Here is a 56855-nt window from a genome sequence, read left to right as displayed (position 1 = left end):
GCGCTGACCACTGCTCACCTTTCCATGAATCTAAAAACGAACCTCCTTGAAACCATTGCCGGAAAAAATCGTGGTCTGATTACCACTGAAGTAGACCGCGCCAATATTCTCACCATTATTGATCGCCTCGAAGACCAAAACCCGACCCCCAAGCCCCTAGAAGCGACAACCTTACTCGAAGGGGATTGGCGACTGATTTATACCACCAGCAAAGGCATCTTGGGGATCAATCGCTTTCCCCTTTTGCAGCTAGGGCAGGTTTACCAATGTGTGCGGCCACTCCAGCAAAAAATCTACAACATCGCCGAACTAGAGGGGATTCCTTTCCTTGAAGGCTTAGTGCTTGTGGAAGCCTCTTTCACTCCCGTCTCTGATCAGCGGGTGAATGTTTTCTTCAATCGCTACGTGATTGGCTCCCAGCGCCTAATGAACTACCGTTTTCCGAAAGGACTCGTCGAGCAAATGTTAGCCGGGAAAAAATTCTTTCCTGTTGATGTGGGAATTAACAGCAAAAATAATAATGGCTGGCTCGATATTACTTATCTCGATGAAGACTTGCGCATCGGTCGAGGCAATGAGGGCAGCGTGTTTGTCCTGAGCCGTGAAAAGTATTAACTGGTCGCCGCAATCTCTAAAAAAACTAAAAGACCCGGAGCCTACGCCTACCACGAGCATCCCGTATTGCTGCTACCTTCCGGTCCTGACAAGGTTTGGGCGTCGAAATCGCATAGATCCGAGTCATCTCAAAATATAACACAAAAGCTTTGCCCTTGGGAATTAGTGCCTAACGTGGCGCTTGATCGAATCGGAGACTCCAGGTAGGGCTTGGGAACGGGAAAAATCTTCCCGAGTCGGATCGGGTTTACTGCCGATCATTAAAATTAAACTCAGACCCCCCAAAACCATTGCCACCAGAGCCGTTGTCGTAATCATCCAACGATTGGGCTGATAATTTCCCTGCTCAATTTGGCGAAAATGCTGATGATAGTTCCACAAAGCCAAAGCAATGATCACAATGCCGGCGATCGCAAAAGCCCGACCAAGGGTTTCGGAGGAGGCCAGGTTCGGTAAGGGCAAATTACTTTGGGAGACTAAAGTTTCTTCAATTTGACGCACAAAAAAACCAAAACGGGCGATCGCAAAGCCAAAACCAATCAAGGCGATCGAGGTACGCAACCAAGCCAGAAAGGTGCGTTCGTTGGCTTGGTGTTCCCGCTGTCGGTCAATTTTTGGGAGTTGGGGCATAACGATTTCAGCAGTTTCCCGTATTGTATGGGGATTGGGCAAACTTCATTGCGATATTCGACTTTCCGTAGTTATTTTCAGCAAAATCTCAACACCTACCATTGTGGTAGTTTTTTTAGGAAAAGTCTTGACAACCACTATTGTGGTAGTTATTATTATTTACGGTTTTGGCTCGGTAGCTCAGCTGGTTAGAGCAGGGGACTCATAAGCCCAAGGTCGGCAGTTCAAATCTGCCTCGAGCCATATAAAAAAGGGAATATTTATTGGTAGATTGCTTCTCCATTCAAATCGAGATGGAAAGCCGTTTTTTATTGGTTTAAGATATAACCAATGGTAATCAAAGTAGTTTGAGAGAAAAATAAAGCTGTGACAAAGCCAGTGATTTTATTTTCACAACACGGCATGGGTGAAGGTAATCAAAAAATGCAAATCCTAGCCCAGAAAGTAGCTTCTGCAAATACCCAAATTATTACTCCTAATCTCAATTTTTTAACAACCTTTCTTAGTCTCAGTCCGCTGATAGAAAAAGTCGAAACTTCGGCTGCTGAAACCCTAAAAAAATTTCCTGGTTTATCCTTTAGGGTGATTGGATTTTCCCTTGGTGGGGTGTTGTGGGTTGAAGTTTTATCCCGAAACCCTGTTTGGCTGGATCGCTTAGAAGCTCTTGTCTTGTTGGGTTCACCAATTCGAGGGGCCTCCCTTGCCAGAACCGTCGATCCCTTTAGTTAGTTGGGGGCTTGGCATTGCCCAGGAGTTAGGGCGTAGTCGCCAGTATTTAGCAGAAAAAATCACTCAGACAGTACCGACTTTAGTGATTGCTGGCAGTTTAAACAATGGCGGTGATGGGGTAATTCCCATTGAATCCACAAAACTCAATTACACTCACTTTTATCAGCGGGATAATGTCCGCCACCAGGACTTAGTCATCGACCCAATAGTCAGTGAAAAGATTAAGGCGTTCTTCGCAAATCCCAGCTTGGCGATAACACAAAATTCTCGACTGACCCGCTTAATTGAACATTTTCAGCACGTGGAGGGGATGACTCCTGCCGATGAACGGGATTTCCCCAAGGCAAAAATTCAGCATACTTTTCCCGACGGCTTGACCCTACGGGAGTGGGTAAATCCGGTGGGCGTCAGACATATTTTCGTTGCCGATGTAGCGGGCCATTGCCAATTTTCTGGCTTTACGGGCTGGATCCATGACAAGGCACTCCAAAGGGCGATCACCATTGCCCAGACCCTTTAAGCACGCTTTAATCAGCAATCATCTGCAGAATTTGGAGATGTTGACCTAGGGGACTGAGGGTATTGGCGGCAATCATCCCAGACCCGGCCACCGCCGGAATGCCAATCCCCGGAAAAGTGGAATCTCCACAGCAGAAAAGTTGGGCGATGGGCGTTATGCAGCCCGGAAACTGTTCTTTCCCCGCTTTTAATTCGGGGCCATAGGTACCGCGATCGCGTCTGAGGAAACGACTATGAGTTAGGGGTGTACCAACAAGGGTTAATTCCGTGCGTTGACGAATATCGGGGATCACTTTTTCCAGAGCTTGCCACAAAACTTGGGAACGCTCTTCTTTGAAAGCAGCATATTCCGGGGAACGACGGTCTAGGTTTGCCCAGGGTGCATAGTCTTCAGTAGCAGGCAAATAAACGTGGATACTGTGTTTTTCTGGGGGCGCTAGGCTCGGATCCAGCAGTGAAGGAATCGAAACAGCGACCACATTTTGAGCCGCATCAACTCCCTTTTCCCAGTCATCAACGATGAGGTAATGGCACTCCACATCTTCAGGTAAATTGCTGCTGTCAATCCCTAAGTGAAGGTGCATAAAACTGCGACAGGGCTGCATTTTATCGGCTCGTTTCTGCAATTTTTGGGGAATATTTTGCGGCTCAATCAACTTGAGAGTATCCCAAACAGAAGCGTTAGAAACCACAGCGCGACGGGCTTGAATAATTTCACCGTTGCGCAGTTGAACTCCCGTGGCCTTGCCATTTTCAGTGAGGATTTTTTCCACATGGCTATTCAGGCGCAATTTGCCTCCAAATTTTTCGAGGCCCCGTACCAGAGCCGCCACGATCGCCCCACTGCCTCCCTGAGGATAATCTAAAATCACCTCCGGACGATACCAATCGGCGAACATAAAGGCCATCTCCGCGCAAATCGTACCGTTGGCGGGCAATCCAGAGAGCATAAAACAAAGCAAATCTAACCAGTTACGGATAAAGGGGTCAGTAATCACGCGATCCATCACCCAGCTAAAGGGGGCATTCAGTTGGGGAGTGTAGGGGAGATAAGGCAGGAGAGTTTTGGCATATTTACCGACGGTGCGGACAACACCAAGATCGTTACGAAAGGCCGCCAAAGGGAGTTTTGTCGCCGCTTCGCCGAGGGGACGCATGGTTTCCTGGAGCTGGCGCCATTGGGTGATCGCCTCAGCCTTACCGAGTTGGGTCAACATTTCACAAAAGCCATCGGCTCCCACCGCCGCGCGAAAATAACCTTCGGGTAAATGAACACCCCAGGCATCGTAGGTGAGCCATTGGCAATCTTCTTCGAGGAGATCAAGGACTTGGCGCAGGGGATTGGGGGAAGGGCTGTAGGAAAGGCCGGAATAAAGGGATGGCCCGGAGTCGAAGTGGTAGCCCTGTCGGGTAAAACTGTGGGCCGCACCACCGGCGATCGCATGACTTTCTAAGACCAAAACGTCATAACCATAGCGGGCCAAAAGACCCGCACAACAAAGCCCGCCAATGCCGCTACCAATGACGATTACCTCTGGATTTGCACTCATCTTCACATTTTCCCTAATACTGCTTCGACGTATGGTAAACGCCTTTAGATGAATTTTTCGATGAGGAGGGGCGCAAAACGATTCAGGATGTAGAAAAAGACGAGGAACAGAATAATTTTATTGACCACCATATCCCAACGTTTTTTCGGGAGGGTGTGGTCGGGATAGCTGAATTTCCAGCGGCGCTTGGTGGCCGCTTTTAATAAAATTTCTGGGGTGATGGGAATGCGTTCAACTCGTTCGTAGGGGGGCTTGATCAAAAATCCGCCAAGGTTAAGGCCCGCTTCGCCGTGGTGAAAATACCAAAGGTAGCCATCAAGATCGACTTTGAATTTCTGGGCGAATTTTTCCATAAAGGTGGCACAGTCATCGGCCAGGATGTCAAAGGTGCCAAAAAGATCGGTTGTTGCGTTGAGGCGATCGCCTTCTGTTTTGGGGAGTTCTGTTTGGATGAACTGATAAATATCGTCGAGGGTGGGCATGGGGTTTTTCCTCTACTGCTGGCTTAGGATCTGGTCATCAAGGCTAAAGTCAATAGCAGCCTTGTCTCGTTCGTTGGCAAGGTAATCATTTTGGAAGGAATCTTTTAAGCCACCCACCAGATCATATTTCGGTTGCCAATCCAGGTCATTTAGGGCCTTGTGAATATCCGCCATAAAGTGCTGGGCGCGGATCGGGAAAGCCTTCCGTTTGCCGAGGTCAAATTTTTTCGGGTCATAGTAAACCAGATCCACAGCCGCTGGATCTTTCCCGGCTGCTACCGCACAGGCTTTGACGAGTCCGGTAAAAGTGACAAAGCGATCGCCTGAGATATTGTAAATTTGCCCAATCGCTTTCGGATTATCTAGCACCGCTGCCATGGCCGTGGCGAGATCATAAACGTGACCAAATTGAGTAATCAGTTGTCCATCCCCAGGAATTGGGATCGGTCGATCGCGGACGATGCGGTCAAAGAACCAGGCTTCTAGATCGTTGTAATTTTTCGCGCCGTAAATGTAGGTGGGACGGATCGACGTCCAGGGCAAATCACTCTGGGCCAAATAAGCCTCCGTTTCGTGCTTCCCCTTGTGGCGACTGTTGGGATCAACGGGATCGGCTTCTTTGTGGGGCGGTTGGTCAGTGGGCAGATAAACGCCAGCGGAACTGACGTAGATAAAATGCTGCACTTTTCCAGCAAAAATTTCGGCGAGGGGCTGGGTATGGGCGAGTTCCCGGCCATTGTTATCAAAAATCGCGTCAAAGGTTTCGCCAGCCAGTTTTTCCTTCAGTTGCGCCGGATCTTGGCGATCGCCAATAATTTGCCCCACGCCCGTCGGTGCCGGATGATTGCCCCGGTTAAACAGCACTACTTCGTGGCCTGCCGCCAATAAAACTTGGGTGAGATAAACCCCAATAAACCGAGTACCACCAATAATTAAAATGCGCATAATTTTTTCCCAAACAGCGATCGCCTTAAGCATTCAGTGTATCGGATGGGGTTCCAGAACTGGAGCGACGTATCAGAAAAACTCGTCTCAAGGGGTTGGCTCTTTCCACCGTTATTTTTTGCAACAAACTGTTACATTAGAGAGGCATTTCTAAAGCAAATATTTTTAAAAATTCTGACCCGTTGCAATAAATTCTTCGTCCCGAACCATGTCTGAATCCCAAACTTCCCTCGACCAGGCCCCAGAAGCCACTGAACCTAAACCCAGCTATGTCAAGCTCGCCATGCGGAATATGGTGCGCAAAGGGGGTAAGTCCCTCTGGCATTTCTTCCTCACCACCGCTGGCCTGTTGGGGTTTTTCGTCACCATGGCCTACCTCACCCGTTAGATGGGGATGCAGCCCGTGCTTGAGTGTGAAATTTTTGTCGAAAATGCTTCTGGTTTAGAACTGCCTGAATTGGCGATCGCCCCTTGGGAAAACTACCTGGAGCAGTGGCTACCGGAATTAACAGCGGCTTTACCCCCAGCCGACGGTTACGAGTTAACCCTCCGCTTTACCACTGACGCCGAAATCCACAATCTCAATCACCAATATCGCCACAAAGACCAACCCACCGACGTCCTTTCCTTTGCGGCCCTCGAAGACAACTTTGCTAGCCCCTTACCCCCTGGGGAACCGCTCTATCTGGGAGACATCATTGTTTCAGTAGAAACGGCCCAACGCCAGGCCCAGGAACGGCAGCACAGCCTCCAAACGGAACTGGGTTGGTTGGTGAGCCATGGTTTATTGCACCTGCTGGGGTGGGATCATCCCGATGAAGCCCGGTTAATTGAAATGCTCGATCGTCAAGCCGTACTCTTGCGAAACGTTCAACTTATTCCATAATGGGGTGATTCTATTGAGGGAGAAGATGACACAACACAAAAAAATCCTCTCACCCCCCGACCGGGAACGGCGATCGCTAGCCTGGAAAGTGGCCCCTGACCTCCTCGCGAGCTTCCGTTACGCTTGGCAGGGCATTGTGTACGCCACCCGCACCCAGAGAAATTTTCGGATTCACTTAGCGATCGCGGTTTTTGTCTGGACAATGTGTTGGCTATTGTCCCTCAATTATCTAGAAACAGCGATCCTCACCGCCATGGTCGCCCTAGTGCTCGTCCTGGAGTTGCTCAATACAGCCCTCGAATCCGTGGTAGACCTCACGGTACAGCAGAGCTACCATGAGCTCGCAAAAATTGCCAAAGACTGCGCAGCGGCGGCGGTACTCATTGGGGCGATCGCCTCTGTAGCCATTGCCGGATTAATCGCTTGGCCCCACTTCCAAGCATTCCTAGAGCCTGCTATCTTAACCCCTGTAAAATCCTATTTTTTACCGCAAAAAATTTCCTTGTTTTCCTAGCTCAACCCCGTACAAATCCCCATCACTATCTAAAGGAGTGTGACCCCTTTGATCATCGTCATCGACAACTATGACAGTTTCACCTATAACCTTGTCCAATACCTCGGCGAATTAGGCAAAGAATTACCCGTGGCCCAGGACATCGAAGTGTATCGGAACGACAAAATTACCCTCGCTGAAATTCGTGCCAAACAACCTGCGGGCATCGTCATTTCGCCGGGGCCAGGCCGTCCAGAAGACGCGGGGATTTCCTTGGCGGTGATCAAAGAATTGGGCCAGGAACTTCCTATCCTTGGGGTTTGTCTGGGACACCAAAGCATCGGCCAGGTGTTTGGGGGCAAAATTATCGGTGCCGCAACCCTGATGCATGGCAAGATCTCCGTGATTCACCATGCCAACAAAGGGGTATTTGCTGGTTTAGAAAATCCATTCCCCGCCACCCGTTACCATAGCTTGGTGATCGACAAAAATAATTGTCCTGATTGTTTAGAGGTCACTGCTTGGGTGGATGACGGTACGATTATGGGCGTACAACATCGGGATTATCCCCATATCCAGGGGGTACAATTCCATCCCGAAAGTATCTTAACCACGGCAGGTAAACAGCTTTTGCGGAATTTCCTCGCTACTCTGTCGCCTGTACCGCTGCTTGTAACGAATTAGTGAGGGGCTCCCCGACATAACCATGAAACGTAGACAGTTTATTCAGACCGCAGGGATTAGTGCTTTTGGGGCGATCGCCGGCTTTTCCCTCCTGCAAAAAAACGCCGTCCAAGCCCAAACCGGCAACCTTGACATCGAATGGCTGGGCCACACCTGTTTTTCCGTCAGTGGTGCGGGGACTAAGGTTCTCATTAATCCCTTCCGTGCCCTCAGTTGTACCGCAGGTTATCGGGACACATTTCCCCAAGCAGACATTGTCCTGTTAAGTAGCCAACTGTTCGACGAAGGCTATACCGATGGTTTACCCGGAGACCCCAGGATTTTGTTCCAAGCCGGACAATATCCCGTGAATAACATCACCTTTGACGGCATTAGCCTCGCCCATGCCAACATCGAACGCTATCGGGGTTGGCGTTTCCCCCCCAACATTGCCTGGAGCTGGCGCCAGGGAGGCATTAGTCTCTTGCACCTCGGCGGCGCTGGTGAAGAAGTGGACATCGATGATTTTATTTTGACCGGGGGCAGCCCAGATATTCTGATGATCCCCGTTGGGGGCACCGACGCCGACCCACAGAATATTCCCCCCAAGGGTTACACCCCAGCCCAAGCGCTCCAAGCCCTAGAGTTGCTGCGTCCCAAGATTGTTATCCCGACCCACTATAAAACAACGGCCGGAGACGACACCTGTGGGCTCCAGTCCATTGAATCCTTTTTAAACTTAGTAGACCGTAACGAAATTAAGGTGACAACGGTGGCTTCCAATCGCCTCCAGGTCAATCGAGCGGCCCTTTCCCAAGCCAATTCAGAGATTAAAGTTTTAAGCGATCGCCCCCTGTTGCGGGCCTAGGCGGATCATCATTTTTCCTGTGATTGAACAACCTCCAAAATCCTTGGGGGTTTTTTGATCGCGATGGTAAAACCTAGAAAATATTTGCGATTTATTGACCCCACCCCTGGGTATAAAGGGCAATCGAGCCTATCATTTTGGACATTGATCTGCCCTAAATTCTCGCTTATGCAATATTTTTTTCTCACCGAAGGGTGGCACATTGGCCGCGTTTGGGAACCCGGTGGCCCCTGGGATATTCTGTCCTGGCGACGTCCCCCCAAGATTCAGCGCACCAACATCGCCATGGAAAATCAAGGGGAGCGCCTCTGGCTCTACCAAGTAGACGACCCGATCCTGATGCTGGAAGTTACCCCCGATCCCACGAAGGTCAAAACCGAGAACATCGGTCAAGTGATGATCAAACGCCTCATCACCCCCGAAGAGGCGATCGCCCAATTAAACCAAGCCAACACCCTCTACAAAGACCCAACTCCAAGCCATTAGCGCCATTACATTTCCCGTAATACGCTTGCCAAGCCCTCTAACAATAGTTACACTTCTTTAAACAATCTTCCCCCTAAACCCAGCACAAACCCTTTGTATCGTAGTTTAGAGAGAAGAAAAAAACGCTTAAGTCCTTGGGACAACTAGCAATAACAAAACAACTTTCTTGAGGATGCTTTGTAAACTTTTGTAAATTTTTCCGAGGAAGCTTTTATTAAAGTCTACGAAGACATTGCCGTCAAAAAGCCGTTTCAACTCAAAATCTTCCTATAGATTTGAAGTTGTTTTTCTCGGTTCAGACCAATCCTCGTTAATAATGAGAAAATATTTGGTCATAGTAGACACGATTGTTTAGGAGGAGAGTAGTCAATGGGACTACCTTGGTACCGCGTACATACAGTCGTCCTTAACGACCCAGGTCGTCTGATTTCTGTACACCTCATGCACACTGCGCTTGTCGCAGGTTGGGCTGGCTCAATGGCCCTCTATGAGCTAGCAATTTTCGATCCCAGTGATCCCGTCCTCAATCCCATGTGGCGGCAGGGCATGTTCGTACTGCCGTTCATGGCACGGCTAGGCGTAACCGGCTCCTGGAATGGCTGGGATATCACTGGTGCCGTAGGCACTAACCCCGGTTTTTGGTCCTTTGAAGGCGTCGCCGCAGCACACATCGTTCTGTCCGGTCTTCTGTTCCTCGCTGCCGTTTGGCACTGGGTTTATTGGGATCTCGATCTTTTTGTTGACTCCCGTACCGGTAAGCCTGCCCTAGACTTGCCGAAAATGTTTGGGATTCACCTGTTCCTATCTGGTCTTCTTTGCTTCGGCTTTGGAGCCTTTCACCTCAGCGGCGTCTGGGGGCCTGGAATGTGGGTTTCTGACCCCTATGGTGTAACGGGCCATGTCCAAGCCGTTGCCCCCGATTGGGGCCCCAGTGGATTTAACCCCTTTAACCCTGGCGGCGTTGTTGCCCACCACATTGCCGCTGGTATCGTTGGGATTATTGCTGGTCTTTTCCACCTCAGTGTCCGTCCCCCTGAGCGTCTGTATAAGGCACTCCGGATGGGTAATATTGAGACGGTTTTATCCAGCAGTATTGCAGCGGTATTTTTTGCCGCATTCGTCGTCGCTGGCACCATGTGGTACGGCAACGCTACCACCCCCATCGAACTTTTCGGCCCGACCCGTTATCAGTGGGACCAGGGTTATTTCCAAAACGAAATTCAGCGCCGTGTGGATGCTGAAATTGCGTCAGGGGCAACACCTGCAGAAGCTTGGAATACAATTCCTGAAAAACTTGCTTTTTATGACTATGTCGGTAACAGCCCCGCAAAAGGTGGTTTGTTCCGTACAGGGCCGATGGATCAAGGTGATGGCATTGCTCAGTCTTGGGCCGGCCACCCTGTCTTCAAAGATGCAGAAGGTCGTGAGCTTTTTGTTCGTCGGATGCCCAACTTCTTTGAAACCTTCCCTGTGGTCATGACCGATGCGGATGGCGTCCTCCGGGCTGATATTCCGTTCCGTCGTTCTGAGTCTAAGTTCTCCGTTGAACAGGCTGGGGTTACGGTTTCCTTCTTGGGTGGCGAACTCAATGGTCAAACCTTCACCGATGCTGCCACTGTCAGAAAATACGCCCGTCGTGCCCAGTTGGGTGAGCCTTTCGAGTTTGATACTGAAACCCTTGGTTCTGACGGTGTATTCCGGACGAGCCCCCGTGGTTGGTTCACTTTTGGTCACGCTGTATTTGCACTGCTGTTCTTCTTTGGTCACATTTGGCATGGTTCTCGGACGTTGTACCGTGACGTATTTGCCGGGGTTGACCCTGAACTGGCAGAAGAGCAAGTGGAATGGGGCTTCTTCCAGAAGGTTGGTGACAAGAGTACCCGTGCTAGCTAATTAAACACAGGTATCTATTGCATCGATCGGAAAGTTTTTTCCAATAATTCATTTTGAGGAGGTTGGGCATTTAAGCCTAGCCTCTTTTTTTTGGGGAAAATTAACTGGATTCGGGGGAGATGGTGGCGGTTTTCTACACTGGTTGCGAAAGAAGAGGATTCTGCAAAATTGAGGTATTCCCTGAATGAATTAAAAAAATATTATGTCGCTTTCTCCCAAGGCTCTTTATGATTGGTACCGCAACACCCTGCGCAATCCGAAATACCGGTGGTGGATTATTTTAGGCACTTTGGCATATTTGATCAGCCCCATTGATATTTCACCGGACTTTTTCCCTATTGCGGGTCAGATTGATGATGTGATGCTGGCGACATTGTTGATTGCAGAACTGTCCCAAATGGCCTTGGCCTTTTTCCAAGCCCGTCAAGAAAATTCCCAAGGGAAAACGACAACCCAGGAAGAAACGACGGCAACGGTAGATATCCCTTCGGTTTCGGTAGACGAGTCCTAGATCAAAGCTTGTATGAGTAAAAAGGCGATCGCCGCACTGCCGACGGGCACGAGAAAATTATCAATGCCAAACTGGGCAATGCTTTCGAGCAAGGTAGAACAAAGGGCAACAACGAGGGCGATCGCCGCTTTTTGCCAAAGCATGAGGTCAAAACCGAGAAATAATAAACCGCAAATCAAGAGACCCACCCCAAACATGGTGGCGGTGCCTTCGAGGCTTTTTTTGTTGCCAAGAATTTCGTAGGGATGTTGCCCCAATTGGCTACCGACCACGGCGGCCAGACCATCGCCCCAGGCCATCACCAAAATGCCGAGCACCGCAAACACAGGTTGCTGAATTGACCAAAACCACCAGATCAATACCCCCATACTGAGAGCATAGAAAAAGGTGCCGAGGCTCTGGCGACCAACGCTGTTCACGCTGGGTAAAATCGGCAGGAAGTAGGAAATCAGGGCAATTAAGCCTGCAATAAAGGCGGCAGCAATGCCAATTTCCATCGGAATATCAAACCACCAGGCGAGGAGAATGACATTACCACTGCCGATATGAACAATCTTGCGGGTCAGTTCTGGGCTTAGGTGATTTTTGCGGCTGAGACCTTCGGCGATCGCCAACAGCGCCCCCAGATAAGTGATAACCGTTCCCAGGGGCATCCGGAGGGCTGGGGAAAAGATTTCCGCGACGAGATGATTGACATCCATAAAAAATTAAGGGCAAGATTACTCCCACCCCTAAAGCACAACTTAGAAGTTACCAACTAGCGCCTCATTACAACGTTCACAAATGGTGGGATCCTCCGTAAAGGTGCCCACTTGTGTGGAGTAATTCCAACAGCGATCGCACTTGTGACCGTCCGCTTTGACCACGGCGATTTGGAGCTTACCATCAGCCAACTCCAGGGTGTCTTGGTACTGCTGGTCGTCGAGGGCTGCCGTCACAAATTCCACCTGGGAAACAAGGAGCAAATAGCGCAGTTCATCCACCCGTGGGGACTCACTCAAACTGTCGGCGGGATTTAGGGCCGCGAGCCAGTCTGTTAAGGCCCCATCCACATCGCGCATCAGAATTTTTGCTTCGAGGGAAGCACCAATTAACTTCTCGGTGCGGGCTTTTTCGAGAACGAGGTTCACGCCATTGCGGATTTTGCGCAGTTCTTCCCACCGTTGGAATAAAGTTTCGTCCGCTGCCCATTGGGGATCGAGTTGATACCAACCCGCGTTAAACACCGATTGATGCTCCGTTTCGTAGGGCAAGTTCTGCCAAATATCCTCCGCCATGTGACACAATACTGGGGCGATCGCCTTGGCTAGGGTTTCAAGGATAATCGCCATTACCGTTTGGCAACTGCGGCGACGGAGAGTATTCACATCGGAAATATACAGGCGATCCTTGGCAATATCGAGATAGAAATTCGAGAGATCCACCACACAAAAATTTTGCACCTTTTGGAAGAATTTAAAGAATTGAAATTCCTCAAAAGCTTCTGTAACTTCTGTAAAAACATTGTGGGTTTGATGCAAAATATATTTGTCTAATTCCGGTAAATCAGCATAGGGAACTGCATCTTTCGCCGGATCAAAATCATGGATGTTTCCTAATAAGAAACGGGCCGTGTTGCGAATTTTGCGATAAACATCCGCCAACTGCTTCAGAATTGTTTGGCCAATGGGTACATCTGAAGAGTAATCCACCGAGGAAACCCATAACCGCAGCACATCTGCACCATAGGGCGGTTCGGTTTTCTGATTCTTGCCGCCGTTGATAATAATATTGGGATCAACAACATTCCCCAGAGATTTACTCATTTTGTAGCCCTTTTCATCGAGCACAAAACCGTGGGTTAGTACCGTTTTATAGGGGGCCACATTATTGACAGCCACACTGGTTAAAAGACTCGACTGGAACCAACCCCGATGCTGGTCAGAACCTTCTAAATAAAGATCCACAGGGTAATTTAAACCGTCCCGCTGTTTGGCCACAGCCGCCCAGGAAGAACCCGAATCAAACCACACATCCATGGTATCGGTGCCCTTGCGGTAGGTACGGCCATTGTTGCGATATTCCTCCGGTAAAAGCTCTTCTACCGAACGTTTCCACCAGGCGTCAGATCCTTCTTTGGCAATGATTTCTCTAACGTGGTTAATGGTGGTTTCATTTAACAATGCTTCCCCGGTTTCCTCGTCGTAGAAAACAGGAATGGGGACGCCCCAATTGCGTTGCCGAGAAATACACCAATCACTGCGATCGCCCACCATGGCTGTGATCCGATTTTCCCCCTGGGCCGGAATCCACCGCACCCCCTTAATTGCTTTGAGGGCTTCATCGCGGAACCCTTCGACGGAGGCAAACCACTGTTCTGTGGCCCGGAAAATCGTCGGTTTTTTGGTGCGCCAATCGTAGGGATATTTGTGTTGGTAGGCTTCCTGTTTTAAAAGGGCGCGTTTTTCCGTTAAAGCCATGATAATGGCGTCATTGGCCCCGTTGAGGACATTTAAGCCCGCAAACTCCCCTGCTTCCTCGGTCAAAGTTCCTTCTGCATCCACAGGCGAAAGGATCGGCAAACCATATTTCTGGCCGGTGATGTAGTCTTCCTGGCCATGGCCTGGCGCAGTGTGAACGAGGCCCGTTCCAGATTCCGTTGTGATGTAATCGCCACCAGCGACCACCGGACTTTGGCGGTCATAGAGGGGATGCTGATAGGTGCAATGTTCGAGAATTTCCCCTTTAAAACTGGTTTTAATCGTTAAGGCAGCGTCAAAGGTTTTCGTTAAACTTGCCGCCAGATCCTTGGCCACCACTAAATATTTCTGAGCGCACAGGCTGCCATCGGTTTCAACAACAGCATATTCCAGGGCCGGGTTGATCGCCACAGCTAAGTTACCGGGCAATGTCCAAGGGGTGGTTGTCCAGATCGCCACGCCTAAACTGTCGGCAAATTCCCCTAAAACAGCTTTGGCTTCCGGGCTTAGATCTGTGATCGGAAAAGAGACGTAGATACTTTGGGAGGTATGGCCTTCAGGGTATTCGAGTTCTGCCTCGGCGAGGGCTGTTTGAGAACTCGGACTCCAATGGACAGGCTTTAGACCCCGATAGATATAGCCTTTGAGGGCCATATCCCCAAATACGCCGATTTGAGCCGCTTCATATTCTGGGGTGAGCGTTAGATAAGGGTTTTCCCAGTCGCCCCAAACGCCATACCGTTGAAATCCGGCTGCTTGGGCTTTTTGGGTTTTGAGGGCAAAGTCACGGGCTTTGTAGCGGAGTTTGAGGGGGGTGAGATTTTGCCGGGCATCGGCACTGAGGTTTTGCAGTACCTTTAATTCGATGGGTAAACCGTGACAATCCCAACCGGGGACATAGTGGGTTTTGTAGCCTTGTAAGAGCTTGTACTTATTGATGATGTCTTTCAGCACCTTGTTTAGGGCGTGGCCCATGTGGAGATCGCCGTTGGCATAGGGGGGGCCATCGTGCAGCGTAAAGAAGTCTTTGGGGTTATTTTGCGCTAAATCTTCGTAAATGCGGTTTTCTTGCCAGAATTTTTGGATTTCTGGCTCTTTTTGGGGAGCATTCGCCCGCATATTAAAGGTGGTTTTCGGCAAATTAACGGTATCTTTGTAGCTCTTTGCGTCTGTCACGGTGGCTGTGGTGGCTGATGTTTACAAATGTTTGCTATGGCTGATTTTAACTTGCCAGGGCTTGTCCCGTGAATCTCGGTGAAAAAAGGCGATCGCCAACGTCCTGGGATTCATTAAATAGAATGGAGAGTGATCGGCAAGCGGAGATCAAGTGATGCTGACGAAACAACGGGCGGATCGAGTTCTTCTGAGTAACATTAGCTGGGAACAATTCGAGAATATCCTGCGGGATCTGGGGGAAAGCCGTTCTAGTCGTGTGGCTTACTACGATGGAACTCTAGAAATTATGACGCCCCTGTCAGGGCATGAGTTTTACAAAGAAGCGATTAGTATCTCGATCAAAGATTGCGCTGACGAACTGGAAATTGATTATGAAAGCCTCGGCTCAACGACTTGGCGTAAACCAGCGGCAAAAGCGGGCCTAGAACCGGACAACTGTTTTTACTTCCAGCATGAGCCGTTAATCCGGGGGCAGTTGGACTATGATCTCGCTAAAGATCCGCCCCCCGATTTGGCTTTAGAAATTGAACTGACAAGCCGATCCCTCGAACGATTTCCGATCTATGGGCGGTTAGGGATACCGGAAATTTGGAGCTATGAGGACGGCAAAATTACAATTTACTTGCTTGACCAGGGAAAATACCGCGTTTCGGAAACGAGTCTAGCGCTGCCGCAAATTTCCGTGACGAAAATGATGACCTTAATCGAAGAAAATCGACCCCTAGGCCGTCGGGCGATCCGCCGCGCCATTCGAGAGTGGGCGAAAACCCTGTAATCCTTAAACCATCCATTTGAAGGGTGATCGACAGGATACTTTCTTGCCTTGTGCTCTGTAGTGTTAACGATCAAGCTATGCTTCGTTTGCGCCGCACAGCGTAGTTTGCGTCCGTACGAGCGCCTTGTTATGTTCCTCTTACATTGAAAATAGGGCCGAGCAAGGCACGCAAATTTCCAATAGCATCACCATATTTATACTTAGTGTATATTTTGTATAGAGTTCGACGAATTTGTATTTCATCGATCCCAGTGATTTGATTCATGTTTTCAACCATATAACTAATTTTTTTCTTGGCCAGATCGCGTGGGTTTTGACTTTGAAGCGCTTGGTAGTCCGCAGTCTGAATAATTCGGCCTATGTTGATGGCGTGCCCAGGAAAGCTATTTCTTATTTCTTGCCTCATATGTTGTCCCTCAATCATATCAACGAGCCCGACTTCAGGTGTACACGGTAAGTAATTCAATATCTCTTCAGATCTGTTAAAAAGATCTAAAAGCCGATGATCGTTGCGGTGTTGAGCAGACTGAAGCGATTCAGTCTTAACGTCTTCATCTAGGAAAGCATACCTACGAACGTAGTTAGGGAATATTTGTGACGAGCCATTTACAAACTCCAAAACCTGAACAAAACCACCCACTGGTGCAATTTTGCAAAGAGGCTGATAGTTTATGTCTGGATTAGCTATTGCTAAATACTCTTGAATCATCTGTTCAAGTAGTAGCTTTGCCTGCTTGTCTTCAACAAAAAACACGAAATCGGCACCTAACTCATCATCAAAAGCAATATCTCCAAGTATCTGTGCAGGATAGGGGTTTCTGATTACTTCAATTCTGTTTTCGCCCATGTTTACTAGATGAATAAGGTTTCGCCTTCCTGCAGATTTTACAATTGACGCGGAGTGAGTAGAAAAAATGACCGTAGTGTTCTTGTCGTGACTTACGCTGCGCAATTTTTCGAGTAATCGAACCTGCGCTTGAGGGTGTAAAGCCATTTCGATTTCATCAATTAGAACTAGGCCGTCGTTTTGTATCTCAGATATGCGTTTGGCAAGTCTAAGAATACAAAGCTCACCAAGACTAAAACTTTTTTCAGAATAGTATTTATATGCGTACCCCCGACCAGGGCGATAAGGAATCAAGAATGCTTCGTTTCCTCGACCTCTACGGGTATTTACGAATTTTAAATTATTCCATTTATTGTCCGCTAAAACAGTGACTAAAAATTCCTTTATATCGTCACTCGCGTCTCTTAGTCGGTTGGGTGCTATCTCATCAGCAAAAGGTTCAATTCGTTCAGAATTGGCTTCAATGTAAGATACTGTAGAATATGGAAAATTGCCCAATATTGTGGAATTAGCTCTGGGACTTGCCCGCCAACGCTGGCCGCCGTATCTATACGTTACAGATTGACCATTGATCTCATAATTTATTGATGCGTCATCATACAAGTCAACCCTATCAGCTAATGGGCTTGTTCTGAAAAACTTCTGGAAAGCATAGGAGTTTCTAATACGATAAAGTGTCGCTAACATAGTAGATTTACCAGTCCCGTTTAGCCCGGTAAGAATCCACACGCCGCCAGATGGGATCTCAAAATCGAGACTCCTTATTCCTTTCACATTCTCGATTTTTATTCTCATGTTTTCCTAAACATAACGGCTTAATTCAACCGCTGAAAGAGTTTTTTTACTCTGTTGCCTAAAAACTTATTTTCAGTCGGTTGCAATGTCTTGTCCGAGAGACAGCACAACTAATCAACTAGGTTTTGTTATTATCCAGCTAATTAAATCATCTTCTATAGTAACTTTGTTTCGCTATCTCTTGAACTAGTGATTATGCGGAAAAAGTTTATCCAAAATACCTCATAGTACTTTTATTTGGAATAATTTCGTATAAACCCCCTACTAGGGATGTTATGCAGACGACATCCATATAAGGTGGTTATCCAGATATTGTACAGACTTTGTTTCCATCATAAATAATAACCTCTGCATAAGCTTCTGGATCTTTTTCGGGGAGTGATTAGCCTTAGAGGCCATTTATAAAGTAAATCTTTAGGATGTTAGCCGACGTAACATCAGACGACTCATGGAAGCATAAATCCCTGCCTCCGACACTTCTGATAATTGCTCATAGTCTTTACTAAGGCGACGATAATAATTCAACCAACCAAATGTACGTTCAACAATCCAACGCTTCGGGAGTACCATGAATTCTTTACTGTTTCTGCTAATCACTTCCACCTTTGCTTGCACCATTAACCAAAGACTTAAGGCAAAGCGTCCTCCTCGATATCCAGCATCTACCCACATCAACCGCAATCGCTTCAACATCTGCTGTTGCTGCTCCCTTAGCTCCATCACTGCAGCAAGGGCAAAGGTTCGTTCTGAGCTATTTCCCTCGGAGACCATCACTTTGTAAAGTAACCCTAAACTATCGACTAGCAAGTTTCTCCGTCTTCCTTTGACCTGTTTCCCGCCATCGAAGCCATAGACATCGCCCTTTTTTCTGTTGTCTTGACCGATTGGCTATCGGCAATCAGGACGCTAGGTTCTGGGGTTTTCCCCACTGCTTGACGGCAGCGAGTCCGCAAAGCATGGTTGATGTTTTCCCAAACTCCCTGCCTCTGCCATTTGCGATAGTAGTAGTACACCGTGGAGGAGGGAGGAAAGTCCTTGGGCAGATAGGCCCATTGACAACCGGTTTTGAGGAGATAGAAAATCCCATTGCAGACCTGTCGCATATCAGTAGTACGTGGATGACCGCCGGACTTTGGAGCAGGAATCAAGGGTTCTAGTAAAGCCCATTCTGCATCGGTCAGGTCACTGGGGTAAGAAGCTTGAGACATTGGTGCTATTCTCCTGTGTCGTTACGCTTATGCTTGACCTTAACGACTTCACGGGCAACAATCCTGTTCTCTTTATCTTTACTTTATAAACACCCTCTTAGCATAGTGACCCTGGCACTGGGATTGATCAGAGCAAAAAGGCAATTTTTGATTTTAGGGTCATTCTTGAACATAGACTATTGAGAGGTTGGGCCACCCGCTGTGCCATTCGAGAGTGGACGAAAACCCTCCAGACCAAGCCAAAGATTGCTAATCATTGAGGACTGTTACGTTTCAGTAAAGGAAAGGAGGCGATCGCCTAAACTATTCAGAAGCAATTTTTCATCTGGATTTTATTTTTGCCAACTATGTTCCCTTCTAGCCGCCCCCGTCGCCTTCGCCAAAGTGAGTCGCTTCGCCGCATGGTGCGGGAAAATACCTTCACGGCCAATGATTTGATCTATCCCCTCTTTGCAGTGCCCGGAGAGGCGATCGCCAACGAAGTAAAGTCGATGCCCGGCGTGTACCAATTGTCCATCGACAAAATTGTCACCGAGGCCAAGGAAGTTTGGGAACTGGGTATTCCGGCGGTGATTTTATTTGGCATTCCCCCCGAAAAAGATAACGATGCAACTGGGGCCTGGCATGATTGCGGCATTGTCCAAAAGGCAACCACGGCGATCAAGGAAGCGATCCCGGAAATGACCGTCATTAATGACACTTGTCTGTGCGAATATACGCCCCACGGTCACTGCGGCTACCTGCAAACGGGAGATTTAACCGGACGCGTCTTAAACGATCCGACCCTCGAATTGCTAAAAAAAACCGCTGTGTCCCAGGCCAAAGCTGGCGCGGATATCATTGCGCCTTCGGGGATGATGGATGGTTTCGTCGCCGCGATTCGTGAAGGTTTAGATGAAGCCGGGTTCACCGATATCCCGATCATGGGCTATTCCGCAAAGTACGCCTCCGCTTACTATGGCCCCTTCCGGGATGTGGCTGAATCTGCTCCCCAATTCGGCGATCGCCGCACCTACCAAATGGATCCGGGTAATGGTCGCGAAGCCCTCAAGGAAGTGGAACTCGACATCCTCGAAGGGGTAGATTTTGTCATGGTCAAACCGGCCCTCGCTTACATGGATATTATTTGGCGCGTCAAGGAAATGACCAACCTGCCCGTCGCCGCCTACAACGTGTCTGGGGAATATTCCATGGTCAAAGCCGCAGCCTTAAATGGTTGGATTGACGAGAAAAAAGTCGTCCTCGAAACCCTCACGAGCTTTAAACGGGCGGGCGCAGATTTGATTCTCACCTACCACGCCAAAGACGCTGTGCGCTGGTTAGCAGAGTAAATTTTGGCCTGGGGCATATTTTCCCCAAGAGAATAAACAATGAATCATGGGGACGCTTGTAAGTTGTCCCCTTTTTCGTGATCAAAAAAAGCCCCATACATCGTACGGAGCCAAATTTTTTTCGCGAGTCTTAACAACTATTCCACCTCGAAACTGCCGCCCCAAGGCCCATAGCTAGAAGTTGTAATGCCGTTACGTTCTGTGCCGACAAAATCCGTTTGGGAACCCAGCACTTTGACCGTCACATTGCCCCCAGTAGTTGCTTCTAACAGACCTGCGTGGACAGCCGCCGTACAAATCGATGAGCCATCACTGTAGATATCCGTCCCCCAAATTTTTTCTGTGGGTTGTCCCGCCGGACAAATCACGTTGAGGGTCTGGCCTATTTGGCTCCGCAGACCGAGCATTCCTGGGGTTGTTTCCCAGTCAATGGCCCGGACTTTGGCCGTTTGGGTGCTGGGCTGGTGGTGGCTGATCTGGGTACTGGGTTGATGGTGAGCTACGGTTGGTGCAGGGTCGTGGTGGGCAAGGGTCGCAACGGGGGCAATCGCCAACCCCAAAACCGCGTAACTACCAAAGGTCAAATACTTCATCGCAAACAATTACTCTAGAAAACACAGACAAAGATCATGCTTTGCCATAAAAAACAGAACGCTCTCTCTAAAAGTCTAAGCCCAAGCCTGATCCACTGCCATATTTGCTTCGGGGTGAATGTAGGCGGGCTTTTCTTTGCGGGGTAGCTGACCAGATAAAACGAGGTGGGCCATGGTGTCACAAATCACGCGGGTCGCCATCAGGGATGTGATATCGCTAATGTCGTAGGGCGGTGAGACTTCGACGATTTCCAAACCGCAGACGGGGGCATTCCGGACAATCTTACCGAGGAGGGCGAGGGCTTCCCTGGGCAATAAACCGCCTGGTTCTGGCCAACCCGTGCCGGGGACAAATCCCGCATCAATGCAGTCAATGTCAAAGCTGATATAAACACAGTCGGTACCATCTAAGGCACGCTCCAGGGCAAACTCCGCCGCCGCATCGATACCCATTTCGGTAATATCAGTCACCGTGAGAATATTGGTCGCCCGTTCGCGACAAACCTTGACCCCTTGCCGGGGTACCTGCCAGCCGCCAATCCCCAACTGCACCAGATTTTTGGCGGGAGCATTGGCCATGTTGGTGGCATGGAACCAAGGACAGGTGTGCATCCGTTCGTCTAAATCTGTTTCCTGGGTGTCCACATGGCGGTCAAAGTGAATAATGCCTACTTTTTTATCGCCTAAATGCCGACAAACCCCCCGCACCGTGGGAAAGCCGATGGAGTGATCGCCGCCGAGAATAATCGGGAAAGCACCGGAACTAAACACATGGGCAACCCCTTTGGAAATTTGATCAAAGGATTTTTCGTTGTTGGCCGGAATCGTAAAGACGTCCCCCACATCACAGAGGGTTATTTGCTCCCGCAGATCAATGCCCATTTCAAAATTGTAGGGCGTATAGAGGGCAGAGATCCGCCGAATCCCCTGGGGGCCAAAGCGAGTACCGGGGCGATAGGTGGTACCAGAGTCGTGGGGAACGCCAAGGATGGCCACGTCATATTCACCGACCTTGCGGACATCTTCGAGATAAGGAGCCTTTAGGAAAGTGTTGATTCCGGCATAGTGGGGCAGTTCTCCCCGGGAAAAGGTGGGAATGCTGCGGTCTTTGATACTGGCGGCGGCTTCGAGGCCGTATTCCAGGCCCCGGTCTACTTCCTGTTGCCAACCGGTGAGGGGGAGGTGAGATTCTTTTTCGAGGGCTTCTTGGGCTTCGCTGGGGGGACGAAAATTCGGTTGTTCACTCATGGTGATCGGGCCTTTCTTGGGACGAATTTAGTTAACGATAGCAGTAACCAAGCAAATTCTTGGTTTTTGGGCAAATTACGCAAAATAGCTTTGCATTTTATGGGGTCTGTACTGCTTCTACGGGGACTTCACGCATTAGTTGCATCACATGGTATTTGTAATCGATAAATTCGGGCGATCGCTTAATTTCATAGCCATGGTGGTGGGAAAAATCTACCTTTAATTCTTCTTTGATACGTCCAGGGTGGGCCGCCATGACATAGATGCGCTGACCGAGAAAAATGGCTTCTTCAACATCGTGGGTAATTAAGAGAATACTGGTCTCGGTTTGCTCCCAAATTTCTAGGAGAAATTGCTGCATATTTTCTTTGGTTAAAACATCCAGGGCACCGAAGGGTTCATCCATCAACAAAATCTTCGGTTGGGACGCGAGGGCGCGGGCGATCGCCACCCGTTGTTTCATTCCCCCAGAAAGCTGTTTCGGCAGTGCTTCTTGGAAAGGCCCTAAACCGACCACATTGAGATAGTAATAGGCCCGTTCGTAACGCTCTTTTTTCGGTACTCCCTGCAATTTCAAGCCAAAGGTGACATTGTCCAAAACAGAAAGCCAAGGATAAAGGGTGTAGCGCTGAAAGACCATGCCCCGGTCAGCCCCAGGCCCGATAATTTCCCGCTGGTCAACGGTCACTTTGCCCGTACTCTGGGTTTCGAGGCCCGCAATAATCCTCAACAGGGTCGATTTTCCAGACCCGGACGCTCCGACCACACAAACAAATTCACCGCCTTCCACATGGAGATTGATGTTTTGGAGAGCCGTAATTTTTCCGTGGCGAGTTTGGAAAAACTTGTGAACTTGATCAACTTCTAAATGCATGATGTTTCTAGTCGAGAGACCAGCGACAGAGGAATCTTTGGAGCCAAATAAAACAGAGGTCAATGAGGAGGCCAATTAAGCCAATCACGATTAAGCCAGCGAAAATTTGGTCAGTATTTAAAAATCTTTGAGCGACACTAATGCGCCGACCTAACCCTTCTGTGGCGGCGACTAATTCTGAGACAATTACCAGGTTCCAGGAGGCAGCAATATTCACCCGGCCAGCATCAATAATTTTGGGCAAAATGTAGGGAAAGATCACTTTGATCACGATTTGGGGCCGATTTCCCCCCAGGGTGTAGGTGGCCTCAATCAGTTCTTTGGGGACAAATTTTACGGCATCCATAATCATCAAGGTATTGAAGAAGAGGGTGCCAATAAAAATTAGTAAAACCTTGGGAATTTCCCCCACGCCGAAATATAAAATCAACAAGGGAATAAAGGCTGGGGCAGGCATATAGCGGACAATGCCAATGATCGGCTCGCACAACGCCCGGATACTGGCAAAGGCCCCCATCAAAATGCCCAAGGGGATGGAAATGATGACCGCGAGGCTAAAGCCTGCCAGTACCCGCAAAACGCTGTAAATAATGTCTTTTTGCAGGTCACCGCTGGCCCATAAATTGGCGATCGCCTCCCAAACAGCCATAGGAGTCGGTAAAAAGAGCGGTTTAACCCATCCCTGACTAGAGATAACCCCCCACAGAATCAGAGGCAGCAGAATCGAGGCGGACATCAACAGCCAACGTAACTTTGGGGGAATCCCAGAGGTGATATCCCAAAATAACGAGGGCTTGAGCATCCGGAAAGAGGGTTTGATAACGGGCGCTTTAGTCATGGCGATCGCCAAAATAATGGATTTAAAAAATCCCCCGGAGGGAGAAAACCGAGGGGGGCAAAAAGCTACTGTTTTTCTGCATAGGCTTTCACGAAAGAAGGATCAAATAAACCGCTGAGATCCGCTGGCGCCGCAATTAACCCCGCATCCACCAAGAAGGTATTAATTTCCTGGGCGGCGTAGTTCAGGGAGATCATGCTTTCTTCTGTAGAATCAAAGGCCGTTAGGTTATCTTCAAGGCTAAAAATTGTCGTTCCCGCATCATATTCTTGATATTCTTCGACGGAAACATTGGCCCGTGCCGCCATGATTTCCAGGGCTTCCTCTGGATTTTCTTCAATGAAATCCAGTACCGCAAACCAGGTATCCACCAACCCTTGAACCGCTTCAGGGTTATTTTGAATTAACTCGCGACTGACCACCAAATGATCCGGAATCGCCCCCGGAAAATCCGCCGAAGAAATAAGCGTTTTACTGCCTTCCCGCTCTAAAGCCTGGGTCGTAAAAGGGGCAAAGGCTCCCACCGCATCCACCTGACCCGCGACAAATGCGGCGGCGGCGGCCCCCGTTTCTAAGGGCTTAATAATCACATCATCGGGGCCAAGACCCGCTTCCTGAAGCGCTAGCAATAGGAGAAAATGATCAACGGTGCCTTCTTCGATGGCGATGGTTTTTCCCTGCAAATCCTCAATGCTATTAATGCCTTCGCTGACGATAATTTGGTCATTCCCCGTGGAGTTGTCATTCACCAGAACAATGACTTGTTCAGAACCTGCTGCCACTGAACTAATCGTATCATTCAAGGTTTGGGTATTGGCGTCTAGTTGTCCCGCCGCAAAGGCATTAATCGAATCCAAATAACCATCAAACCAAGTCAGGTTTACATCCACGCCATTCGCTTCAAATAGACCTTTTTCTGCGGCAATTTGCCAAGGAAACCAACCGGGCCATGCACTAAAACCGAGGGTGATTGTTTCTGTTGCTGCTGGTGGAGTTTCTGGAGATTCACCCGTTGTTGTGGGGGGTGTAGTTTGACAGCCGACAGTTAAGGCAAAACCCGCACAAAATAGCGCCGGTCGGATCAGAAGACTAGGCAGTTTTAGCATAGGAAAATGACAAGAATAAACGCAAGGGATCAATTAAAAGGCGATCGCACCTTGCCTGTTGTTTATCCTGTTTTCGGACAAATTATGCTGTAACTTTCATTACATCTTCTCGATGACAACTTTTTTTAACCCAGTCATACCAAGTTTCTAAACCGTCCCCAGTCTGGGCAGAAACGGGGATAATCGTCGCGTGGGAATTCATTTGGCGGACATGATCAATAATCCGTTGGACATCAATGTTTAGATAAGGAACCAGGTCAATTTTTGTAACCAATAAACAATCCGCTTCTTGGAACATAACGGGATATTTGAGGGGTTTATCTTCTCCTTCCGTCACACTAAGGAGGGCAATTTTTGCATGTTCGCCCACTTCAAATTCAGCAGGACAAACGAGATTCCCTACATTTTCCACAAGCAATAGATCAAAATCATTTGGGTTATATTCCTGTTCGAGACGATGGAGTCCTCCGGAAACCATCTTGGCATCTAAATGACAGGAACGCCCGGTATTAATGGGGATCACAGGCACGCCGTATTGACGGAGGCGATCGGCATCGAGTTCTGTGGTCATGTCTCCTTCGATGACGGCCATTTTTAAGTCATCTCTTAGGGCGACCAGGGTTTTTTCGAGTAAAACGGTTTTACCAGCACCGGGACTACTCATCACATTGAGGCAGGTCAGGCCCCAGGCATCAAAATGTTCGCGGTTGTGGTCAGCGAGGTCTTGGTTGGCATGGAGGAGATTGACCCCCAGGGCAGCGTCAAAGGTCTGGTGCATGGTGGTTAGTTCCTAGGAATGGAGAGTTAAGGGAGCGTATTCAATGCGGTCGATTTTTAGCTCACGACCGGAGCGGATATCATCCATGGGCTGATGACAGTCTGGGCAAGAATATTGCAGGCCGATATTGGGGGCATATTCTTGTTGGCAGGTGTGGCAGTAGGCAATCAGGGGCGTTTCTTGGATCACCAGGGCTACCCCATCGAGAAATGTGCCTTGGGTTTGGGCGGCAAAGGTGAACTCCAAGCTGACGGGTTCAACGCAGGTAAATTGCCCCACGATGAGGTGGACTTTTTCGATCTTCACGGGTTCGGGATGGCTGTCCTGCCAATCTTTAATGGTCAAGATGAGGGCCTTGGTCATGTCCACTTCATGCATCGCCAGAGGCTCCGGATTGAGGGCTACTTTCGTCCACAATACAACAGGAATTGGGACAGAAATGTTTAGTTTATTGTTGACTGGAGGAATGGATGAATGCTCATGCGGGGTTGTCCATGAGGGCTTGAATTTGGGCGATCGCCCCTGGAATATCTTTCGCGACCGAAAACTGACCGGGAGCAAGTTCCGTAAAAAAGGCTTGGGTGGCCGGGCTGGGTTGCCAGAGAATGACGGGTTTGTGGTTTTTCAGGGCGAGGGCAATTTCTGAGACGGTGCCCAAACCGCTGCCCACTGCCACCACCACATCGGCACTGAGAACATTGACGTTATTGCGTCCGTGCCCCAAATCCGTACAGATGGCAATGTCGATACTGTCGGCTAAACCCTGGTGATTCTTTCCCGGCAAAATGCCCACCGTTAACCCCCCAGCTACTTTTGCTCCCTGACTAGCAGCGGCCATCACTCCAGCCGCCCTGCCCCCGGTGAGCAGCACCCACCCTGCTTCGGCGATCGCCTTTCCCAGATCGTAAGCAGCGGTTAAATTTTCTGGAGTAGCGCCGCCCCCCGGCCCCATCACCCCGATGATCAGTTTGCGCATTGTTAATCTAGTTCCCGGCGACCTTCTAAGGCCCTGGCCAAAGTGACTTCATCGGCATATTCCAAATCACCGCCCATGGGCAAGCCAAAGGCAATGCGGGTGACTCTAGTAAAGGGTCGCAGCAGTTGCGCCAGGTACAACGTCGTGGTTTCCCCTTCCACACTGGGATTGATCGCTAAAATCACTTCCTTGGTTTTCTCAGCGCTCACCCGTTGTACTAGGGCCTGGATTGTCAGTTGCTCCGGGCCAATGCCATCCATCGGCGAAATTACGCCCCCCAGCACATGGTACTTGCCTCGATATTCCCGGGTTTTTTCCAGGGCGATCACATCCCTGGAATCCGCCACCACACAAATCACGTCCGGCTCCCGTTGGGGATTGCGACAAATATCACAAACCGAAGTGGCCGACAGATGGAAACATTTTTGGCAAACGCCCACCTGTTTTTTCGCGTTCAATAATGCCTGGGCAAAGGCTTCCACATCCTTTTCCGGACGCTTGATAACGTATAGGGCAAGGCGTTGGGCGGTTTTCGGGCCAATACCGGGTAAGCGCTGGAACTGTTCGATCAAGCGGGCGAGGGGGGGCGTATAAATGGCAGGTTCCTCCAGGGACGGTCAAATTCTCCGAACCCTATTTTAAAAGGCGATCGCCTCAGCCTTAATAGTGGGTGCCTGATTTCCGGTGGTGGACGGCGGTCATGCCGTTATTTTGCAGCACTTGCCCCTTGTCGGTGGTCGCATAGATCACCCAATGGTCACCACATTCGAGCCGATTCGCCACAGTACATTCGAGATAAGCCAGGGCATCGGTGAGGATTTGACAGCCATTGTCCGCCGTTTCCGTTGCCACCCCAGCAAAACGATCCTCCCCAGGGGCAAAGGGTTTGAGGAAATGTTTCATCAGCCCTAAATGGTTCCCTTCCTGGAGGACATTGATCACAAAATTGGTGCCCTTGTGGAGGAGAGATTCGATCGCCCGTTCCTTGGCCACAGCTACCGTAAAGCCAGGGGGATTGAATGTTGCTTGGGAAACCCAGGAAGCCAGCATCGCCCCAGAAAGGTTGTCCTGTTGGGTCGTAACGATACAAAGGGAACCGACAATCCGACCTAGGGCTTGTTCCAGGTTGTCCGATTGGGATGTGGAGGCGACATTTTGTTTCGGTTGCCGCCGTTTAGCCGCTTTTTTAATCGCCTGGGCAAAGTCTGTCCCTGTTTCTTCGCAGGTTTTCAGGGTCACTGCCGTAGGTTTAAATTTGACGCGGATTGGCTCGAAGCCCATCTGGTAGCCCGCATCTTTAAATTTGCCTTCGAGGAGATCGATCGCCTCGCCGCTCCAACCGAAGGAACCAAAGACCCCAGCCAGTTTATTTTTGTCAGCATTGTTGAGGACGATTCCCAGGGCCGTTTGAATTTGGGTCGGGGCATGGCCGCCGAGGGTCGGGGAACCCATCACAAAGCCACTACACCGGGAAATGGCCCCTTTAATTTCCTCTGGGTCAGCGTGTTCAGCATTAAAGGTTTCGACCATCACCCCCGCTTTGGAAATGCCATGGGCGATCGCCTGGGCGACAGTAGCCGTATTCCCATAGGCAGAGGCATAGATGAGGGCCACGGACAGTTCGTTTTTCTGTTTTTCGATCCAGTGGCGGTAGTTATTGAACAGTTCCTGGCGACTGTAGCGGATTAGGGGGCCATGGCCAGGGGCATAGATTTTCGCAGGGATGTCTTCAATTTTGTTCAAACCAGCGAGGGTTTGGCGGATGGAACTGGCCATCACACAATCGAAATAATAGCGGCGGTCTTCGTCGTAAAATTGCCAGCCTTCGTCGAAAACTTGGTTGCCGCAAACGTGGGCGCCAAAGAATTTGTCAGTAAAAAGAATTTCCTCTTGGGGGTCGTAGGTGCAGAGGTGACCGGGAAAACGGGGAGTCGGCGTCGGGATAAATTCCAGCCCATGGCCTTTGCCCAAATCGAGGGTGTCACCACTTTTAACGATCTGCACATTTGGGGTTTCATCCTTGAGCAAATCCTTAAGGGCGATCGCCGCTGGGTTAGAACAAACCAACGTCACTTGGGGCGCAAGTTTGAGCAGTGCCTTGAGGGTAAAACAGCGGTTGGGGTTGGTATGGCCAAGGATAATGTAATCCAGTTGGCTTAGGTCTGTGCGGTTTTGGATTTCTGTTAAAAATAGCTCGGAAAAAGATTCCCCAGGGGGATCAAGCAATGCCGTTTTTTCCCCAGTGATCAGGTAGCTATTGGCCGTTGTCCCCTTTTGTAGGCCGTACTCAATCTCGAACTTGAGGCGATCCCAGGTGCGCGATCGCAGCAGCAGAACGTCATCACTCACCAAATAGGGTTGGATATCTCTGGGGGGTGTTGCAACGGCCATAAAATTTTGGGGATCAAAATGTGCTTCAAATCCCAGTATCGCAAACTTCGGCGGGCGATCGCCATTCGGTGACAATGCGTAAAATTTATCGCCCCAATTGGCAAACTCAATGCCCCAATCCCTTAATCTGCCGCGAGATAGGGGGCAATGGTACGTTCAATCATCGCTAACAATTCCGCCTGGGTCGCACCATAGGCCAAATGGGCGGCGATCGCCAATCCGCCTGCGCCCACTCCTTCTTTGACGTAACCCTGTTCGTAGGATTGCAGTTGTGAGTATTGAGAATTCGTAAAACTGAGTTGCGTCGCTAATAGGGGCACATTCCCGATTAAATTGGCCAAACCCACCGTGTCTCCCGTCGGATCTTCTGCGACCCAGCGCGTCGTGCCCACCGCAATATTTTTCGGATCAAAATCAAGCGAATGGTACTTACAAATCCGTTCCATCAAGGCATACACCGCTAACATTTGTGTTCCCCCTGCGAGCAAAACTCCTTGAGTCCTGCTTAAGGCGATCACCATGCCAGCGACGAAAATCTGCATCGGATCGCCCACTGTCGCCACCACGGCAAAAGGATCAGGGTTTGGGTTTAAATTTGCTTTTTTTAAACCTGTTTGCACAATTTGCCACTTTAAATCATGGTTGCACTCAATGTAGCTACTATTAACTTTTTGATGAGCGTCGTAACCTAATCCTGTCAACACCCCCAATGCCGTTGTAGTGCCTGCGACCACACATTCTCCTAACACAAACAAATGATTTGGATATTGGGTTGCTAGTTTTTTGCCCCAGGTTAAACCTTGCTCGAAAAGTTTGTTCACCGTTGAAAATTCGAGGGCCTTTCCTGTCGAAACACACCTTGCTTTTTGACCACCAACATCAATACAATCCACGGTATTTTTGTCTGGTTTAAGCCATAATCCTGTGTCAAATAAATAGGCAGGAATTTGATAATACTGCAAAATAGCACGGGATAAAATCGCCGGCGACGCCCCGACAATTAACGGCGGCAGGGGATAAATTGCCTGTTCTCGGAAACCATGACAAACACATTCCGCATCGGCGATCGCTGTATATTTGCGCGCCTCTGGGGTGGCCCCGGCAGCGGAAATGTTCGGAATTAAAGCCGTATCTGTAAAGCCCAAGCCACAGGCGAAAACGACCGATTTTTGCTGGTGATTACTGAGCCAAGCCTGGCCCTGGGTCTGTTGTGTATAAATGCGGATCATGTTGCCTTTCCTTGCCCTCAGTCTAGCCAGAACTATATTTCTCTCCTAAAAAAATTAGGAGAATCGCAATGATCCCCCTAATCTTCCTACTTATTCGTGATATTTCCGAACATCAAGATTCAATAACCAAGACAGAAATTCTTTAGCGGAAACGCTTTTTCCGACGGGCCACAGCCTTACGCTTACGCTTCTCGATGGGCGTTTCAAAGTGACGACGACGTTTGATATCAGCAAAAATACCAGCTTTAGAAACTTGACGCTTAAAGCGACGTAATGCAGATTCGATATTTTCGTTTTGTCCAACAACCACTTGGGTCATAGGGTATCCTCCTTTGTTGGTGATGTTATTAATTGAAATGAATGGAGCCGGGCAAATGATTTTTTACATCATTTCCTCGAAAAACATTTGGCAAACTGCCAGATATACGATCTTAGGATCTTTTTGGGGGGAGTTGCAAGGTTTGTCCTGTGAGGCATTCAGAAAAATGAGCTTAATCGAAAGCAACTTAAGGAAAGGCAACACCGGATCAAAACACGGTAGTCAGTGTCGTTTTTTCGAGGTTTATCAGCCAATGAAGCTGATTCTTTAATTAAAGTCCCGTACACCACCTCCAAAGGGGGTATTCAAAAGGCTCGTGAATCTTGATGGGAAAAAATATTTCACTCAGACTGCTAACAATACCAAAAAACCGGCAATTAAACCACTCAACATAATGCTGCCACACCAGTAGGCAAGTTTAGGATTGCCAATCGTCCGGGTGAAGCCTACTTTGACAAGGGTATTGGCCGTTACGGCTAACCAAATGCCATACATGGCAACTTTTTCGGGAAGATCGTCTTGTACCGCGTTGGCGAGGGATAAACTCACGGCATCGACATCGGCAAAGCCAGACAGGGCAGAGAGGAGATAAATCCCCTGTTCACCAAATTCTTCCTGGGCCCACCGCACCAACAGCGACAAGATCACCAGGAGGGCGGTGTATTGGAGCGCAGAACCCAGTTCAACGGGATTATTCACGCTCACTTCGGCGGGGGGTCTGTCCTGGGGTTGGGTTTTCCAACGGGCGATCGCCACTGCGGCAATTACAGGAATCAAACCCAAAATTAATAAAGGAGCCGCTAACTTGTAGGCCAGAGTTTGACTGACTACAGCAATCACCAACAGTAGCCTGGGGGCCATAATGCCGTTGGCGAGGACAATGCCAGCCGCAAGGGAAATGGTTTCGCTGGGTTGTTGTTTGGCCATGCGAGAAAAGGACACCGTCAAGGCAGTGGAAGAAGCAATCCCCCCAAAAAAGCCCGTTAACATCAGCCCAACCTGACTACCCAAAATGCGAATCGCAAAGTAACCGATGTAGGAAATGCCTGCAATCAAGAGCACCAGCCAACCGATCGCCCGTGGATTGAGAGCATTCCAAGGTCCCATCGCTTGATTAGGCAGAAGGGGTAACACGACCACCGCAATCAGCAGTAATTGGAGAGTTGCAATTAATTCCTGGCGCTGGAGCCAATTGAGGGTTTTCGTCAGTTCCGGTTTCGCTCCTAGGATCCAGGCCACCACCACCGCCACGGCGATCGCCTCTTGGGTAAAGCCACTCAAGGCCAAGGCTCCCAGACAAAAGGTGATCATTAAGGCCAATTCTGTCGTGCTGCCATAATCACCGGATTTTTTCGCGGTTAAAACATAGGAGGTGGCCACCAAACCCGCTAAACCGAGGAAAATGCCGACAAGAATACCAAATCCCCAACTTTGCGCCAGTAAAGCGGCAATTCCCCCCAGTAAGCCACAAATTGAAAAATTGCGGAGGCCGCTATCGCCGTAACCCTCATCGTCGGCCCGGTTGCGCCAGCCCCGTTCTAGGCCAATAATCACCCCCAAGGCTAAAGCGATCGCCAACTCGACAATCACATCTAAATTCATCGCATTCCTCAAATTTTCAACCTTAGCTTACCCACATTTAGGGGTCACAAAAATTTAAAAAACGCCTGAAACAGCCGCCAATTTCGGTTAGCATAACTCGTAATCTCGCCGCAATTTCTCGCAATTTTCAGCGAATTTCGGAGTATGACACCGCCAGATTATTACAAAGTGCTCAACATTTCTCCGAAGGCCACCCAACAGGAGATCAAGAACGCCTATCGTCGCCTCGCGAAGCAGTATCATCCAGACACCTGCGATAACGATCAATCTTCCAACGGCGATCGCATTGTGGCCCTAAACCATGCCTACGAAATCTTGGGGGATGCCCACCAGCGCAAGCAGTATGATCTCAGTCGGGATGCGGCAAACTATCGCGGAATTCGCTCGGCCCAGGGGACAACGGTGCGCCCCCGCCAAACCACAGAAACGGATTTAGATGTTTGGTTACAGCACATTTATCGACCGTTAAACCAGGCAATTTTAAAGATTATTAAGCCCCTAGAAGCTCAAATTGATGAGTTGGCAGCTGACCCCTTTGATGATGATCTGATGGCAACGTTTCAAACCTATTTAGAAGATTGCCAAGCCATTTTAGACCAGGCCCAAAAATTGTTTCAATCGTTACCAAATCCAGCTAATGTAGCGCGGGCCGCACGGGATTTATATTATTGCTTAAATCATCTGGGTGACGGGCTAGAGCAATTGGAATGGTTTACCCTCAATTACAATGAAGAATACCTCCACAGTGGCCAGGAAATGTTTCGCCGTGCCGATCAATTTTCTTGGCAGGCCCAGGAGGCGATCGCTCAATTATAAGAATATAATTTTGCCGTAATTGGCTATTGAATAAAATCTAACAGTCAAGCTATCAAACCCAGAGGAAAAAGCATTAAAGTGAATTGGCAGGTTTTAGTAACACCAGAGGTGCCGGACTCTTTTATTCAGCGGGTCGAAATCCTGACCGATGGCAAAGGCGATCGCCATTTAGCCCAACTCCTGTGGCAAAGGGGCTTTAATGATGAAAATACCTTAGCTGGCTTTCTCAACCCAGAGGCTTACGCGCCAACTTCTGCCTTTGCCTTTGGCCAAGAAATGAAACGGGCGATTCACCGCTTGATACAAGCGAAAGAACGGGGTGAAAAGGTGGCCATCTGGGGAGACTTTGATGCCGATGGCGTCACCGCGACGAGTGTTTTATGGGAAGGATTAGGACAATTTTTTCCCCAAGAAACCCAATTAACCTATTACATTCCCAATCGTTTAACGGAATCCCACGGCTTGAATAATCCAGGCATTGACCGCCTAAAAACTTGGGGCGCAAGTTTAATTATCACCTGCGATACTGGTAGCACAAACTTGACAGAAATTGCCCACGCAAAAAGCCTTGATATTGACCTGATTATTACCGATCACCACACTTTGCCAGAAACCCGACCCGACGTTTTATCGATTATTAATCCCCGTTACTTTGCTGAAAATCATCCCCTATTTCATCTATCTGGGGTTGCTGTGGCCTATAAATTAGTTGAGGCGTTATCAGAAACTCTACCGGATCCGACAAGGCCGCCGGTTACTGATCTTTTAGACCTCGTGGCGATTGGTTTAATTGCAGATTTAGTGGCCCTCAAAGGAGATTGTCGCTATCTGGCCCAGGTGGGGATCCAAGCCCTACAAAAACAAACAAACCCGAAAACTGTCGTCCATCCAGGCATCAAAGCGCTCCTCGATAATTGCCATAAAACCGGCGATCGCCCAACCGATATTTCCTTTGGCATCGGGCCACGAATTAATGCCGTCAGTCGCATCTACGGCGACGCAAGCTTTTGTGTGGAACTGCTCACCAGTCGTGAACGGGGCCGCTGTGGTTACCTCGCCCAACAGACAGAACTCGCCAATGCCCGTCGTAAAGAGATTCAACAAAAGGTCGTCCAGCAGGCCAAGGCCCAGATCGAAACCCTAGATTTATCGACCACGAGCGTTTTAGTGCTGTGTGATGCCCAGTGGCAGGGGGGCGTGCTGGGATTGGTAGCCAGCCAAATTGCCCAAACCTTTGGCCGCCCGACCATTCTTTTAACCTACGATCCGGAGCAAGACCTCTGGAAAGGATCCGCCCGTTCCGCCCACGGCATCGATTTGTATGATTTGGTACAAGCCCAAAGTCACCTGTTGTATCGCTTTGGCGGGCATCCCTTTGCGGCGGGTTTGAGTGTGCGGCCCGAAAATTTGGCGATGTTTAAAACAGCCATTAATCAACAGGCCCGGCAACAGTGGGGCGGCCACATTGAAATGCACCAGGGAGAAATCACCGTTGATCTTGTGGTGGCGATCGCCGACCTGGGGGAATCATTATTTCAATCTTTAGAATGCCTAGAACCCTTTGGGATGGGGAATCCAAAACCAAAACTATTGATCAAAGACTGTGGTCTGACGATGACTGGGTTTAGCAAATTGCGGGACAAATTCAATCGCAAACTGAATTATTTCAAGACAAACTTTGAGCTTTGGGATGAAACGGATCAAATTAGTGGCATTTGGTGGGGCGGCCATCCCGACGATTTAACCCAGGGGGCCGGGTTGGATGTGGTGGTTGAGCTAGACCGCAAAGAGGCCCAGACCCAGGATCAATATTTTGTGCGTCTCTTGGCTGTAGCCCCGACCGCAAAAATCGCCGCAGAATCGGCCCCACAAACGCTACTCGATTTTCGGCATCAGTCTCTCCCCCAGGAAGCTTTGGATCAGTATGTGTTGCAAAGGGATTGCCCTGTCACTTGGCAGGAACTTTATGGGAATTATCAACAGGCGATCGCCACGGGGAAAACCCTTGCCCTCCACTATGTTTCACCGACTGCCGATACTCCGGAACAGTGTTTTAAAACCCTAATTGGCATTGCGAAATATGTACTGGCCCAGGATCAAACGGTTTCCCTGGCTGACCTGAAAGCAAAACTCCATTGTGGCGATCGCCCCTTAGATTTCGGTCTGAAGGCTTTAAAGAATGTCGGCTTTGTCGCTGAAATTAAAGGCGAACAAGTGCGTTTTCAGCAGACGACCGTCACTCCTGATCCAGAAGCCTTTGCCCAATTTAAACAGGCAATCCTCGAAGAGCAATTTCAAAGGCAGTATTTTGCCCGGGCTCCCCTCGCTGTTATCCAAGCCACCCTCGAAAAAATTCTGGTCTAAATCGCAAAGCTTACTCCGGCACAGTCTGTAGCTGTTGGTAGAAAGTTTGGGCTTGGTCAAAATTTGGGGCGATCGCCAGGGCTTGATTCACCTGGGACAATGCCTGGGTTGAGTCCCCTTGGCGACTATAAATAATGCCCAGATTGTAATGGGCGAGGGCATGGATGCTTGCGGGTTCCTCCGGCTGATCCGGCAATGACAACACTGTCTGCAACAACGCTTCCGCGTCGTCCAACTGGCCCATACTGATGTAGATCAAGCTCAAATTGATGTAGGGATCAACAAAATTCGGATCAACGGCGATCGCCCTTTGGTAGGCGGCGATCGCTTGGTCAAAATCAGCCAGTTCATGGAACTCAACCCCCGACTGATAAGCTGCTTTTCCCTCGGCAGTTGGGGGCAACTCCAAACTCTGGGCTAAGGGCGGTACTACCTCTGAAACGACGGGAAATTGGGGTTCTGAAACCATTGCAAATACAACATTCAACATAAATTTTTCGACGACCCATTAGATATCGGCAACTATGGCCACTCCTCTAGCTTAACGATGGAGTACCTACGGAACGAATAGTAAAGAAACTTTACAAAAGCAGTTTTTAGGAGGGCAACCTTGGCAAATATGAAAAGAAAATGAGATAATCTGGCTACGATCTTTTCATAATTGTTTCATGATTCGGATAAACTTACCGCGTCAAACCCTCAGCCTAGTCGGTATTGTCTGCGGCATTTGGTTAGTAGGTTGTACCCAGCAAGCGGCTCCGCCAGTCAATAGTGATGTTTCGACTAATAACGAAACAACGGTTAATGACACAGACGGGCGCAAAAAAGTCTTAACCACATTCACCGTGATCGCCGACATCGCCCAGAATGTGGCTGGGGATAAATTAATCGTTGAATCGATCACCAGAATTGGAGCCGAGATCCACGGCTACGAACCCACCCCCAGTGATCTCGTGCGGGCCCAGGATGCGGATTTATTGCTCTATAACGGCATGAATTTGGAACGGTGGTTTGAGCAATTTTTAGGCAATCTCAACGATGTCCCCGCCGTCATTGTGACCGAAGGCATTGAACCGATTCCCATCACCGAAGGCCCCTATACCGACAAGCCCAATCCCCATGCTTGGATGTCGCCAAAAAATGCCCTGGTTTATGTCGAAAATATCCGTCAAGCGTTTGTGGCACTCGATCCAGACAATGCGGCAACCTATAACGCCAATGCCGCTGCCTACAGTGCCGAACTAGAGGCGATCGCCGCCGAATTTGAAGCTGATCTCGACCTTGTTCCCGAAGCACAGCGGTTCCTCGTCAGTTGTGAAGGCGCATTTTCTTACCTGGCCCAGGATTATGGCCTCGAAGAAATCTATATTTGGCCCATCAACGCCGAACAACAATTTACCCCCAAGCAAGTCCAGAGCGTCATCACCCAAGTTGAAGCCAACGATGTCCCCACCATTTTCTGTGAAAGCACCGTCAGCGACGAAGGGCAAAAAGAAGTGGCTAAGGCGACGGGCGCCCGCTTTGGGGGGAACCTCTATGTTGATTCTCTCTCAACCCCCGATGGCCCAGTGCCAACATTTTTAGATCTCCTCGAATATGACGTGCGGACGATCGCCAATGGCCTCCTCGCCGGAACAGCCCAGTAGGAGAAAACCCGCTCTAATCAGACTTTCCTAAACCCACTACCCCGGTAAAATGCGATGACTTACCCAATCCCAGAAATCGCCGTTGAAAATATCAGCGTCACCTACAGCAACACCCGCCTCGCCCTTTACAACACCAGTTGTCACGTCAAACCAGGCACCATCACCGCCCTTGTTGGCCCCAATGGTTGTGGCAAATCAACCCTGTTTAAATCGATTATGGGTTTTTTGAAACCGACCCAGGGGCGTGTCATGATTGCGGGTCAGTCGGTGCAGCAGGCCCAGAAAAAACAACTGATGGCCTATGTCCCCCAAGCCGATGAAGTGGATTGGAACTTTCCCGTGAGCGTGTTTGATGTGGTGATGATGGGTCGTTATGGCTATATGAATCTGCTGCGGATTCCCAGTCAAAAAGACCGTCGTTTAGTGATGGAAAGTCTAGAGCGGGTAGATCTGGTGGAATTCCGTCACCGTCAAATTGGCGAACTCTCCGGCGGCCAAAAAAAACGGGCTTTCCTCGCGCGGGCCTTAGCCCAGGAAGGCAAAATTATTTTGCTTGATGAACCCTTTACGGGAGTTGATATCAAAACAGAAAAAAGCATCATCGATCTGTTGGTGCAATTGCGGGATGAGGGGCACACGATTTTAATCTCGACCCACGATCTTGCTTCGATCTCAACGTTCTGCGATCGCACCATTCTCCTCAATCGCACTGTTCTCGCCGAAGGTTATACCGCCGATACCTTCACAGAAGAAAACCTCGTGATGACTTTTGGGGGGTTACCCGTCGCCAGTCTCGAAAAATTATCCTCCCATTACCAACAGCAGCCCAACAGTTTAGAAGAAGTAGATCAATGAGCTTAGTGAATTGGATTATTGAACCCCTACAGTATGGATTTCTCGTCAAAGCCATTTGGGTAAGTGCCTTTGTCGGCCTCGTCTGTGCGGTGTTGTCCTGCTATATCACCCTCAAGGGTTGGTCACTGATGGGGGATGCTGTTTCCCATGCCGTCGTTCCAGGAGTCGTGGTGGCCTATGCCCTAAATATTCCCTTTGCCATTGGCGCCTTCATCTTTGGTTTTGGCGCAACTGTGGCCATTGGTTATGTAAAGTCAAAAACAAGGCTCAAAGAAGATGCTGTCATCGGGGTGATTTTCACGGGGTTCTTTGCCTCCGGTTTGGTCTTAATTACGAAAATCCCCAGTAATATCGATCTTTTCCATATTCTGTTTGGCAACGTTCTTGGGATCTCCAACAGTGATATTGTGCAAACCTTAATCGCCGGCACCCTAACCTTGGTGGTGATTCTCATTCAACGGAAGGATCTGTTACTCTTTTGCTTTGACCCAAATCATGCCAAAGCCATCGGCCTAAATACTCGACTGATGTATTACACGCTTTTGTCTGTACTGGCGTTGACCATTGTGACGGCCCTACAAACGGCAGGCATTATTCTCGTCATTGCGATGCTCGTGACCCCAGGCTCCATCGCCTATCTACTGACAGACCGCTTCGACCATATGCTGTGGATCTCTGCGGCGAGCAGCATTTTTTCCTGTGTTTTCGGCACCTATTTGAGCTATCACTTTGATGTTTCGACGGGGGGGGCGATCGTGGTTTTACTGACGATTGTCTTTGTGTTGGCGATGTTTTTTGCACCGAAGTATGGCATTTTGAGCCAGGGCAAGTCCTCGATACCGTTGGAATTTTCTCCATAGGAAAGAATATTGCCAGCAGTTCATTGGCCTTGAGAAAGGGCGAGCTTCGCTGCCATTTGGATTAAATATGCGAAAAATTAAATATTTTAATGCGAAAAACGCATCATGCAGCAATTGCATCACTTAGGATAGAAAAAATAGCTAGGTGCAATTACTATGGCAACATTTTTGCCCAAATCTCCCCAGGCGATCGCCCCGATCATCGAACAACTAGACCGTGGGCAGGTCGTCGTGATCCATACCGACGTGGTGTATCTGCTCATTGCCAATGCCCTAAATCCCCAGGCGACCAATCAGATCCACGAACTCAAAGGCTGGGAGCCCCGCAAGCCCCTGACCCTTCTCTTAACACCCCCAAAAGTACCTGAATACGGCATCCTCAGTGCCGAAGCCCAAACCCTCGTCAATCAATTTCCCTATCCCATTAGCGTCATTCTTCCCCACCGCAACAACTTGGCTGAAGGGGTAACTGCTGGTCATAGTGAGGTTTTTGTGTCCTGTCCTGACCAATTTATCTACGACCTCGCCGCCCAAGCTCCTTTTCCCATTGCCGCTGGCACCGCAAGTTTAGGGAGTGAGATGCGTGCAAATGATGCAAAAACCGCTGAAGCCTTTTTTGGGCAACAAGTTTCGCTCATTATCGATGGCGGCAAGGCCAAGGAACGCATCCGCACCACCCTCATTGATTGCCACTTGCCTTTACCGACCATTTTAAATTTTGGTCTGGTGTCCTTTGATGATTTGCGAGAAATTATTCCCCACATCGAATTGCCTTCTCACCTGCGGAAATAAAAGCTCGTCGTTCACAGTTGCTCATCATCACCCAACAGCTCTGAGCCAGAACTGCCCGTTAAAAACATGATATTTGCCCCTTTTAGTTTACGGCGGAGGTAGGTGTAGGGATTGCCATAATTCCCTTCCCAAGGGTTGACCCAAACTTCCGCTTCCAGGAGGGGAAAAATTCGCACCACTGTACGCGTTAATTCGTAGATATTATCGAATTTAAAATCTGGAAAGAGAATTTTTTCTCCTTTGCCCAAGAAACGCAGGGTATCATATTGAGTAACGTGGAGTGCTTTGAGTTGGGGAATTTCGAGGGCGTAAACCTTGGGTTGGGGCAAGAATTGAAACCAAGGGCGGCCCCGCTTAAAGAGTTGAATTAAATAGGCTTCTAAATAAATAATTTGGTTCGCATCGGCATCTACTTTTAGATAGCGAGCGTAGGGCATCAGATAAAAGGGAAAAAAGATGAAAGTATAGATAAACAACCCCACGAGATAAACAGCATAGCGATAGCCCAAAAAATCAGAAATTGGCCATAAAATAATCGCGAGGGTTGGCACGAAGGCAAGGATTATCGCTGTGTTTTTATCAATGCCTTGTTTGAGCACGAGGTCAGAAGGACTAATGCTCTGGATTCTATAGACTCTTTTGTATAGGCCCATGGGGATTTATCTTTTGTGAGCGCCTGGCGAGGAAGAGTGGGAGAGTTGGCCCTGGCCTAGCCAAGGGAGATGCTTTTATCATACGCAGTTTTGATCGAGGAACCGATAGATCTGTCAGGTTCTGATTTTACCGAGCGAGATGATTAAGTAACGCTTGACGCATGGTATCCACAGGTACCGGTTGGCCGAGCCATTTTTCTAGGGCGATCGCCCCTTGCTGAACCAACATTTCGCTCCCGTCAATAATGTGCGCCCCTTGGGTCTGGGCTTGTTTAAGAAACTGGGTAGGAGAAGGGGTATAAATTAAATCGTAGGCGATCGCCCCTGGGGGAAGATTGGCCATCAATTCGTCACTGACTGGGGACGCATCGACCTGGGGAAACATCCCGATAGGTGTGGCATTGATCAGCAGTTGGGCCTGGGGAATCAGCCGTTGGCGATCGCCCCAAAGATGGGTTTGTACCTTGCCCGCCAGGGGCGTATTTTGCCAACTTTCGCTAAATTGCGCCAATTTTTCGGGATCACGACCTAACACATGGATCTGCGGACAACCCAATTGATGACAACCGACCACCACTGCCCGGGCCGCACCGCCATTACCGAGGATCACCGGGGTCACGTTCGACCAGTCCTGTTCTAACGCCTGCAAATGAGCCACAAAGCCCGCCACATCGGTATTTGTCCCCTGCCAGCCGGTTGCCGTGCGCCAAACGGTATTCACCGCACCCACCAGTTCAGCCTCCGGGGCGATCGCCTCTAGGTGCGCCATAATCGCCTGTTTGTGGGGAATGGTGATGCTAAATCCTTGGAGATCAATCGCCCAAAACCCATCCAGGGCCGTTTTTAGAGCCGCCGCCGCCACCGGAAACGCGAGATAAACATAATCCACTCCCAGTTCGGCGATCGCCGCATTGTGCATGATTGGCGAGAAAGAATGTTTTACCGGATCCCCAATCACACCGAGGAGTTTGGTTGTGCCAAGAATTTTCATAATTCACCTTAATTTTTAAAAGATTAGCCTTACATTAAAAATCGTTCTAAAACGTGTTTAAAATTCCTAATTTATTCAGAAATTTTCGTTAAATCTAAATGGTAATGGTAAAGGGCTACAGGTTTATTTTGCGCTTGAAAAAAGTCGGGATCACTGGGAGACAAATAAATCGCAGTTACTTGATTGGCTGTAACATGATCGGAGTCAAGCTGTTGATAATCTGTCGTTGTTTCAACGCGATTCAGATAAATTTGCTCGCTACTTTGAAATTGCTGTTGGGTGAGTTCACTACTGAAAAACTGGTCGGGTTCAGGTTGAGCTTGGGCACGGCCTGTGACGGTAGAAATCAGGCGGCGATCGCCTTTTAAAATCGTTAACTGGCGGTTAGGATTCTGGGGATCAACTTCCACTTTTTGTACCGTTTTTTCGCCTAGGTAAGCCCTCGCAATTTCCTGACCATTAAACGCCCGGTCTGCCACAATCGCCACCCCAGTCTGCCTCGGTAAAGATAAAGGTTTTACTAAAAAGTTTGTCTGGGGTTGAAACCGCACCCGAAACAGAAAAGGCTGGCCAATTAACGTTTCGTTAGCGGCAAAGCCGGGTGTCACTAAATCCGGCGCGAGGGGAGCCACCTGGTCGATCAGGGTACTCGCGACCTGCCAGGTGCCCGCAAACCAATCCGGATAAATCAGATCTTCTCCAGTTTGCACCGGATTCAAGCTTGGTAAATCCTGCCACTGGGGATAATGATCAAGGCGATCACCTAGGGATTCGGCCCAAACCGGACTCCATCCCAAAAACCAAATCAATAAACCCAGAACAAGCACTTTTCCCCAAATCTTGACCATTGCCCTAGACATTAAAACGAAATAACATCACATCCCCTTCCTGGACTAAGTATTCTTTTCCTTCCGCACGCACTAGGCCCTTTTCCTTAGCCGCAGGCATTGCCCCACAGTCCACCAAATCTTGATAGGCCACCGTTTCCGCCCGGATAAAGCCCCGTTCAAAGTCTGTGTGAATTACCCCGGCGGCCTGGGGTGCTTTCATGCCCACATGGATTGTCCAAGCGCGGGTTTCTTCGGGGCCAGTGGTGAAATAGGTCCGTAAACCCAACAGTTCATAGGTGGCACGAATCAGAGATTGCAACCCCCCTTCTTCCACGCCGAGGGATTCCAGGAAATCTTTCTTTTCGGCGGCGTCTAATTCCACTAATTCTGCTTCTACTTGGGCCGAAACCACGACCACCTGGGCATTTTCCTGCTGGGCTAACTCCCTGACCTGTTCTACCCAAGCATTACCGTCGGCAAGATCTTCTTCGGAAACGTTGGTCGCATAGATTACAGGCTTACGGGTCAACAAACCGAGGGCTTTAATCGCGAGTTCTTCCTCTTCATCCAGTTCCACTTCCCGGGCCGGACGACCATCTTCGAGGACGGGCAAAATCTTTTCTAAAACGGCCACTTCCAACAGGGCTTCCTTGGCGCGACTCTTGGCTTGTTTGCGGGCGCGGTCGAGACGTTTTTCCACTTGGGCTAGATCGGCGAGGATCAACTCTAGGCTAATCACTTCAATGTCGCGGATCGGGTCAACGGAACCGGACACATGGATAATGTCATCGTCGTCGAAACAGCGCACCACATGGACGATCGCATCCACTTCACGGATATTAGCGAGGAACTGATTGCCCAAACCTTCCCCTTGGCTCGCCCCTTTTACCAAGCCAGCGATATCGACAAATTCGATGCGGGTAGGCACAATTTTGGCGGATTTGGAAATGTCGGCGAGGACATCAAGACGCCCATCGGGAACCGCCACCACCCCCACATTGGGCTCGATGGTACAAAAAGGAAAGTTGGCCGCGTCTGCTTTGGCATTTTCACAGAGGGCATTGAAAAGGGTGGATTTTCCAACGTTGGGCAGTCCGACGATTCCGGCTCGTAGCATGGGGCTTTATGTTTTAAATTCTTGTTTTTGCTCGGTGGTCATTGTATCCCGAATCGCCAGAGTTTAATGGTTTTATCGGCGGCGGCGGTGGCGATAATCTGACTGTCTGGGGCAATGGCGATCGCCTTTATTTCACCACTATGGGCGGCTAGTGTGACGAAAGGTTGCTCCTGACCGAGTTGCCAGAGGTAAAGGTTTCCTTGGCGATCACCGCCAGCAAAAAAACGCTGGTTTGGGGCGATCGCCAATTGGGTAAAGGGAATGACGGGCCGAAGAATTTTGGGTGTGTAATCAGAAGCGAGGGGCCAAATTTTGAGGGTCTGATCCGTGGCGGTACTGATTAAAAATTGACCATCGGCACTGACTTGAAAATCAAGAATGTCTCCCTGATGTTCCGGGAGAGTTTGAACAGACTGGCCTTGTTCATAGCAAGTTAAATGATTTCTCTGGGCGAGCCAGAGCTGGTTTTTTGCCTGGGATGCTCGGATCAGTTGAGCACCCGATACGGTAAAAGTGTAAAGAATTTTTTGTGTCGTTAAATCCCAGACAACGATTTCCTGATCGGCCCCCAAAGTGGCTAATTGACCTGTTTTTTCCCAGCAAGCAAGCCCCTGAATCCAAGTCGATCTTTTTTGGAGACAAGCGGTCTGTTCTCCCTGTTGCCAATTCCAGAGACGAATGGTGTAGTCCCAACTGCCAGAAATGAGGCGATCGCCCCAGAAGGCCAACCCAGAAATAATCCCCTGGTGCCCCCGCAGACAGCGGTCTTCCCGACGGCGGTCTAGATCCCAGAGGCGAATGGTTTGGTCAGCAGCGGCACTAGCGAGAAACTGACTATCCGGGGCAAACTGCAAGGCGGTGATGTAGGCATGGTGGCCCGTAAAGGTGCGAAAACAATACCATTGGGGCACGGGGCTGGGTTCAATTAGGGAAATAATTTGAGGCGGTTCGGGGGCAACTCGCGGTATCGGTTTTGGGGTGACTGATCTAGCGGCTGGAAAAAGTTGATCGAGGATTGCCTGGGCAGATTGGGAGCGATCGCCAACGGCTTCAGCCAGCATTTGATCCAGTAAGTGGCCCAGATTATTGCTAATCGGTATTGTGAGATAATCCCGCCAGACCCAGCGATTTTCGCGCACACTGTAGAGATCAAAGGGATGAATTGAGGTGAGCAGTTCCAGGCAGATCACCCCCAGGCTGTAAAGATCGCTGCCAGGATAACTTTGACCCCGCAATTGCTCTGGGGCGGTGTAAATCCCCGAACCGATTAGGGTGCCGGGTTCCGCGCTGGCCATTTTTGAGGTCACCTTCGCCGCCGTAAAATCGACGATCGCCCAATGCTGTGCCGGGGTAAACAGGAGATTATCGGGGTTTAGATCTCGATGAATTAGCCCATGATCATGAATGAGTTGTACCAAGGGGAGAATGTCTTGGAGAAACTCCCGTAATTTTGCCTCGGAGAATGGCCCCATAAGATCGAGCCGCTGCCGTAAGCTTTCCCCAGCAATTTTTTCAAACACAAGGGTCGGTGGAATCGTGATTTGATGCCAATGTTCCGGTAAAAATATCCCTAAAACTGTCGGAAATTCCGGGCGATCGCCTAACGTTTTTAACCGCGCCGCATTCTCCTGGAACGTTTCCACAAACTGCTGGGCCTGCACGCTCTGGGTCAGAAAAACTTGCTTAAGAATGCAATAACTCTCAGGAAAAGTGCCCCGGTCAATGCCCAAGAGAGTGCGCCCCTTTGTCCCCTGGTGCAGCACTTGCCGGACTATATAGCGATCGCCTAACACCAGGGGTTGACCACAGGCCATGCAAAATTTCCCCTGATCAGGGTTGCGGGGTTGGGAGCAAGTGGGATTCAGGCAAAGAATCATCAGTGGCGATCGCACAGAAACCTTTCCATTGTGGCAGGAAGCCATCGTTCCGTTAAAACTTTCCCAGTAAACTCACGGGGATAGTCACCAGTAATTTCCAAAGTGAAAATCGATTTTCTATTTTTCCGGAGATTTTTGTAGATCCCTTAGGTGCAATCTACAAGGCGATCGCCAACAAAAAATTAGCACTGCCATTATCTTGCGGGATAATTTCAGTGCTGCTGCCAAATTTTGCATCATTTGTACATCATCTTACAGTTGAGTCAATTTTGTTATGGATATTGGGGCTCAGCTAAGGCGATCGCCGCTGCCCAGATGTGGAGATAATCTGCGGCCCGTCGCCAAGATCCCTGGGATTGGGTCACAATTTCCGCCGCCTTTTCTGGGGAAAGGATTAAAGGGCAAGTCTGATCTGGGATGGTGGCCGTCGCAATTTTGAACACGACCCAAGCTTGCAAAGTGGGTACGTCGAGGGGGGGAAGCTGAATTGTTATTGTTTTTAGCCCCACCAATTTCGCCCAAAAACTAATATCCACATGGCTACCAACCACCACCGTCCCCCGCCGGAAACGCACCCGGAGCAGTCCCCCCAGAAATAACCCCAGGGGCAGGCGATCCACTTCGTCCCAATAGGCGATCGCCCCCGTTTTTAGCCACTGCCAACGCTGGAGATAATTGGGCGGCACATAGCAATAATCACCCCCCGTTTGCGATCGCCAATGGTGCAGATGGGCCGTTTTCCCAAACCCCTTTTCCCCCAGGATTTGCACAAATTGATTTCCCCCTGGCAAGGGCGCTTCAGAATAACCGCGATCCAGCCAAAAAGTGATGTTTTGCGCCAGTTGTTCCGTGCCGATAAAGGGATTGTGCTGTAAACCGATGGCCTGGTAAGGATTTGTCGCCATGCCTAAGCCAATACCTGAAAAGAAGCTACCGCTGTATCTTTGTCGCTAAACAAGCCTGGAAACGTGATCCGCACTTCCACAGACCACATCAGCCGAAATAAAAAGCCATCGTAGGAAATGGGGGCATCCAACGGAATCTCAAACGTAAAAGGATGGTTTCGTTCCATGAGATTCAGCACCATATTTGGGTCAAGGATTTGGGAACTGACCCGGTGGCGATCGCCTTTGCCTCGGCCTTCCGTTGACCACAGAATAGAAACCGTCGCTTTTTTCGGGCAACGGTCTGGATTTTCTGACCGCCAGACAAAGTCACCCGATAATCTGCCGCCTAAACTGACTGCATCACGGTCGAGATGTAGCGTAATGGGCGTTTTCAGCGTTGTCATGGTCTACTCACCACCCTTAACTTAAAAAAAGATGTATCCCGCACAACCTGGGGCAAATGACAACGCACCTGAAGTTCCCAGCGCAGTTGATTGTGGGGCGGCGCGTAGATGCTCGGCTTGGCATCGGCGGGAATGGTCAGATCGATTGTGTATTCTAGTTGCTTGACTCCTCGACCAATGGCGCGCTCCAAACAAGCCTGGGTTGAAAGCCCGTGGGTCACAGTTTCGAGGTCTGTGCCGCGATAATATTGCACCCATTCGTAATGCAACCAAGTGGCAGATAAAAGGGCGGTTTGGGTTGTTTGCCCGTTACGCAAGGGACGACGATAGCGCACCCGATAGGTTTCCCCAGCATAGAGCGGATAGGTCGGTAAAATCAGTACCCCAGTTTTGATTCGATATTTTTGGTAGAGGAGTCGCCCAACCCAAATCAGTCCGCCCACACCAATGGCCACAAAGGGAATTAGGAACAGCAACATAAATATGGATCCTAATGTCAGGCCTTGGAAGATCTGTACTAAGGCGATCGCAAACATCGTAAAAGAAACCCCACACCAAATCCCCAGCCACACCGTAATAAAAAGACCCGCACAGCCCATCGCTGCCCAGCTTCTCGATTGGGGAGATTCTGCTGAGAGCACATAACCTTCTGGGGTCGATTTTGGTTCCCAATATTGGGCGTAGGGGCAATACTCTTGCTGCGGGATTTTGAGATTGGCCATGGACGATCGCCTTAAGTTGCCCACCATTTTCCCTGGAATTTTGCCGGGTGTCGCCAAAAATAGATAAACCTTATCAGCGATGGCAATTTGTCGAAATACTACGTGCTGAGCCATCCCCCGGCGTATCCCTTCCATAATGAAAGGTAGTTAGATTAACGACGAAAATCTCCTAGAAATGTGATGACTGCCGCCGCAACGACCCAAAACAAAGGCATTCCAAAATTTCTTAAAATTGCGCTGCCCATCGTGCTGGTGGGGGGATTGGGCGTTGGCCTTGTAAATTATTTCCTCCGTCCGGAACCCACCCAAGGCATCGAACTCAGCGGCAGAATCGAAGGTTACGAAACGAACATTAGCGCCAAGGTGGGCGGGAAAATAGAGGCGATCGCCGTGCGGGAAGGAGATACGGTACAAAAGGGGCAAGTCCTCGTCACCCTCGACAGTGCTGAATTGCAAGCATCCCTTGATGGCGCACAGGCTCGGATTAACGCCGCCCAGCAACAGGTGAACCAAGCCCAACTGCAAATCACCGTCATCGAAAACCAGATCACCGAAGCCCAACTCACCCAACAGCAGGCCCAGGATGACACCACCGGACGGGTGAATGCCGCCCAAGCCAATGTTGCCGCCGCGAAAGCTCAACTCACCCAAGCCCAAGCTCAGGTCAAACAACTTGAAGCTGAACTCGCCCTTGCCAAAGCCGATGGCGATCGCTTTCAGGAATTGTACGCATCCGGTGTGGTGTCCAAGCAGCGCTTAGAACAAGCCCAAACCCAATATTTATCGACGAAGGAAAACCTCGATGCTCGCCGTGCGGTGGTTACCGCCGCCGCTGAACAGGTGAAAACCGCCGAAGGAAATCTTACCCAAACCCAAGCCAGTCAGTTCAATCCAGATATTCGTGCTGTACAGGTGCAACGGCTCCAAACCCAACTCGCCCAAGCCCAAACCCAACTTAGTGCCGCCCAAGCCCAAGTGCAAAATGCCCAAGCCAATTACAACGAAATTGCCGCGAAACTCCAGGATTTAGAATTGGTCAGTCCCATCGATGGGGTGGTGTTAACGCGCACCGCCGAACCGGGGGAAGTGGTGGCAACGGGCAAAACCCTGTTAACGCTGGTGAATTTGGGGGATGTGTATCTACGGGGTTTTATTCCGGAAAAGGAGGTGGGGGCGATTCAAATTGGGCAGGCGGCAGCGGTGTTTTTAGATTCTGCGCCGGAGGAACCTTTACGGGCAACGGTGGCGGCAATTGATACGGAGGCTTCCTTTACGCCGGAGAATATTTATTTTCGGGATGATCGGGTAACCCAGGTGTTTGGGTTGAAATTGCAGATTGAAAATGAAGCGGGTTTTGCGAAACCGGGAATGCCTGCGGATGCGACGATTTTGACGGATGCGACCCAAAATGTGCAGCGATAGCGATGATGACAGCGACGAGCAATCATTCAACTTTTAGCAACGGGTTACGCTACGGGGAAACGACGATTCAGGTGGCGGGACTGCGGAAAGACTATGGCGCGGTGCGGGCGGTGCGGAGCATTGATTTTTCGGTGAAAGCGGGGGAGATTTTTGGGCTGATTGGGCCGGATGGGGCCGGGAAAACGAGTACTTTTCAGATTTTGGCGGGGGTGATGGGGGCCACGGCGGGAACGGTGGCCATGCTCGGCAAAACACCGCAGGAGTCCCGCTTGGATGTGGGCTATTTAACGCAAACGTTTTCACTGTATTTGGATCTGAGTATTCTGGAAAATTTGCGCTATGTGGCAGGCTTACGGAATGTGCCAGAGCGGATATTTGGCGATCGCCACCGTCATTTGCTGGAGTTGATGAATTTGGATCAGTTTCCGGATCGGTTGGCGCGGCAGTTGTCGGGGGGGATGAAACAGAAACTGGCGTTGTGCTGTGCGCTGATTGCCCAGCCGAAAATTTTGCTGCTCGATGAGCCGACGACGGGGGTTGATCCGGTGTCGCGGCGGGAGTTTTGGGATTTGCTGGCGGGGATTGCGGCGCAGGGGGTGACGATTGTGACGGCAACGCCCTATCTGGATGAGGCGGAACGCTGTCATCGCATCGCCCTGATTTATGACGGGGAAATTCAGCAGATTGGCACGCTGGGGGAATTGCAACGAAATTTAGGGTTACATCGCTTGGAATTGCGGGCGACTCCCCTAACCGCAGCGGAAAAATTGTTACGCAACCAGGCGCCGGAAACGGTGATCGATGTGCAATCCTTTGGCGATCGCCTCGATATTTTGACCCCCGACGTTGACCAAGCCCAGCGGGATATTACGCAAACCCTAGCCGCTGCGAACATTCAGGTGCAAAGTTTAGAGGCGAATGAACCGACCCTCGAAAATGTCTTTGTGAATCATTTGCGGCAGCAAGGGGCAGATCCGGTGTATAAATCCTTCCCCTATTACCGTAAACGGGGCAATTTAAACCCAGAAGTTCCCAAACTCGCCATTTCTGCCCAACAACTCCAAAAAACCTTTGGGGAATTTCAGGCGGTAAAAAATGTCACCTTCGATGTCCACTACGGTGAAATTTATGGACTCCTCGGCGCAAACGGCGCGGGTAAAACCACCACGATTAAAATGATTTGTGGCTTGCTCCCAGCGACGGCGGGGATGATGGCACTGGCAGGGGAAACGGAAAATCTCCACCGTTCTGAAGTGCGATCGCGGCTGGGGTACATGAGCCAAAAATTTACCCTGTACGATGATCTGAGTATTCAGCAAAATTTGGAATTTTATTGCGGCGTTTACGGCATTCCCCGAAAATTGCGACGGGAAAAAATCGCGTGGGTGTTGGAAACCTGCGGGTTACTCGGTCGGGAAAAAATCACAACGGGCAGTTTACCGGGGGGTTGGAAACAGCGGGTCGCCTTTGGTGCGTCGGTGATGCACGAGCCGGATATTTTATTTCTCGATGAACCGACTTCGGGGGTGGATCCGGTGGCGCGACGGCAATTTTGGCGGTTAATTCGGGATTTTGCGCGGCAGGGGACGGCGATCCTTGTCACGACCCACTATTTAGAGGAGGCAGAAAACTGTAATCGGATGGCATTTATGGTAGCGGGGGAGATCGTGGCGCAGGGTTCCCCCACGGAAATTAAGGCGGCGCAACCGGGGCAATTGATCGAGCTTTGTACCAACCAAATTCAGCACAGTTCGGATTTACTCAAGGAAAAATTAGCCCATTGGCGGGTCTCGATTTTTGGCGATCGCCTGCACCTCGTTTTAGATAATCCCGCCCAAGACTTAAATTTTGTCCAGCAAACCTTACAGCAAGCAGGGATTGAAATATATAGCCAGCGCACCATTCCCTTCACCCTCGAAGATTCCTTTATCGGCACAGTCCAACGGGCGGAGGATCTACGTTAAATAATGAGCATCAAACGAATTTTGTCCCAAGCGAAAAAGGAACTGGCGCAATTTAGCCGCGATCGCCTCACGGTGGCTTTAGCGTTGGTGCTGCCCTTGGGGATGTTGTTAATTTATGGCTACGCGATCCGGTTAGAAACGAAAAATATTCCCCTTAGCATTCAGGATTTCGACAATTCGCCCCTGAGCCGCAGCTATGTGGAACGGCTCTTTGCCACCAATCAATTTATTCCCACGCCCCTCGCTGGAACTTCGCCGTTATCCTCACTGGATCGGGGCACAGCCAAGGCGACCATCGTCATTCCCCCGACTTTTGCGGCAGATGTGGCGGCGGGAAATGCCAAGGTGCAAGCTCTGATCGACGGGACAGATGTGAATAATGCGCGGGTGATTCAAAACAGCGTGCGGGCGGTGACCAACTTTTTTATCCAAACCCTGCCCAATGCCCAGCGTCCGAAAGGCATTCAAGCGCGGGTGCGGATTTGGTTTAACCCCGGTCGTGAGGAAGCCCTGTACATTGTGCCGGGGATTTTTGGGGTGGTGTTTTGGGTGTTTCCGTCGATGCTTGCCGCTATTGCAGTCGTGCGGGAAAAGGAACAGGGAACCGCTGTGCAGGTGTATGCCTCCGATCTCAGTTCTACGGAATGGCTGTTGGGTAAGGGTTTGGCCTACTGGCTGGTGGCGATCGCCGAAACCCTTGTTGTGATGACCGTCTCCTTTGTCTTGTTCCATATCCGCTTACAAACCAGTCCCTTCCCCTTGATCATTGGCACAGCCATTTACCTCGCAGCGGCGGTGTCCTTCGGGTTATTTATCGGCGCACGGGGTGGCAACCAAAATGCCGCAGTCCAAGGCACGGCGATCGCCGGATTTTTAACCTCATTTTTGCTCTCTGGATTTATTTATCGCTTAGAAAATATTCCCTTTCCCTTATCATTAATCTCCAATATTATTCCCGCCCGCTATTACATTTTGCTGACCCGTGATGCCTTTGTACGGGGTAGTGGTTGGCGCAGTATTTGGTATGTGCCCATTGTGGTTGGGATTATTGGTTTAATCCTGTTTAAGGCTGCCACAAAAATCATAGAAAATATGCAGATATCGGACTAAATATTGATGTATGAAAATTAATTTACTACAAGGTTTTTTTGATGGTCGTTTCTGGGCATTAACCCTCAAGGAAATTCGCCAAATCCTCAAAAATCGCCAATCCATTTTTCTCCTAATTTTTCCGCCAACGATTCAATTATTAGTTTTTGGTTTAGCCCTCAGTCCGAATGTCGATCACCTTAGTTTAGGGTTAATTGATTACGCCAACTCTGCCCAAAGTCGTGAGTTTGTCTCAGCCTTGACGGAAAATGACATCTTTCAAATTGAGTCAATCCCTAAAAATGAAGCTCAGTTACAGGAGCAGGTACGGAATGGTAAATTAACCGCCGGATTAATTATTCCGCCCAACCTTGATCGAGATTTAAACCAAGGCAATTCGACGGAAGTACAAGTTTTTATTGATGGGGTTGATGCCAATACTGCAGGCATTACGAATGGCTATATTAATCAAATTGTGAATCAATATACTCGCCAAAAAAATCCTGAATTTAAAACGCCCCCCGTCGAAAGCCAAAGTCGTTTTTTATATAATCCCGGTTTGATTAGTAGTTGGTTCTTTGTGCCGGGAGTGATTGGTTTAGTATTAACATTAACGGGTTCTCTGATTTCTTCAGTGACAGTGATTCGCGAAAAAGATGTGGGTACACTAGAGCAGTTATTAATGACTCCGGCATCGGGCTGGGAAATTTTGTTAGCAAAAATTATTCCCTTATTTATTCTTTTAATGGGGGATGTTTTAATTGCATCGGCGATGGGAAAATTCATCTTTCACTTGCCTTTTCGCGGCAATTTTTTGATTTTTTATGCCCTCTCTGGCCTGTATGTTTTTGTGAGTATCGGTTTAGGAATTTTACTTGCTACTCTATCCCGCACCCAGCAACAGGTGGTCTTAACGTCATTCTTTTTTAATGCGCCAATTATCCAGCTTTCTGGGGCGATCGCCCCGATTGAGAGTATGCCGAAATTTTTTCAGATTCTCTCGTGGTTTGACCCGCTGCGCCATTATGTGGCGATCGCCCGGAGTTTGATTCTCAAAGGGGTGGCGATTGACTCCCTGTGGCCGAATATTTTGGCATTGCTAGGGTTTGCGATTATTTTGTTGTCGGTGAGTGTGCATCGTTTTCGGGCGCAGTTGAATTGAGGGCTGACCAACGTTTTTTCCAGTGACTCGTGGATTCTCGCTGGCTGGACTGTTGTTCGTCCCGTCGCCGCTGCAAGATTATGTCTGCGTCATCCTGGAGGGTCGGATCGCGGTAGGCGATCGCCGCATTGGTGAGAAGATGTTCCTGCTCCTGTTGGGACAAAGGCGTTAGATTCTCAGGAATAAACCGCGCTAGGGTTCCGGGGGATTTGCGACCGACACCGGGAGTTTTGCCGAGCTGTAAACCTGCTGCCTGGAGGGCCACCCGCACCGCCGCCGCACAGGAATAGGTTGCCAAATAGCCGTCGGGAGCAAGGCATTGGGCCACTAAATCGAGAAATTCCACTGTCCATAGTTGGGGGCATTTTGGCGGTGAAAAGGGGTCGAGGAAAATAGCATCAGCCTGGAAATCTGCTTGAATCACCCGTTGGATAGTTTGTCGTGCGTCTCCCGCGAGAAATTGGGCTTTGAGGTGAGGTGTTTCAACTTGAAGCGTTTCACCCAGTTCCCGGAGTAGGGAAACTACCGTTTTGGGATAGGCCGCTAGGACATTTTGCTGAATGCTATCGAGGGCGATCGCCTGGTCTTTTTCTAGGGCAAATAAGGTCACTTGGCAGTGGGGATTAACGCGCCAAATTTCCGTGAGGGCTGCTGCGGTATTATGACCCAAGCCATAGCAAACATCCAAAAGCCGGAGTTGGGGTTGTTGGGCGAGTTCGGCGATCCGACAAGGCAGGAGAAATTTTTCCTTAGCCTCCCGTTTGGCCCCCACCTGGGAGTGGAAATGCTCCTGAAACTCTTCTGAAAAAAACGTATAGGAACCGTCGGCTGTTAACTGGGGCACCAAGCTAGACATCGTCACGATTGATTTTTTAACTATTCCGTCTCACCGTCGATGGTGGCGCGGATCCGTTGGGTAGCGGCTTCATGTTCTGCCAGGGTTTCACTGAAAACATGGGTGCCGTCGTAGTTGGCCACGAAAAATAAAAAGTCCGTCGCTTCAGGATTGGACGTCGCCCGAAAACTGGCTAACCCCGGTGAGGCGATCGCCCCTGGTGGTAAACCTTCATTGAGGTAGGTGTTGTAGGGATTGGGGGTGCGCACCTGCTCAAGGGTAAGGGGCTGTTCCTTCGTTTGGCGAATACCGAGGCCATATTCCACCGTCGGGTCTGTTTCCAGGCGCATACCCTGTTCCAGGCGATTGACAAATACCCCGGCAATTAAAGGCCGCTCCTCAGGGATCACCGCCTCTTTTTCCACAATGCTCGCTAGGGTCACCCATTCCGTGAGGGACAAATCCAAAGGCACCGTTTCGGCCTCATAGAGGGGCAAGACCACCGCCTCAAATTGGCCCAACATCTGCTCAATGATCGCTGGGGGGCTGGGCTGGGCGGTATCGAGAAAATAGGTGTCGGGAAATAAAAAGCCTTCTAAGGAGGTTAAATCTGCTGGCAACCAGGGAAATTGCTCGCGGGGGATAGTCTGGGTCGCCGCAATAAACTCCGTGGCCGGAAAAAACCCCAGAGCTTCAAAACGATTTGCCATCTGTTGGATCGTCCAACCTTCGGGGATCGTCACGCTCGTCTGCACCACGTCCCCCGACCAAATTTGCTGGGCGATCGCCGGGAGATCTTGGTTGGGCGGAAATTGATAGGTACCCGCCTTGAGACTGCCGCCTCGATCCGTGAGCCTGAGCCACTTTACCCAGATCTGCCATGCCTTGGGCGATTGGATTAAACCCAAAGCCGTTAAATCTTCGCCAATTTGGGCTGCGCCTGTACCGACTGGAATGTCGAGTTGTACCGTCTGGTCAGCATTTTCCCCAGGGGCGATCGCCCACCGCCACCAGGCCCAACTCTGCCAAAAGGCGATCGCTACTGTCAGGGCAAGAATCCCGGAGAACCAAGGAAAACCTCGTTTCCGCCGTGCTAAGGGTTGCGTTTTGGGGGGCGCATTAGTCGGCATCTTGGAGCAGGAGCGTATCAACTAAACTTTGGATCATCGGATCCCCAGGTTCAAGGATCTCCATTTCTTCATCCTCGGTCACCTTCACAAAAATGGGAATCGGCTCCAGGGGCGTGTAGATGCTGTACAGTTGGTCGAGGTGGTAGAACCGCGCTAATTCCTGTAACTCTTCGGCCTCTAGATCTTCGTCTTCAAAGTCATCATCTTCAATCTCTAAAGAGAGAATTTTATCCTCTTCCAAGGGGGGCAACTCACCACGGACGGTCATCACATGGGCTGTATCCTGGAGGATTAAATCATGTTCTGCCAGTACCGCCTTGGCATCGGGAAAAATTTCTGCAAGTTCCTCTGGATCTTCAACCAGTTCCGTTTCCGGTAAATCGCTCTCATCGGCTTCATCTTCGTCCCAAGCGAGGATCACCACTGGCTGGTCTACTGGCATCAAAAAATAGTATTCAGTGCCATCCTGGGTAATTTCATTCTCAACGTAACAATCTAGCGATCGCCCCATGGCATCGGTGAGGGTAACGATGTCCTGAGCATCAAGCTCCCGTCCGGAATCAAAAGAAGGCGAAGACATAGACAGTGGCTGGCAAAAAAGGAACAGAAATAATTTCTCTCAGAATATCACGCAGTGGGCCAAAGTTTTGATTTGTACAGGCCCCCTAAACTCCCACTATGATGTTTTCAATGCGCCCATTGTGATCTGCCCATGTCCAAAGCCCCAATTACTGTCCAATCCGAGGTTACAGCCCCCCTCACAAAAACCGTCCAGGAGCAAGAATTTGAAGAGAAACGCCTCCAGGATATGTTGCTGCTCATTGAAACCATGTTTTTGCGGGAAGAGACCACGGTCAAACTGGTTGTAGAATGCCTCTACGACATTGGCTCGGTGAATTTAATCAACAAAAAAGTCCGCCGCCGTCCCCTCAATCGCTTGGCGAAATACATTGCCCGATTTTCTAAGCCTATTTTTCGGATTTTGGCCTGGCGTTGGTTTATGAAAAATTGCCCGACTCTCCTGGTAAATTGGCTCCATGGGAAGGTGTCTAAATTCTAGTTTCTGAATTTGAGAAAAGATTGGATGCCGAACCAGTTAATTGCACGAATGTTCTAGCGGTCATTTATAAAGAGAAACAGGGGGACAGCCATGGCAGACAAAACAGTTTTAGTCACGGGGGGAGCGGGTTACATTGGCTCCCAGGCGGTATTGAGTCTGCAACGGCGCGGTTATCGGGTCATCGTGCTAGATAACTTGGTCTATGGTCATCGAGATTTAGTGGCGTCGGTGCTCAAAGCGGAACTGATCGTTGGGGACACAGGCGATCGCCCTTTGTTAGATCAAATTTTTACAGATCACAAAATCGATGCGGTGATGCACTTTGCCGCCTATGCCTACGTGGGGGAATCGGTCACAGCGCCCGCCAAATACTATCGCAATAACGTGGTCGGGACTTTAACACTCCTGGAGGCGATGATCGCAGCGGGAGTCAAGCAGTTTGTCTTTTCTTCTACCTGTGCCACCTACGGCGAACCAAGCGAAATTCCCATCCCCGAAGCTCATCCCCAAAACCCAATCAACCCCTACGGCATGAGCAAGCTGATGGTGGAAAAAATGCTCTGGGATTTTGACCGGGCCTATGGCTTGCGGTCGGTGATGTTCCGTTATTTCAACGCAGCGGGAGCTGATCCCAATGGTCACCTAGGAGAAGACCACAACCCCGAAACCCACTTGATCCCCCTGGTGCTCTTTGCGGCCCTCGGTCAACGGGAGCATATTTCCATTTTTGGCACCGATTATCCTACCCCCGACGGCACTTGCGTCCGCGACTATATCCATGTGAGTGACCTCGCCGATGCCCATGTTTTAGGTCTGGAATATTTACTGCAAGGCGGGGCAACCAATGCCTTTAACCTCGGCAATGGCAACGGTTTTTCGGTTAAAGAGGTAATTGAGGCCGCCCGCAAAATTACCGCCAAAGAGATCAAGGCGATCGCCACCGACCGTCGCCCCGGTGATCCCCCCAGCCTCGTGGGAAGCAGTGAAAAAGCCCGTACAGTTCTGGGTTGGCAACCCCAATATGCTGACCTGGAAACTATTTTGCAACATGCTTGGCACTGGCACCAACGGCGGCATGGTTAACCTAGCGGTCAGGAAAATTGGCGATCGCCAAGCAGAAACTCCCGAATTCTGAAAGAGAAAGGAACTCAACCAGATAAAATAAAAAGCCACTACCCCGCTTGTCCACTTTCTAAACTCAAGAGGATATACAACATTGTCTCGTCGTTATCTCTTTACCTCCGAATCCGTCACCGAGGGACATCCCGATAAAATTTGTGACCAAATCTCCGATGCAATTTTAGATGCCGTACTTGCTGCTGATCCCAGTAGCCGTGTTGCTGCAGAGGTTGTGACCAATACCGGTTTGGTGCTGATTACGGGTGAACTAACAACCCAAGCGAATGTGAATTTTATCCAGGTGGCTCGCCAGAAAATCAAAGAAATTGGCTACACCAATGCCGATAATGGCTTTTCTGCCAATAGCTGCTCTGTGATGGTTGCCCTGGATGAACAATCCCCCGACATCGCCCAGGGGGTCACCAGCGCCCAGGAGCAACGGGAC

Annotated in this window: 58 protein-coding genes, 1 tRNA gene and 1 other RNA gene (1 of these 60 running past the window's edge); 26 read left to right on the top strand and 34 right to left on the bottom strand. The window is 49.7% G+C overall.

Features of this window, described 5'->3' with window-relative positions:
- Window positions 1-24 precede the first annotated feature (24 nt).
- Entirely contained in the window at window positions 25-615 is a 591-nt protein-coding gene (locus AWQ23_RS09080) for a PAP/fibrillin family protein (protein WP_062434665.1), read from the top strand.
- A 28-nt stretch (window positions 616-643) separates the two neighbouring features.
- On the opposite strand, the gene ffs is transcribed toward AWQ23_RS09080, so the two are convergent.
- Both ffs and AWQ23_RS09070 read right to left on the bottom strand, forming a co-directional pair.
- Window positions 644-740: signal recognition particle sRNA small type (gene ffs, locus AWQ23_RS09075), an RNA gene on the bottom strand.
- A gap of 37 nt (window positions 741-777) precedes the next feature.
- A complete protein-coding gene (locus AWQ23_RS09070; RefSeq protein ID WP_062434662.1) occupies window positions 778-1245 on the bottom strand; it encodes a YidH family protein in 468 nt (155 codons plus the stop codon).
- A 169-nt stretch (window positions 1246-1414) separates the two neighbouring features.
- On the opposite strand from AWQ23_RS09070, the gene AWQ23_RS09065 reads away from it, so the two are divergent.
- A tRNA-Met gene (locus tag AWQ23_RS09065) sits at window positions 1415-1488 on the top strand.
- A 457-nt stretch (window positions 1489-1945) separates the two neighbouring features.
- Window positions 1946-2494, top strand: a complete 549-nt coding sequence (locus AWQ23_RS16335; RefSeq protein WP_232308882.1) for a hypothetical protein — start codon at window positions 1946-1948, stop codon at window positions 2492-2494.
- Window positions 2495-2501: 7 nt separating this feature from the next.
- Here the strand turns inward: AWQ23_RS16335 and AWQ23_RS09055 are convergent, their stop codons facing one another.
- The 3 genes from AWQ23_RS09055 to AWQ23_RS09045 are packed head-to-tail and all read right to left on the bottom strand — an operon-like array spanning window position 2502 to window position 5470.
- A complete protein-coding gene (locus tag AWQ23_RS09055; protein ID WP_062434659.1) occupies window positions 2502-4043 on the bottom strand; it encodes an NAD(P)/FAD-dependent oxidoreductase in 1542 nt (513 codons plus the stop codon).
- 44 nt (window positions 4044-4087) lie between these two features.
- A complete protein-coding gene (locus tag AWQ23_RS09050) occupies window positions 4088-4525 on the bottom strand; it encodes a DUF1493 family protein (protein WP_062434656.1) in 438 nt (145 codons plus the stop codon).
- A gap of 12 nt (window positions 4526-4537) precedes the next feature.
- Complete coding sequence (locus AWQ23_RS09045) at window positions 4538-5470, bottom strand: NAD-dependent epimerase/dehydratase family protein (protein ID WP_062436614.1); 933 nt, start codon at window positions 5468-5470, stop codon at window positions 4538-4540.
- A gap of 208 nt (window positions 5471-5678) precedes the next feature.
- Between AWQ23_RS09045 and AWQ23_RS09040 the strand changes: the two genes are divergently transcribed.
- From AWQ23_RS09040 to AWQ23_RS09005, 8 genes are all read left to right on the top strand, one after another.
- On the top strand, window positions 5679-5858 hold the full coding sequence (locus AWQ23_RS09040; RefSeq protein WP_030007517.1) for a DUF3285 domain-containing protein: 180 nt from the start codon (window positions 5679-5681) through the stop codon (window positions 5856-5858).
- Window positions 5859-5864: 6 nt separating this feature from the next.
- Window positions 5865-6356 carry an rRNA maturation RNase YbeY gene (gene ybeY / locus AWQ23_RS09035; protein WP_030007516.1) on the top strand — a complete coding sequence of 164 codons (492 nt, stop codon included), beginning with the start codon at window positions 5865-5867 and terminating at the stop codon, window positions 6354-6356.
- A 25-nt stretch (window positions 6357-6381) separates the two neighbouring features.
- Complete coding sequence (locus AWQ23_RS09030) at window positions 6382-6870, top strand: diacylglycerol kinase family protein (RefSeq protein ID WP_062434652.1); 489 nt, start codon at window positions 6382-6384, stop codon at window positions 6868-6870.
- Between the two features lie 48 nt (window positions 6871-6918).
- Window positions 6919-7533 (top strand): aminodeoxychorismate/anthranilate synthase component II, encoded by a 615-nt coding sequence (locus AWQ23_RS09025; protein WP_062436612.1) that lies wholly within the window; start codon window positions 6919-6921, stop codon window positions 7531-7533.
- Window positions 7534-7555: 22 nt separating this feature from the next.
- Window positions 7556-8380, top strand: coding sequence for an MBL fold metallo-hydrolase (locus AWQ23_RS09020; RefSeq protein ID WP_030007513.1), 825 nt, complete (start codon window positions 7556-7558; stop codon window positions 8378-8380).
- Window positions 8381-8548: 168 nt separating this feature from the next.
- A complete protein-coding gene (locus AWQ23_RS09015) occupies window positions 8549-8866 on the top strand; it encodes a hypothetical protein (RefSeq protein ID WP_030007512.1) in 318 nt (105 codons plus the stop codon).
- A gap of 369 nt (window positions 8867-9235) precedes the next feature.
- The gene (gene psbB, locus AWQ23_RS09010) at window positions 9236-10759 is read left to right on the top strand and encodes a photosystem II chlorophyll-binding protein CP47 (protein WP_012307371.1); all 1524 of its coding nucleotides are present in this window, start codon (window positions 9236-9238) and stop codon (window positions 10757-10759) included.
- A gap of 202 nt (window positions 10760-10961) precedes the next feature.
- On the top strand, window positions 10962-11270 hold the full coding sequence (locus AWQ23_RS09005) for a YkvA family protein (RefSeq protein ID WP_062434649.1): 309 nt from the start codon (window positions 10962-10964) through the stop codon (window positions 11268-11270).
- Here AWQ23_RS09005 and AWQ23_RS09000 read toward each other — a convergent pair.
- Window positions 11267-11971 (bottom strand): diacylglycerol/polyprenol kinase family protein, encoded by a 705-nt coding sequence (locus AWQ23_RS09000; protein WP_062434647.1) that lies wholly within the window; start codon window positions 11969-11971, stop codon window positions 11267-11269. The two genes, AWQ23_RS09005 and AWQ23_RS09000, sit on opposite strands and share 4 nt — an antisense overlap.
- Before the next feature lie 42 nt (window positions 11972-12013).
- Window positions 12014-14905: an isoleucine--tRNA ligase gene (ileS, locus tag AWQ23_RS08995; RefSeq protein WP_062434644.1), complete on the bottom strand. Its 2892-nt coding sequence runs from the start codon at window positions 14903-14905 to the stop codon at window positions 12014-12016.
- A gap of 154 nt (window positions 14906-15059) precedes the next feature.
- On the opposite strand from ileS, the gene AWQ23_RS08990 reads away from it, so the two are divergent.
- The gene (locus AWQ23_RS08990) at window positions 15060-15680 is read left to right on the top strand and encodes a Uma2 family endonuclease (protein WP_062434640.1); all 621 of its coding nucleotides are present in this window, start codon (window positions 15060-15062) and stop codon (window positions 15678-15680) included.
- A 127-nt stretch (window positions 15681-15807) separates the two neighbouring features.
- Here the strand turns inward: AWQ23_RS08990 and AWQ23_RS08985 are convergent, their stop codons facing one another.
- Together AWQ23_RS08985 and AWQ23_RS15845 are read right to left on the bottom strand one after the other, a co-directional pair.
- Window positions 15808-17322, bottom strand: coding sequence for an AAA family ATPase (locus AWQ23_RS08985; RefSeq protein ID WP_062434638.1), 1515 nt, complete (start codon window positions 17320-17322; stop codon window positions 15808-15810).
- 414 nt (window positions 17323-17736) lie between these two features.
- Window positions 17737-18530, bottom strand: a protein-coding gene (locus AWQ23_RS15845) for an IS5 family transposase (RefSeq protein WP_157072193.1) whose coding sequence is annotated in 2 segments (ribosomal slippage) — window positions 17737-18194 and window positions 18194-18530 — 795 coding nt in all. Because the reading frame shifts where the segments join, the coding sequence is not laid out codon by codon here.
- 347 nt (window positions 18531-18877) lie between these two features.
- Here AWQ23_RS15845 and hemB point away from each other — a divergent pair.
- Window positions 18878-19861: a porphobilinogen synthase gene (gene hemB / locus AWQ23_RS08970; RefSeq protein WP_062434637.1), complete on the top strand. Its 984-nt coding sequence runs from the start codon at window positions 18878-18880 to the stop codon at window positions 19859-19861.
- A gap of 137 nt (window positions 19862-19998) precedes the next feature.
- On the opposite strand, the gene AWQ23_RS08965 is transcribed toward hemB, so the two are convergent.
- The 13 genes from AWQ23_RS08965 to AWQ23_RS08900 all read right to left on the bottom strand — a co-directional run bounded on the left by AWQ23_RS08965 (window position 19999) and on the right by AWQ23_RS08900 (window position 31815).
- Window positions 19999-20454, bottom strand: a complete 456-nt coding sequence (locus AWQ23_RS08965; RefSeq protein ID WP_157072211.1) for an LCCL domain-containing protein — start codon at window positions 20452-20454, stop codon at window positions 19999-20001.
- A 75-nt stretch (window positions 20455-20529) separates the two neighbouring features.
- Entirely contained in the window at window positions 20530-21702 is a 1173-nt protein-coding gene (locus tag AWQ23_RS08960; protein WP_062434628.1) for an agmatinase family protein, read from the bottom strand.
- 97 nt (window positions 21703-21799) lie between these two features.
- Window positions 21800-22576 (bottom strand): ABC transporter ATP-binding protein, encoded by a 777-nt coding sequence (locus AWQ23_RS08955; protein ID WP_062434626.1) that lies wholly within the window; start codon window positions 22574-22576, stop codon window positions 21800-21802.
- Window positions 22577-22583: 7 nt separating this feature from the next.
- The gene (locus AWQ23_RS08950) at window positions 22584-23414 is read right to left on the bottom strand and encodes an ABC transporter permease (RefSeq protein ID WP_062434625.1); all 831 of its coding nucleotides are present in this window, start codon (window positions 23412-23414) and stop codon (window positions 22584-22586) included.
- Between the two features lie 65 nt (window positions 23415-23479).
- Entirely contained in the window at window positions 23480-24520 is a 1041-nt protein-coding gene (locus tag AWQ23_RS08945; protein WP_062434622.1) for an ABC transporter substrate-binding protein, read from the bottom strand.
- An 82-nt stretch (window positions 24521-24602) separates the two neighbouring features.
- The gene (gene hypB / locus AWQ23_RS08940; RefSeq protein WP_062434621.1) at window positions 24603-25298 is read right to left on the bottom strand and encodes a hydrogenase nickel incorporation protein HypB; all 696 of its coding nucleotides are present in this window, start codon (window positions 25296-25298) and stop codon (window positions 24603-24605) included.
- A 12-nt stretch (window positions 25299-25310) separates the two neighbouring features.
- Window positions 25311-25676 (bottom strand): hydrogenase maturation nickel metallochaperone HypA, encoded by a 366-nt coding sequence (hypA, locus tag AWQ23_RS08935; protein ID WP_012307358.1) that lies wholly within the window; start codon window positions 25674-25676, stop codon window positions 25311-25313.
- 100 nt (window positions 25677-25776) lie between these two features.
- Window positions 25777-26274 carry a TIGR00725 family protein gene (locus AWQ23_RS08930; RefSeq protein ID WP_062434618.1) on the bottom strand — a complete coding sequence of 166 codons (498 nt, stop codon included), beginning with the start codon at window positions 26272-26274 and terminating at the stop codon, window positions 25777-25779.
- A gap of 2 nt (window positions 26275-26276) precedes the next feature.
- Window positions 26277-26870 carry a recombination mediator RecR gene (gene recR, locus AWQ23_RS08925; protein ID WP_083500703.1) on the bottom strand — a complete coding sequence of 198 codons (594 nt, stop codon included), beginning with the start codon at window positions 26868-26870 and terminating at the stop codon, window positions 26277-26279.
- A gap of 64 nt (window positions 26871-26934) precedes the next feature.
- Complete coding sequence (locus AWQ23_RS08920) at window positions 26935-28665, bottom strand: diflavin flavoprotein (protein WP_062436610.1); 1731 nt, start codon at window positions 28663-28665, stop codon at window positions 26935-26937.
- A 122-nt stretch (window positions 28666-28787) separates the two neighbouring features.
- Entirely contained in the window at window positions 28788-29894 is a 1107-nt protein-coding gene (cobT, locus tag AWQ23_RS08915) for a nicotinate mononucleotide-dependent phosphoribosyltransferase CobT (RefSeq protein ID WP_062434613.1), read from the bottom strand.
- Window positions 29895-30036: 142 nt separating this feature from the next.
- A complete protein-coding gene (gene rpsU / locus AWQ23_RS08910; RefSeq protein WP_012307353.1) occupies window positions 30037-30213 on the bottom strand; it encodes a 30S ribosomal protein S21 in 177 nt (58 codons plus the stop codon).
- 345 nt (window positions 30214-30558) lie between these two features.
- The gene (locus AWQ23_RS08900; RefSeq protein WP_062434607.1) at window positions 30559-31815 is read right to left on the bottom strand and encodes an MgtC/SapB family protein; all 1257 of its coding nucleotides are present in this window, start codon (window positions 31813-31815) and stop codon (window positions 30559-30561) included.
- Between the two features lie 144 nt (window positions 31816-31959).
- Here AWQ23_RS08900 and AWQ23_RS08895 point away from each other — a divergent pair, with 144 nt between their 5' ends.
- Entirely contained in the window at window positions 31960-32631 is a 672-nt protein-coding gene (locus AWQ23_RS08895; protein WP_062434604.1) for a J domain-containing protein, read from the top strand.
- Window positions 32632-32709: 78 nt separating this feature from the next.
- A complete protein-coding gene (gene recJ, locus AWQ23_RS08890; protein ID WP_083500702.1) occupies window positions 32710-34995 on the top strand; it encodes a single-stranded-DNA-specific exonuclease RecJ in 2286 nt (761 codons plus the stop codon).
- Between the two features lie 10 nt (window positions 34996-35005).
- On the opposite strand, the gene AWQ23_RS08885 is transcribed toward recJ, so the two are convergent.
- On the bottom strand, window positions 35006-35464 hold the full coding sequence (locus AWQ23_RS08885) for a tetratricopeptide repeat protein (RefSeq protein WP_198158637.1): 459 nt from the start codon (window positions 35462-35464) through the stop codon (window positions 35006-35008).
- Window positions 35465-35663: 199 nt separating this feature from the next.
- Here AWQ23_RS08885 and AWQ23_RS08880 point away from each other — a divergent pair, with 199 nt between their 5' ends.
- From AWQ23_RS08880 to AWQ23_RS08865, 4 genes are all read left to right on the top strand, one after another.
- The gene (locus AWQ23_RS08880; RefSeq protein WP_062434594.1) at window positions 35664-36641 is read left to right on the top strand and encodes a metal ABC transporter substrate-binding protein; all 978 of its coding nucleotides are present in this window, start codon (window positions 35664-35666) and stop codon (window positions 36639-36641) included.
- A 54-nt stretch (window positions 36642-36695) separates the two neighbouring features.
- Window positions 36696-37496, top strand: coding sequence for a metal ABC transporter ATP-binding protein (locus AWQ23_RS08875; RefSeq protein ID WP_062434591.1), 801 nt, complete (start codon window positions 36696-36698; stop codon window positions 37494-37496).
- A complete protein-coding gene (locus AWQ23_RS08870; protein WP_062434588.1) occupies window positions 37493-38356 on the top strand; it encodes a metal ABC transporter permease in 864 nt (287 codons plus the stop codon). Before AWQ23_RS08875 ends, AWQ23_RS08870 begins: the two co-directional genes overlap by 4 nt.
- A 156-nt stretch (window positions 38357-38512) precedes the next feature.
- A complete protein-coding gene (locus tag AWQ23_RS08865) occupies window positions 38513-39148 on the top strand; it encodes an L-threonylcarbamoyladenylate synthase (protein ID WP_012307344.1) in 636 nt (211 codons plus the stop codon).
- 11 nt (window positions 39149-39159) lie between these two features.
- On the opposite strand, the gene AWQ23_RS08860 is transcribed toward AWQ23_RS08865, so the two are convergent.
- From AWQ23_RS08860 to AWQ23_RS08825, 8 genes are all read right to left on the bottom strand, one after another.
- Entirely contained in the window at window positions 39160-39801 is a 642-nt protein-coding gene (locus AWQ23_RS08860; protein ID WP_062434586.1) for a hypothetical protein, read from the bottom strand.
- A gap of 127 nt (window positions 39802-39928) precedes the next feature.
- Window positions 39929-40792: a shikimate dehydrogenase gene (locus AWQ23_RS08855; RefSeq protein WP_062434584.1), complete on the bottom strand. Its 864-nt coding sequence runs from the start codon at window positions 40790-40792 to the stop codon at window positions 39929-39931.
- A 71-nt stretch (window positions 40793-40863) separates the two neighbouring features.
- The gene (locus AWQ23_RS08850) at window positions 40864-41652 is read right to left on the bottom strand and encodes a DUF6816 family protein (protein WP_232308881.1); all 789 of its coding nucleotides are present in this window, start codon (window positions 41650-41652) and stop codon (window positions 40864-40866) included.
- A complete protein-coding gene (ychF, locus tag AWQ23_RS08845; RefSeq protein ID WP_062434581.1) occupies window positions 41645-42739 on the bottom strand; it encodes a redox-regulated ATPase YchF in 1095 nt (364 codons plus the stop codon). Before ychF ends, AWQ23_RS08850 begins: the two co-directional genes overlap by 8 nt.
- Window positions 42740-42777: 38 nt before the next feature.
- Window positions 42778-44661: a WD40 repeat domain-containing serine/threonine-protein kinase gene (locus AWQ23_RS08840; RefSeq protein ID WP_232308880.1), complete on the bottom strand. Its 1884-nt coding sequence runs from the start codon at window positions 44659-44661 to the stop codon at window positions 42778-42780.
- Between the two features lie 227 nt (window positions 44662-44888).
- Window positions 44889-45521, bottom strand: coding sequence for a hypothetical protein (locus tag AWQ23_RS08835; protein ID WP_062434573.1), 633 nt, complete (start codon window positions 45519-45521; stop codon window positions 44889-44891).
- A 2-nt stretch (window positions 45522-45523) separates the two neighbouring features.
- Complete coding sequence (locus AWQ23_RS08830) at window positions 45524-45907, bottom strand: hypothetical protein (protein ID WP_062434570.1); 384 nt, start codon at window positions 45905-45907, stop codon at window positions 45524-45526.
- Window positions 45904-46743 (bottom strand): hypothetical protein, encoded by an 840-nt coding sequence (locus AWQ23_RS08825; RefSeq protein ID WP_157072210.1) that lies wholly within the window; start codon window positions 46741-46743, stop codon window positions 45904-45906. The genes AWQ23_RS08830 and AWQ23_RS08825 overlap by 4 nt, the downstream gene beginning before the upstream one ends.
- Window positions 46744-46809: 66 nt before the next feature.
- Between AWQ23_RS08825 and AWQ23_RS08820 the strand changes: the two genes are divergently transcribed.
- From AWQ23_RS08820 to AWQ23_RS08805, 4 genes are read left to right on the top strand one after another with little or no spacing between them, the layout of a single operon-like run.
- A complete protein-coding gene (locus AWQ23_RS08820; RefSeq protein ID WP_062434565.1) occupies window positions 46810-48051 on the top strand; it encodes an HlyD family secretion protein in 1242 nt (413 codons plus the stop codon).
- A 2-nt stretch (window positions 48052-48053) separates the two neighbouring features.
- On the top strand, window positions 48054-50015 hold the full coding sequence (locus tag AWQ23_RS08815; RefSeq protein ID WP_232308879.1) for an ATP-binding cassette domain-containing protein: 1962 nt from the start codon (window positions 48054-48056) through the stop codon (window positions 50013-50015).
- Between the two features lie 3 nt (window positions 50016-50018).
- Window positions 50019-51125 carry an ABC transporter permease gene (locus AWQ23_RS08810; protein ID WP_083500701.1) on the top strand — a complete coding sequence of 369 codons (1107 nt, stop codon included), beginning with the start codon at window positions 50019-50021 and terminating at the stop codon, window positions 51123-51125.
- Between the two features lie 10 nt (window positions 51126-51135).
- Window positions 51136-52266: an ABC transporter permease gene (locus tag AWQ23_RS08805; protein WP_062434562.1), complete on the top strand. Its 1131-nt coding sequence runs from the start codon at window positions 51136-51138 to the stop codon at window positions 52264-52266.
- Here the strand turns inward: AWQ23_RS08805 and AWQ23_RS08800 are convergent.
- Genes AWQ23_RS08800 through AWQ23_RS08790 form a run of 3 tightly spaced genes read right to left on the bottom strand, consistent with a single transcriptional unit; the run spans window position 52217 to window position 54811 of the window.
- Window positions 52217-53122 (bottom strand): tRNA (5-methylaminomethyl-2-thiouridine)(34)-methyltransferase MnmD, encoded by a 906-nt coding sequence (locus AWQ23_RS08800; RefSeq protein WP_062434559.1) that lies wholly within the window; start codon window positions 53120-53122, stop codon window positions 52217-52219. The two genes, AWQ23_RS08805 and AWQ23_RS08800, sit on opposite strands and share 50 nt — an antisense overlap.
- A 20-nt stretch (window positions 53123-53142) precedes the next feature.
- Window positions 53143-54231: an endolytic transglycosylase MltG gene (mltG, locus tag AWQ23_RS08795; RefSeq protein ID WP_062434556.1), complete on the bottom strand. Its 1089-nt coding sequence runs from the start codon at window positions 54229-54231 to the stop codon at window positions 53143-53145.
- Window positions 54221-54811, bottom strand: coding sequence for a DUF3727 domain-containing protein (locus AWQ23_RS08790; RefSeq protein ID WP_062434553.1), 591 nt, complete (start codon window positions 54809-54811; stop codon window positions 54221-54223). The genes mltG and AWQ23_RS08790 overlap by 11 nt, the downstream gene beginning before the upstream one ends.
- A 132-nt stretch (window positions 54812-54943) precedes the next feature.
- On the opposite strand from AWQ23_RS08790, the gene AWQ23_RS08785 reads away from it, so the two are divergent.
- From AWQ23_RS08785 to metK, 3 genes are all read left to right on the top strand, one after another.
- Window positions 54944-55291 (top strand): hypothetical protein, encoded by a 348-nt coding sequence (locus tag AWQ23_RS08785; protein WP_062434550.1) that lies wholly within the window; start codon window positions 54944-54946, stop codon window positions 55289-55291.
- Between the two features lie 90 nt (window positions 55292-55381).
- On the top strand, window positions 55382-56374 hold the full coding sequence (gene galE, locus AWQ23_RS08780; RefSeq protein WP_062434547.1) for a UDP-glucose 4-epimerase GalE: 993 nt from the start codon (window positions 55382-55384) through the stop codon (window positions 56372-56374).
- A gap of 133 nt (window positions 56375-56507) precedes the next feature.
- A protein-coding gene (gene metK / locus AWQ23_RS08775) for a methionine adenosyltransferase (protein WP_062434544.1) crosses the window boundary here: on the top strand, window positions 56508-56855 show its start. Its footprint extends 906 nt past the window's final position; the window shows 348 of its 1254 coding nt (coding positions 1-348); it begins with the start codon at window positions 56508-56510; its stop codon lies off the right edge, out of view.

This window comes from Picosynechococcus sp. PCC 73109 (genome assembly GCF_001521855.1).
GTDB lineage: Bacteria > Cyanobacteriota > Cyanobacteriia > Cyanobacteriales > MRBY01 > MRBY01.
This window is presented reverse-complemented; position numbering and strand designations above follow the sequence as displayed.

Bases quoted from the DNA above. Each gene is read 5' to 3' on its own strand.
- cobT (WP_062434613.1), bottom strand. From the start codon at position 29,894: ATGATCCGCATTTATACACAACAGACCCAGGGCCAGGCTTGGCTCAGT.
- ychF (WP_062434581.1), bottom strand. From the start codon at position 42,739: ATGCTACGAGCCGGAATCGTCGGACTGCCCAACGTTGGAAAATCCACC.
- hypA (WP_012307358.1), bottom strand. From the start codon at position 25,676: ATGCATGAAGTGGACATGACCAAGGCCCTCATCTTGACCATTAAAGAT.
- AWQ23_RS08900 (WP_062434607.1), bottom strand. From the start codon at position 31,815: ATGAATTTAGATGTGATTGTCGAGTTGGCGATCGCTTTAGCCTTGGGG.
- AWQ23_RS08850 (WP_232308881.1), bottom strand. From the start codon at position 41,652: ATGTCTAGGGCAATGGTCAAGATTTGGGGAAAAGTGCTTGTTCTGGGT.
- AWQ23_RS08955 (WP_062434626.1), bottom strand. From the start codon at position 22,576: ATGCATTTAGAAGTTGATCAAGTTCACAAGTTTTTCCAAACTCGCCAC.
- AWQ23_RS09055 (WP_062434659.1), bottom strand. From the start codon at position 4,043: ATGAGTGCAAATCCAGAGGTAATCGTCATTGGTAGCGGCATTGGCGGG.
- AWQ23_RS08960 (WP_062434628.1), bottom strand. From the start codon at position 21,702: ATGAGTGAACAACCGAATTTTCGTCCCCCCAGCGAAGCCCAAGAAGCC.
- AWQ23_RS08815 (WP_232308879.1), top strand. From the start codon at position 48,054: ATGATGACAGCGACGAGCAATCATTCAACTTTTAGCAACGGGTTACGC.
- galE (WP_062434547.1), top strand. From the start codon at position 55,382: ATGGCAGACAAAACAGTTTTAGTCACGGGGGGAGCGGGTTACATTGGC.
- AWQ23_RS09080 (WP_062434665.1), top strand. From the start codon at position 25: ATGAATCTAAAAACGAACCTCCTTGAAACCATTGCCGGAAAAAATCGT.
- AWQ23_RS09050 (WP_062434656.1), bottom strand. From the start codon at position 4,525: ATGCCCACCCTCGACGATATTTATCAGTTCATCCAAACAGAACTCCCC.
- AWQ23_RS08965 (WP_157072211.1), bottom strand. From the start codon at position 20,454: ATGAAGTATTTGACCTTTGGTAGTTACGCGGTTTTGGGGTTGGCGATT.
- AWQ23_RS08945 (WP_062434622.1), bottom strand. From the start codon at position 24,520: ATGCTAAAACTGCCTAGTCTTCTGATCCGACCGGCGCTATTTTGTGCG.
- AWQ23_RS09040 (WP_030007517.1), top strand. From the start codon at position 5,679: ATGTCTGAATCCCAAACTTCCCTCGACCAGGCCCCAGAAGCCACTGAA.
- AWQ23_RS08880 (WP_062434594.1), top strand. From the start codon at position 35,664: ATGATTCGGATAAACTTACCGCGTCAAACCCTCAGCCTAGTCGGTATT.
- AWQ23_RS09005 (WP_062434649.1), top strand. From the start codon at position 10,962: ATGTCGCTTTCTCCCAAGGCTCTTTATGATTGGTACCGCAACACCCTG.
- AWQ23_RS09015 (WP_030007512.1), top strand. From the start codon at position 8,549: ATGCAATATTTTTTTCTCACCGAAGGGTGGCACATTGGCCGCGTTTGG.
- AWQ23_RS08805 (WP_062434562.1), top strand. From the start codon at position 51,136: ATGAAAATTAATTTACTACAAGGTTTTTTTGATGGTCGTTTCTGGGCA.
- AWQ23_RS08840 (WP_232308880.1), bottom strand. From the start codon at position 44,661: ATGGCTTCCTGCCACAATGGAAAGGTTTCTGTGCGATCGCCACTGATG.
- AWQ23_RS08785 (WP_062434550.1), top strand. From the start codon at position 54,944: ATGTCCAAAGCCCCAATTACTGTCCAATCCGAGGTTACAGCCCCCCTC.
- psbB (WP_012307371.1), top strand. From the start codon at position 9,236: ATGGGACTACCTTGGTACCGCGTACATACAGTCGTCCTTAACGACCCA.
- AWQ23_RS08800 (WP_062434559.1), bottom strand. From the start codon at position 53,122: ATGTCTAGCTTGGTGCCCCAGTTAACAGCCGACGGTTCCTATACGTTT.
- AWQ23_RS08870 (WP_062434588.1), top strand. From the start codon at position 37,493: ATGAGCTTAGTGAATTGGATTATTGAACCCCTACAGTATGGATTTCTC.
- AWQ23_RS08835 (WP_062434573.1), bottom strand. From the start codon at position 45,521: ATGGCGACAAATCCTTACCAGGCCATCGGTTTACAGCACAATCCCTTT.
- AWQ23_RS09070 (WP_062434662.1), bottom strand. From the start codon at position 1,245: ATGCCCCAACTCCCAAAAATTGACCGACAGCGGGAACACCAAGCCAAC.
- AWQ23_RS08930 (WP_062434618.1), bottom strand. From the start codon at position 26,274: ATGCGCAAACTGATCATCGGGGTGATGGGGCCGGGGGGCGGCGCTACT.
- mltG (WP_062434556.1), bottom strand. From the start codon at position 54,231: ATGCCGACTAATGCGCCCCCCAAAACGCAACCCTTAGCACGGCGGAAA.
- AWQ23_RS08865 (WP_012307344.1), top strand. From the start codon at position 38,513: ATGGCAACATTTTTGCCCAAATCTCCCCAGGCGATCGCCCCGATCATC.
- AWQ23_RS08875 (WP_062434591.1), top strand. From the start codon at position 36,696: ATGACTTACCCAATCCCAGAAATCGCCGTTGAAAATATCAGCGTCACC.
- AWQ23_RS08820 (WP_062434565.1), top strand. From the start codon at position 46,810: ATGACTGCCGCCGCAACGACCCAAAACAAAGGCATTCCAAAATTTCTT.
- AWQ23_RS08810 (WP_083500701.1), top strand. From the start codon at position 50,019: ATGAGCATCAAACGAATTTTGTCCCAAGCGAAAAAGGAACTGGCGCAA.
- AWQ23_RS08790 (WP_062434553.1), bottom strand. From the start codon at position 54,811: ATGTCTTCGCCTTCTTTTGATTCCGGACGGGAGCTTGATGCTCAGGAC.
- AWQ23_RS08825 (WP_157072210.1), bottom strand. From the start codon at position 46,743: ATGGCTCAGCACGTAGTATTTCGACAAATTGCCATCGCTGATAAGGTT.
- AWQ23_RS08985 (WP_062434638.1), bottom strand. From the start codon at position 17,322: ATGAGAATAAAAATCGAGAATGTGAAAGGAATAAGGAGTCTCGATTTT.
- ybeY (WP_030007516.1), top strand. From the start codon at position 5,865: ATGCAGCCCGTGCTTGAGTGTGAAATTTTTGTCGAAAATGCTTCTGGT.
- rpsU (WP_012307353.1), bottom strand. From the start codon at position 30,213: ATGACCCAAGTGGTTGTTGGACAAAACGAAAATATCGAATCTGCATTA.
- AWQ23_RS08990 (WP_062434640.1), top strand. From the start codon at position 15,060: ATGCTGACGAAACAACGGGCGGATCGAGTTCTTCTGAGTAACATTAGC.
- AWQ23_RS08895 (WP_062434604.1), top strand. From the start codon at position 31,960: ATGACACCGCCAGATTATTACAAAGTGCTCAACATTTCTCCGAAGGCC.
- AWQ23_RS08830 (WP_062434570.1), bottom strand. From the start codon at position 45,907: ATGACAACGCTGAAAACGCCCATTACGCTACATCTCGACCGTGATGCA.
- AWQ23_RS08950 (WP_062434625.1), bottom strand. From the start codon at position 23,414: ATGACTAAAGCGCCCGTTATCAAACCCTCTTTCCGGATGCTCAAGCCC.
- AWQ23_RS08860 (WP_062434586.1), bottom strand. From the start codon at position 39,801: ATGGGCCTATACAAAAGAGTCTATAGAATCCAGAGCATTAGTCCTTCT.
- AWQ23_RS09045 (WP_062436614.1), bottom strand. From the start codon at position 5,470: ATGCGCATTTTAATTATTGGTGGTACTCGGTTTATTGGGGTTTATCTC.
- AWQ23_RS09000 (WP_062434647.1), bottom strand. From the start codon at position 11,971: ATGGATGTCAATCATCTCGTCGCGGAAATCTTTTCCCCAGCCCTCCGG.
- AWQ23_RS08885 (WP_198158637.1), bottom strand. From the start codon at position 35,464: ATGGTTTCAGAACCCCAATTTCCCGTCGTTTCAGAGGTAGTACCGCCC.
- hypB (WP_062434621.1), bottom strand. From the start codon at position 25,298: ATGCACCAGACCTTTGACGCTGCCCTGGGGGTCAATCTCCTCCATGCC.
- AWQ23_RS09030 (WP_062434652.1), top strand. From the start codon at position 6,382: ATGACACAACACAAAAAAATCCTCTCACCCCCCGACCGGGAACGGCGA.
- AWQ23_RS09020 (WP_030007513.1), top strand. From the start codon at position 7,556: ATGAAACGTAGACAGTTTATTCAGACCGCAGGGATTAGTGCTTTTGGG.
- hemB (WP_062434637.1), top strand. From the start codon at position 18,878: ATGTTCCCTTCTAGCCGCCCCCGTCGCCTTCGCCAAAGTGAGTCGCTT.
- AWQ23_RS08855 (WP_062434584.1), bottom strand. From the start codon at position 40,792: ATGAAAATTCTTGGCACAACCAAACTCCTCGGTGTGATTGGGGATCCG.
- AWQ23_RS08920 (WP_062436610.1), bottom strand. From the start codon at position 28,665: ATGGCCGTTGCAACACCCCCCAGAGATATCCAACCCTATTTGGTGAGT.